We start from the raw sequence: 52,880 nt of genomic DNA on the forward strand, positions 1-52,880 counted from the left end.
CGCTCTTGTCATACCTGTCACAGTGCCAGTAGCCTAAGCCCGTCTGGGGAAAGGGCGAGAACGCCCTTCATCCGATTTGTGCAACAAAGCCGATGTGGAGATTCGTCCTAAAACAACGATAACTGGGTGTCGTCCTTCGGTTTAGTTCTTTGCTTGCGTTTAGAAACCGATTTCCGACTTCCCAGTTTGAGGAAAACGGCGTTTGCTGCGAGCCGGAATTCCTGACCATTCCGTATGTTGCTGATCTTCTCTTTTGCGCTTCTCGCTGATGCAGCTTGATCAACAATTGGTGAGGGATAGCCCTGTCCAAGTGTAAAGCCACCATCGTCGATCAATGTCTTTACATACTTCCATGGCTCGTGAATGAACTCGTCAGGAACGCTTTTTAGCTCAGGCACCCACTTTCGAATGAAGGTGCCCGTTGGGTCTTGTTCCATAGATTGTTTGATTGGGTTATAAACGCGCATTGCGTTGATGCCTGTGACACCTGATTGCATTTGCAGCTGGCTATAGTGGATTCCAGGTTCATAATCTGTGAACAGGCCTGCGAGGTGATATCCCGTGGCACGCCAATCAAGCCATAGTTGATAGCTTGCAAAACTCACCAGCATCGCCCTCATGCGGAAGGTGATCCACCCCTCAGCCGTCAAATTGCGCATACAAGCGTCAACGAATGGGTAACCCGTCTGACCTGTCGCCCAAGCTTGGAAATGTGCCTCGTTGTGATCGTCCACGCGGAGGCCCTCAAAGGCAGGATGCATACAGTGCGTTTCAATCTCTGGCTGGTCTTCGATCTTTTGGATGAAATGGCAGCGCCAAGCCAAGCGAGAACCAAAGGCTGTCAGATTGCGACCAAAACTTTTCTTCTCATCGGGCGATAACTGGGAGCGGCGTTTGACAATAGATTGCGTAACTTCGCGAACCGAGAGGGTGCCCCATGCAAGATGTGCGGACAGGCGCGAGCAATGGTATTCGGATAAATCAGGTGCTGAGATATGATAAAGATATGCGCGGGATCGGTGATTTAAAAAGCTGCGTAGATCAGCGACTGCATGTTTTCGCCCGCCTTTCTGTACCTTACCAATAGGCATACTGCCAAACATGGGGTCATTCTTTTCAGGTAAAATATCTGACTTACATAACGGAAATGGAACTAACGTTTTTGGCTTAGCCAGTATTTTCTCGGCCATGCGGGTATTTCTAATTTTCGACCAATCATTGCGATTGCGTAACCTTCTTACGACTCCATTTGAGGGGGCCTCGTGCAGCGCGATTTGATTGTTCAGACACAGTCTTTGAACTGCGATATCCCTCTGGAACGTCCATAGATTTCCTGTTTCCTCATGGGCGTACAAATCACTTATTTGATGTTCCAAATGAAGTTTTTTGATCACCTCGCAAGCATCGCCAACCTTGAGAATAAGGTGTTGGCCTAATTCAGCCAAATCGTTGTTTAAATCACAAAGGCTATCGTGAATGAAATTCCAATGACGGCGGGATGCAAAGGGCTGTTCCCAATATTCAGGCTCAACGATGTAAAGTGGTATGATGGGGGCGTTTGATTGCGATGCAGCCAACAACGGGACGTGGTCATTGATCCGTAGATCTCGTTTAAACCAAACTATGCGGGGTGCTTGCGTCATTATGTTAATGTTAGGTTTCTTTGATACTTTTGGTAGAGACATGGGGCGATCTGGAAACGTCTATTTATAGATTTCTCTACGATCACCAAAATCGCGCACCCGTTTGCGCCAAGCCTTGTAGCTACCGCTTTTAAGCGTGTCTCGCATCAAGGTTTTAACCTGTTTGTCGGTGACCCCATATTCCGCCCGTATGTTGGCAAAACTGACGTGATCTGACAGCGCCATTTGAATAATTTCACTGACGTGTTCTGGCAGTAGTTCGTTTGTTTTTGTCATGAAGAAGTAGGTAGCGGGATACCAATTAAAGACAAGTGGGCGTTATGGATCTGCAAAGCCAAGATCAGCTAAGATACTCAGGATCTTCTTTTTGAGTTTGAAGAAACCTTTGGTGGTGAGTGGCCATGTTAGGATGTCATAGTTTCGCTGGTGTTGATGTAGATGAATGCCAGCCTGCGCCAGCTTGGATTTGACAGCGTTTAATGGTGCAGCCACGGGACCACCTGCAGCCCAATGGTTCAAACCTAACTGTCGGACGTCAACGCTTTGGGGCCAAATAGGTAAATTGCTAAGAGAGTGTTCTTGGCTCATCAGTAACCACCGAGGAGTGGAAGATGAGACAGACAACTGGAACACGCAAAAAACCAGACGAGAAGACCGTCAAAGATATCAAGCGGGCCACCCGCAGACACTATTCATCTGAAGGGAAGATCGGCATCGTCTTGGATGGCCTGAGTTTCGAGGACGGACAACTGGGAACACCTCGACATGATTGCCGACCCGGATGATCCGCGCGATGCTTTGGCATGATAGAACGTGACCGCGACTGGAACGCATGAGTCAGCTGTCTTTTTACTGAATGGCCAAATTCATACGTTTGAGAATAAAACCGCTTGAACACGAATACGGGCATACGTGTTCAAGAATTTTTCCGATTTCAGTGATCCAGAAATTGCGCCCAGCCGTATTGCAGGTATGATCACAAGAACCTTAGAAAGACCGTTTGTAAGCCGTTCTTATGGGCGGGCATCAAAAACTGGAAAAACTGTGCCGCAACAAAAGCAGGAAACGTCTCAGCTGACGGTATGGCTTATTGCAGTTCGTGACCAGCGTGATCGTGCCGCTTTTGGTGCGTTGTTTGATTATTTGGCACCGCGCCTGAAGGGGTTTGTGATGCGCAACGGTACCGGTTCTGCTCATGCAGAAGAGATCGTTCAAGATGTCATGCTGACTGTTTGGCGCAAGGCATCGATGTTCGATCCCCATCGGGCACAGGCCTCGGCTTGGATCTATCAAATTGCGCGCAACAGGCATATCGATATTGCCCGTAAAGAAAATCGGCCAGTGCCAGACGAGTTAGCCCAAGATTTCAGTTCAGAGCCGGACGTCACCCAAATCTTAGCCTTGAACCAAGAAGCAAAGCAGCTAAAGACCGCCATCGAACGGCTTCAGCCAGATCAAAGAGAGATGATTGAGAAAGCCTACATTGGTGACCTCACACATCAAGAGATCAGCACGCAAACTGGCGTGCCGCTTGGTACCGTTAAATCACGCATACGGCTGGGTCTTCAGCGGTTGCGAAAAGAGTTAAAGGGGTTGCGTTAAATGTCTGCAATCGCACATCATATTCCAGATGCCATGATGGCGGCCTACGCCTCTGGCAATCTACCACATCCTTTTGCAATGGTTGTCGCCACACATGTGTCGCTCTGCGTGGATTGCAGAGCGGCGCTTGGGGCGCATCAAACTGTCGGGGGCGTCTTGCTTGAACAATCTGATCACGTTGCCACTTCGGCCGGCTTGAAATCAGATTTAATGGCACTGTTGGATGAACCTGTTCGCCCCGATCCCGTCTATGACCGTCAGGGTGTATATCCCGGCCCCGTCATGGAGGCGTTGAAAGGGAAGCCGCCGCGCTGGAAAAAACTTGGTATGGGGGTCAAACAATGCCTTTTGTCAGAAGTCGACGGCGGATCGACACGTCTGTTGTACATCCCTGCCGGTCAGGCTGTTCCCGATCACAGCCATAATGGGCTTGAACTGACCTTGGTTCTCCAAGGGAGCTTTAGCGATGAAACTGGGCGCTTTGGTATTGGTGATGTTGAGATTGCTGACGAAGATTTGGAACACACCCCAATTGCGGATGCGGGAGAAGCATGCATTTGCCTTGCGGCGACGGATGCGCCCCTGCGGTTTAACGCTTTTATGCCGCGGTTGTTACAGCGATTTTTCCGAATTTGAGGCCCGCCGTCCGCCTACCTTCCGCGATAGATGAGCCAGTCAGGTAACAGGTGAAGTGTTTTGAGCACCCATGAAAAGGGTGCGGAAAGTCGGTGCGAAAGCGGTTGTGCCTCATCGCTTTTACCACATGTTTTGCAGCTACTTCCGGTGACATCAGTTGTGGCATTGCGAAACTGTTTTTCTCAGTTAGACGCGTTTTGATGAACCCAGGATTGACGATCCGGACGGTCACACCGCTCTCCTTCAGGTCCTGGCGCATTGTCTCGGCAAGACTAATCAACGCCGCCTTGCTTGCGCCATAGCCGATTGCAGAAGGCAACCCGCGATACCCTGCCAATGACCCGATCAAGGTGATATCGCCCTGATTGTTGGCCGTGAATTTTGGTACGACATGGCCCAAGATCCGTAAGGCCCCACTGAAATTCACATCAAGTATAGTAAGCGCTGCTTGGCTGTCCCATTCTTGGGTGTGCATAGGCTCATATGCCCCCGCGTTGTAGATGACACCATCAATTGGGCCGACAGTTTGAGCCGCACGTTCAACCGAGGTGGCATCGGTGACGTCCATGGGCAGGACGGTTGCGTTACCAAGCTCCGATGCTAATTCTTGTAAACGGGTTTCAGAGCGCGCCGACACAATCACATGGGCCCCAGCTTGAACCAAGTTCTTTGCAATCTCGCGGCCCTAGCCTTCGCTGGCCCCGATTACCCAATAGGTTTTGCCTTGGAAGGGGATCATACTTTGCTGCTCGTGGCTTTGCCATCAGATACAAGGGGCTGTGGGGGTTTGGGTTTGCGCAAAAACGGCGCGCGTTTGAACCATAGTTTTAGGGCTTGCCAATGAATGAGCATCACCACCCGCGCTGCTCCAAGCGGTCGACGTAGGGCAACCTTTACCAACGCACCCGACGTTGCCGGGGTTCGCAAACCGTTCAGTGTTGCCAATACGCCCTGATCCCCGTCCTCATAAGAAATACGGATATTGAAGGCGCGTTCTGTCATCTCGAAATTGAACCGGTACTGCCCGTTGACCTGTTGAAAGGGCGAAACATGCAACACCTTTTGCGCCTCAATCACGTCTGTCCGTTTGATGGGGCGAAAATCAGAATGGGCGCAAAAGTAACAATGTCGGTGGCCAAAGGTGTTGTTCACCTCGGCGATAAAGGCGTGCGGCTTGCCGTCGATCATCGCAATCCAAAAGCTCACTGGGTTGAACTGAAACCACAAAAAGCTGGGCTGTGCCAAAAGCAAAAGCTGGGCGTTTTCGATTGGAAACCCGCGCTTGTTCAGTTCTTCTCGAAACCACGCGGCTCCACGTCCATGACCGCGTGGCCCGCCATGATGACGATCGTGGACCGAAAATAGGTTGAAGCGATTGCGCGACAAGAAGGGCGGCGCGCCGGCGGTCATGTCTGTCAAAACGTAGTCAACGCCATAGCGAAAGGCGTTCTTAAGACTGCCACGGCGCGCGTGATAAGTTTGGGCTGAGGCAAGTTCAATCATACCTTGATTACGGACAAGGTGGGCCACCGGATCACCACAAAGGTTCCTTTTTCCAAATTAAATGTGATCCGCCCGCCGTTCCCCCGCGTATCTACCTCAAACACACCTAAAAACGAGGACCGTATGCTGGATCAAACCCAAGGCCCGCGCCGCAAGATTGCCATCGTTGGAGGTGGCATTTCCGGGCTTTCCGCCGCCTACTACTTGTCCTCGCATCACGATGTAACATTGTACGAGGCCGCGCCGCGTCTAGGGGGGCATGCGCGTACCGCTATGGCGGGCAAAAACGGTGATCAGCCAGTCGACACGGGATTCATCGTTTTCAACTATGCAACCTATCCCTATCTGACCCGATTGTTCCACGAATTAGACGTGCCTGTGATGAAAAGCGAAATGAGCTTTTGCGCCAGCATCGACGACGGTAAAATCGAATATGGGCTCAACAGTCTTGCCGCAATTTCCGCGCAAAAGCTCAACCTTATCAGACCCCAGTTCTACAAAATGGTCATTGATATCCTGCGCTTTGGCAAAGAAGCCGAAGCCGCCGCGACCGATGACGATAAAACAATTGGTGAATTGGTTGATGAACTGGGCCTTGGTCAGTGGTTTCGCGACAACTACCTGATGCCGATGTGCGCGGCGATCTGGTCGACACCCGTAGCTGATGTGGATGCCTTTCCCGCCAAATCCCTGATAAATTTTTTCCGCAACCATGGCCTGCTGGCTGGTAGCAACCAACACCAGTGGTGGACTGTTAAAGGCGGCAGCATCGAATATGTGCGTCGCCTTGAGACAGCTTTGATTGCACGCGGATGTACTATTCATACTGCGACACTGATCGAAAACGTGACGCGTCAGGATCAAGGGGGCCGTGTCACAGCACAGGGCCAGCCCGCTGAAACCTATGATGAGATCGTTTTTGCCTGTCATTCAGACCAGGCGCTGGCGATCTTGGGGAACGACGCCAATCCTGCGGAAACGGCTGCCTTGGGCGCGATCCGGTATCAACCGAACACAGCTGTTTTGCACTGTGATAAGGGGCAAATGCCCAATCGGCGTGGATGTTGGTCAAGCTGGGCGTATCGCAGCCAAGAAGGCGGGGTTGGGGTGACTTATTGGATGAACCGACTGCAAAACATCCCCGAAAGCGATCCGCTGTTTGTGACGTTGAACCCAACGATCCCCATTCCCGATGCCAAGATTTACGATCAGGTTGAGTTTTCTCACCCTATTTTTGACAAAGCCGCACTCCGGGCACAGCGCGACATCCGTGCTATGCAGGGGCAAAACAATACGTGGTTTGCTGGGGCCTATAATCGCCATGGCTTTCACGAAGATGGTATCGCCAGCGCCATGCGGGTTGTCCGTATGATAAATTCCCCCACTGCCCTGACCACCAAAGGACCCCAGCATGACATTGATAAACAAAGCCATGACATCCCAGTTTCTGGAAACCTGCGCACAACTGCGTGAGGGGCAACTGACGCTGCGCACCCCGGACGGTGCCCGGTATCAGTTTGGGGATAGCGGCCCAGAAGCCGAAATGCATATCCGCGATTGGGCGGCGGTCACCGCTATGGCGGCCCATGGTCAAGTTGGATTAGGCGAAGCCTATGTTCGGGGGCTTTGGGATACCCCGTCAGTTGAAGGCTTGATGTCGGTGGCGTTGCTGAACCGTGACCATTTGGGCAGATATGATCACGCAAGCACATTGAACCGCGCCAGATTTCGCGTGGTTAATCAGATACTGCGCTCCAATTCCAAACGGGGATCACGTAAAAATATTCGCGCTCACTACGATGTCGGGAACGAATTTTATCAACTCTGGCTCGACGAGGGCATGACCTATTCTTCAGGCATTTTTGGCGGTCACGGTGATGACCTTTCTCAGGCTCAGACACGGAAAAATGAACGGGTACTGTCACGTCTGAACGGTGGAGAAAGGATTTTAGAAATAGGGTGTGGCTGGGGCGGTTTTGCCGAACATGCCAGTATGGAAGGCCGTGATGTGACCGGTGTCACCATTTCGCGCAACCAACACAGCTATGCCGATTGCCGTCTAGATGGGCGGGCTGATATTCAGTTGCGCGACTATCGCGATGTGAAAAGCAAATTCGACAACATCGTATCCATTGAGATGATCGAGGCGGTGGGCGAGACGTATTGGCCCAGCTATTTCAACACGCTCAAACACAATCTGGCGGCGGGCGGCCGCGTGATGCTGCAGGCGATCACGGTACGTGACGAGTCTTTTGATACCTACCGCACATCGTCCGATTACATCCGGCAATATGTCTTTCCCGGCGGCATGCTATTGTCAAATAAAGTCATTGCGGACCAAGCGAAAGCAGCCGGGCTTCAGGTCAAAGACAATTTCGCCTTTGGTCAAGATTACGCTAAGACCTGCCGAATTTGGGCCCAACGGCTGGCGGCCCAAAAACGCAAGATCATTGAACAAGGTCATGACGAAGCGTTCTTTCGCAACTGGCAGTATTACCTAGAAATTTGCGCGGCCTCCTTTGCAATTGGCCACACAAATGTTGTTCAAGTTGAGCTGGCCCATGCGTAGCTTGGTCCTAAGCGCTTGTCTCTGTTTGGTACCACTCACAGGCGCCGCGACTCCGGTTGCCAAAGCCCTGCCCGGTGCAGAAATGCGTGGGCAGGCGTCCTTTAAATTTCTTGGTTTCCAAATCTATGAAGCGCGTTTGTTTACCAAAGGTGGCACGCCATTGGACTGGTCCCGGGATTTTGGTCTTGAGCTGACGTACAAACGTAAGCTCAGCCAAAATGATATGATTGAAGGCACGCTGCGGGAAATGAAACGCATGGGTAATGCGGCACCAACCCGCGCGCAGCTAAAAACCTGCTACCAAAGTGTCACGCCCGGAGATCGCTATTTGGCTGTGAGCCAGGGGCTGGACCAACTCACCTTTTGGCGCAATGAACGCGCTGTTTGCACCCTGTCTCAAAAGGATATCAAAGCCCACTTTATGGCGATATTTTTGGGCGAAGACAGCCGCTCTCGGCGTTTTACACGGACGCTCTTGGGACAATGATGCTGTATCCAAGGGTTGGCCTTTATGCTATTATGTTGGCCTGTGCAGGGATTCCCCTGTACATCCATCTCCCGCAATTTGCCGCGACCAATCTAGGCATTAGCCTTGCGACATTAGGGGGAATCCTCCTTGCGATCCGGGTGTTTGATTTGATCCAAGACCCGTTGATCGGATGGGCCATTGACCGATGGCCACAAGCACAAACCGGGTTCGCCCTAACTGCTGCCGGAGGTTTGGCAGTGGGCTTTCCGATCTTGTTTGGTTTGCAAGATGGCCCCCATGTTGTGGCAAAGTTGGTTCTTGTCTTGTTGCTGTTGTTCTCTGCCTACAGCCTTGGCATGATATTGCTTTACGGGCGCAGCGCAAACTTGGCTAAAACGGCAGAGCCGCGCGCCCTGATGGTCTTGGCCTCCTTCCGGGAGAGCGGCATGGTCGCGGGTGTCATCTTGGCCGCCATTGCGCCGAGTGTTCTGATTAGTTTGGGGGCCGCTGACCAAGGGTATGCCGCTTTTGGCTGGTTCTTGGGCCTGATTGCGATTGCCATTGCTATGGTGACCAAGTCGATTTGGGCGGGACCGGTTGTTGTCGGGCGGCCACTGAGCTTGTCACGGTTGTCGCAAGCTGGTGCTGTCAAACTGTTGATCTTGGCGGTGCTGAACAGCTTGCCAGTGGCTTTAACCTCCACCTTATTTCTCTTCTATGTCCAAGATTACTTAGCCCTACCAAATTTGGCCGGACCACTTTTGGTTCTTTTCTTCTTAGCTGCTGGGCTAAGTGTGCCCTTATGGAGCATTTTAAGCCGCAAGATCGGCACCAAGACCACCTTGCTGATTGCGATGCCCTTGGCCATTGCCAGCTTTGCCGGGGCGGGATTTCTTGAACCCGGAAACGCAGCTGGCTTTGCCTTGATTTGCGTAGCGTCTGGGGCTGCTCTGGGGGCTGATATGGTTCTCTTGCCCGTACTCTTTAGCATCGCATTGACCAAAGCCGGACTAAGCGCGGCAACCGCCTTTGGCATATGGTCCTTTGCTGGCAAGTTCGCTTTGGCATTGGCCGCAGCAATTGCCTTACCAATGATAGAATTCCGAGGCTTCGCGCCTGCGGCCGACAACTCTCCGGAAGCGCTTGGCGTACTTGTTTTCGCCTATGCGATCCTGCCTTGTTTCCTCAAAATTGCAGCCTTCGGCTATGCCTTAACGCTGCCCTCTGAAAGGTCTTCGCTATGAAGCTGATTGTCGCCTGTCTTTTGATCCTTCTTGTTGTCATGGTTGCAAAAACCTACCTGTTGAGTTTTCGATTCCAGTCCCCCACGAATTATGCTGAAACTGGCCCGCAATTTGACCTTAGAACCCACCTATCTGGGGAAATCTTGTCAGAAGGATTGATCTTTGGACCCACTGGCAAAATGACCAATAGTTTTGTGGCAAAAATGGTGGGGGAATGGGACGGAAACGTAGGTACATTGACCGAAGACTTCACCTATTCCAACGGCAAAACTCAGAGTCGAAAATGGTATCTCACCCTTGGCCCCGACAACACCTTTACGGCCGCAGCGGATGATTTGGTCGGAACCGCCCATGGAGTTGTGTCCGGATCGACCGTGCGCCTGTCATATGAAATCATTCTTCCCCAAGACGCAGGGGGCTATACCTTGCAAGCTACGGATTGGATGTATCTCACGGCCGATGGTGCGATCATGAACAAATCTGAGATGCGTAAATTTGGCTTAAAAGTCGCAGAGTTAGTTGCAACAATGCGCCCACTTGAAAAGTGAAGTGAGCCAGGAGATGAATGGCGGCCTTGTTGCGACAAGCTGGCCTGAGGTCGTGCTTCCCCTTTTCCCCGAACGGACTTAGCCTACGGCCACGGTACGGGGGACCCCACGAGCTGTGAAGCCGATTAGGATCGCGGCGCGGCGCGGATCAGTATCTGTCCGGCGTCAGGTTTTTTTGGAACCAATGGGGTCCTAACCTAAGAAGGTGTTAGGCTTATCCTGGAGGTAATATTTAGCACAAAAGGGGAATTGAGTAAAAGAAATCCTCCATCAACAAGGTGAAGGGGCTTTCGCCTAGCAAGAAGCCATGCACGGGGGGCCTCCTCTATTCAACCGGACATGCAATCGAGCAAGCGTAGGCAACCGGACCTTCGCGGCGGCCGCGAGATCGTTCATCACAATCGCCAAAGCCGACTTTTGAATAGGCCTCGTTTGTCAGGAGTGTGTCACACTTTGTTTCGACAGGATTTCTGACAGGCGTCTTTTGCGGAACTCTTGCAGTGCCTTCGGTGGGTCTTTTAACGCAATCGAAACCGGTGATGCGGACCTAAGCCAAGCAAGAAGAGGAGCGGCCGGCTGATGACGGTTTGAAAACCGGAGAGGGCTAAATGACATTTAATATACTTCTCACCAACTTCAAATTCTCAAGGTGCAATTCACAATTGAACAGGCACCCTCCTGCAGATGAGTGTAAGACAGAACATTATGATCTGACATCGTCACCATCCACCCCACCTATCCTGTGTTCTAAAAGTAGGTACATTAAAAAATCACTGTCTTTGTTCTTTTGCACAGAATACTAGCTGGAAATAATCCGACTGGACTGCCCGATCTGAACTTCCAACAACATCTACCAGTCCGAAGACGTTCAGATTCGACTGAGCCGCCAATCCGCAAAGAGGTTCGACTGTATTGAGAATGGCTGCGTATCGTGGCCCGCAAACAAGCCATCTTGGGTAACAAGCACTGTTCGCCAGCCACGGGCGGCGGCCCCGAGTATATCCGTGTGAAGAGTATCACCGCACATCGCAATGCGCTCCGGTGACGTCGTCGGCAGTGACGCTTCGATTAGGTCATAGACTTCGGGGAATGGCTTACCAAAGAACTGGACATAGCCCGGGACCAAGTCCGCAATCTGGTGGCCAAAATGACCCGGTTCAGCCGAAAAGCCACCATCACGGGGCGCGGCAAGATCCGCGTTTCCGATCAGTAATTTTCGCGGGCGGCGCTGCATGGCTGTTTGTAGCAAGTGTTGCCGCGAGTTGGTCCAGTCCGCAGTTGACAGAAATAGGAATTGATCGACGTTGTCATAATCATCAGGGTTGTCTTTCAGGAGCGTCACGGGGTCAGGCAGGTCGCTCAGCGGGTCAGTGTCAGCGGCAATAACACCCCAATGCCCTCCGCTCAGATTTTGAAGGGCCGCTTCCCGGCTCGTGACGATTTCGTCGTCCTCAACGCGGAGCCCGAGGCGCTTGAACTTGGCTATTGCACCGCTGCGGTCGTAGCTTGCGGCATTGGTGAGAATGCGAATGGCACAGCCACGTTCGCGTAATTGATCAAGACGTGTATCCGCGCCGGGGATCATCGTCTCGCCCACGTTCAACACGCCAAATGCATCAAAAACAAACACGTCGACTTCGGTCGCGATTTCCAGCAAAGAACCTATACTGATCGTTTTAGGTTGACGACCCAACGGCGGAAAGCGCGAGCGCAGCTCTTGATACCGGTCAAATATAGTCTGTGTTGTACGCATTTTATTCATATTCATCAGTCCTTTGCATTAACCACATCCCGCGATGTTTTTGCGCTACAGGACCTTCTTGCGAAGCGTCGTCGAAATTATTTCGCCACCGATCACAAGCGCCAGGATTGCAAGCAAGACCATCGACACCTCTGGCCATTGAAATGTATCGATTGCCCCTTGGAGGATGATCCCAATACCGCCTGCACCAACAAGGCCCAGGACCGTAGACTCTCGAAGATTGATATCCCAACGCAAGATGCAGATCGCAAAGAATGTCGGCATTACTTGTGGTACGATGCCGTATAGGACAATTTTGAAACGCGATGCGCCGCAGGCCTCAAGTGCTTCGATGGGCTCCGGGTCGATTTCTTCAATCGCTTCACCCAGCAGTTTGCCCAGAAATCCGATGGAGCGAAACATGATCGCAATTATACCTGCAATTATACCTGGTCCAAAAATTGCGACAAACAACAGCGCCCAAATGATCGTATTTACGGAACGCGACGACACCAGAATAATTCTCCCAATCCACAATGTGATCCGGTTTGGCGTTGTGTTTTGCGCCGCGATATAGGCGACGGGCAAAGACAGGAACACGGCAATGAAGGTCGCAATGGTCGCGATATTGATGGTTTGCCAGATTGCCTCAAGGATCGCTGGTAGGTTGGTTGGATCCGGTGGGATCATCCGATCGAACAGATCAAACAATTGTATTGGCGCGTCCCAGAACCATTCCCAGATGACGTCGATGCTGCGTAAGGCCCAGACCACGATCAAAGACACCACCAGAAAAGATCCGTACCGTTTCATGCGCTGCTGCGGCGTATAGCGGGCCCAGCTGTCGCGTATTTTTTGATCGGTCATATTAACTGCTTTCTGATGACGCCACTGGCGGCTTCCAAGATCAAGATTGCGCCAACAATTACCATGGTGATTGCGAGGGCAAAGTCGTAGTCATAGCGTCCAAACGCATTCGCCAACGTCGAACCGATCCCGCCTGCACCCACAATCCCAACAACGGCTGAGGCGCGTAAGTTGCTGTCCAGCTGGTACATCCCGAGCCCAATCATACGCGGCATGATTTGCGGAAAAATTGCATAGAACATTGTTGATAAGAAGGGCGCACCCGAAGCCCGCAGGGCCTCAACTTGTCCGAAATCAATTTCTTCAATGCGTTCGGCTAACAGCTTGGCGACAAAGCCGATGGAATAGATTATCAGCGTTAATGCACCCGCCAAGGGACCAAAACCGACCGCCTTAACAAAGATGATGGCAACGATCACCGGGTGGAAACTACGGGCGATGATGATAGTCCCGCGCCCCAAATAGTAGATGGGTTTGGGCGATATATTTGACGCGGCCATGAATGCCAATGGCACGGACAACAACATGCCGCCTGTACTTGCGAGGATGGCGATCTTTAGGCTTTCTAGGAAACCAGAGATCAACAACCCAGAGCGTTCAAAGTTTGGCGGGAAAGCGCCGTTGAAAATGCGGCCAGCACGTTCCAGCCCTTCTGCTGCGCGCTGCCAATCAATTGGCAAGGTCGCAATTGTAAGTACAAAATAGACCAGCGCTGCAATATAGATCCCATAGCGCAGCAATGGCGTTTTTATCATGTGTGGCTTTCGCCAATGATCGGGTTGGGCTGTCATGCGGCTGTCCCCAAATCCTTGCGATCCTCGGATGGGGTCCCGGAATAGATCTCATCCATCTGGGCATTGTCGAGTGCGGCGGGCACATCGTCAAAAATGATCCTGCCATAGCGCATCCCGACAATACGGTCGCTGTATTCCTTGGCTTCGTTCACGTTGTGGATGTTGATGATCACCGGTAGGTTCAGCTCGCTCGCCAAATCCCGCAGCAGCGCCATAATCTGTTCCGATGTTTTCGGGTCCAAGGACGCCGTCGGCTCATCGGCAAGCAAGATCTCGGGGCGTTGCATCAACGCCCGCACAACGCCGACGCGCTGTCGTTCGCCTCCCGACAACTCATCGGCGCGTTTACTAGCATATTGTGCAATGCCAACGCGTTCCATCAATTCAAAGGCGCGCTGAATGTCTTCTTTCGGAAAGCGCCGCGTCAAGGCGGCCCATGTCGAAATGTAGCCAAGGCGACCGGACTGAACGTTTTCCATGACGGTCAAACGGTCTACAAGGTTGTAGCCCTGAAAAACCATGCCGACCCGCCGTCTCGCAAACCGTAATTCGCGTGATGACAGTGTGGTAATATCAGTGCCGTTCAGCGTGATGGATCCGGAAGTCGGCTCTACCAGCCTGTTCACACAGCGCAACAAAGTACTTTTGCCCGCTCCGGAAGAACCGATTATTGACATAACCTGTTCGCCCTGAACAGTCAGGTCCAAGTCCTTTAGGACCGGTGAACCTTTGCCATAACTTTTGACTAACTTTTTGATTTCTAACATTTTGTCCCCGCGCCCATTTTCTGCATAAAACGAAACGCCGCCCCAACCATTCAGTCAGGGCGGCATTCCGGGAGGATGCTCTAGTTATCGGCAAGCCCTTGTGGCGTGTATTGCACACCGTTTGAGGCCTGAATTTCACGGATAACAGCCCACTGATCCTGATAAGTGATAGGGATGAATTTGCTGACCCCATCAAATTCATCGCCAAGCGTTGTGCCGGCGAAGTCAAAGCCGAAGAAAGCTTCGTGAATTTTAGCAACGAGGGCTGGATCAAGGTCATGCGCGACTGTGAATGACGTCGTTGGAAACGGATCGCTTTCCCAGATTTTGCGCACATCTGCAGTGTCATACAAGCCACGTTCTGCCATGCGGTCCACAACTTCGGATGCAACTGGTGCGGCATCGTAATCTCCGGCGACAACGCCAAGCATGGATTGGTCATGTGACCCTGAATAGGTGACTTCGTAATCAACATCCGGAGTCACACCTAGGCCCGGGAACAATGCACGTGGCGCTTGGTTTCCTGAGTTTGATGTGGGCGACGTATGCGCAACCCGTTTACCGGCAAGATCGGCTACTGTTTGAATGTCAGAGTCGGCTTGCGTAAATACCTGAAGACGGTAGCCAAAACCTCCATCATCGGCCCCCATAATCGCGAAAGGAACGGCGCCGGCCAAGTTCACGGCAAAAGGTGTTGGACCCGTGGAAAATCCGGCGATGTGCAGACGACCGGAGCGCATGGCCTCGACCTCAGCAGAATTGGATTGAACGGCGAAAAATTGCACATCCTTGCCAGTAACATTCTCCAAATGCTGGATGAACGGCTCCCAAATATCTGCATAGACTGCAGGGTCTTCAACGGGTGTATACGCAAAAACCAGCGTATTTGGGTCATTCAGTTTGGCGGGGTCGGTTGGGGTATCTGCTACCAGATCACCATTCGCATCACAATATAACGTATCCAAAGCACCACGTTGGCTGCATTCTTCGGCGGTGACCGCCGTAGCAGAACCCAATGCCAAAATACTTGCCGCCATTGCAACGTAAGTCATATTCGTTTTCATATCTCTCTCCCTTTTCGTATTGACGCCAGCAGACCGGATCCTCCATCCTAGGCATCAACATTAAGACTTGAGCTTAGAGGCGGCCTCGTGCGGAAGGCGAGGATCGCTGTGTTAACGCAGTGTTACAAATCGTTAATGAAGTATTACAAACACCCATTTCATATCCCTCAATCCAATATTGCTCTAATGAGAAACTACGACACGCGTCCAAAGGTATGCCGCGTGGAGAGAAGCCGTCGGAGTGGAAAATGGATATTGTAGAAAAACGACCTGTTATTGCGATTGTGGATGACGACCGCGAAGTCAGTGAAACATTGTCAGCGCTTCTTGAGGAAAGTGGCTTTGAGCCGATTGTTTGCGCAAGTATTGCGGAATTTACAGATCTTGGCGATCCTCCCCCTGTTGATCTAGCGCTTATCGACCTGCGACTGCGTGGAGAGTCCGGCCTCACTCTGGCGGTGCGCCTTGGCGAGCGGTATTCTTTGCCCGTCGTGATGTTGACTGGTGTCGGCGATGAGATCGACAAAATTATCGGCCTGGAAACGGGTGCAGATGACTACCTTATGAAACCCTTCAACCCACGTGAATTGATTGCGCGCATTCGCGCTGTACTTCGACGCTACGGGCATGGTGTAAACAGCACCCTTTCAACATCAGAGCAGACAGTCACATTTGGCGACAAGTGCATGGATTTTCAGACCAAACAGTTGCTTGACGTATCTGGGCATGAAATTCCGCTGACAAACGGCGAATACTTGTTGCTGGAATATTTCGTGCGCAATCCATCACGTGTCATTTCCCGGCCCGAACTTCTGAGTGAGTTAGGCTCCAATATGGAACGCTATGTAGATCGTACTATTGATGTGCTGATCTTGCGACTTAGGCGCAAAATCGAGGTGGTGCCATCCAGCCCGGTGCATCTGCAAACTCGGCGATCGCAAGGATATTTTTTCAAACTAACCGCGATCTGATCACATGAGAAAAAGCCCCCGCTACCAGACCATTGGGTTTCGCCTTTCAACAGCAATTGCCGTCCTGTTTTTGGTAAGCCTAATGATTTCCGCGATCAGCTTGTGGCACTTGCGCAGTGCCGAAAGCTGGCTGGACAAAATCCACCGCGAAACCCTTGCTGAGGTTTCCAACGCACTCGAGCTTTCCGCAGGGGCCGCCAATCTTGCGACGACCGCACCGTTTCTGTTGACGGTCCAGCTGCCGTTTCAATTGCAGGTCGAAGCAGATGGGATCGTTGGCGTCATCGCGGATATGGAAACCATAGCAAAAGGGGATGCTGATCTTGCGCTGCCCCTTGCACGTATGCGCGTCGCCATTTCGGATCTGATCCGGGTGTCAACGCCGCAAAGTGCACTTCTCGCTGATATCGATCAAATAGATTCTGATCTCGCGCGGTTAGAAAGACAGTTCACACAGTATGAGAATTCCATCGACTATGTCTTGGCAGAGCGACTGGCATGGGCCAAGCTGAAGCAACTGACCAGTGAAGCGCAAGACGTCGCCCGCGCCCAAGAACTCATCGAAATCAGTGAATTTGGCCGCCTATTTGCCAAAACCCGCAACACCCTTGCGCCGTCACAACCGCCCAACGTTTTGGAAGGGCTGGCAGAAATAGACGTAATTTTGACAAGTCGTTCCGCGCACTTGTTCATGCTAAAACACCAATCTTTGACAGCAGCTTTGGATGCACAAAGTGCGCTTTTTCGAATCCGGCAACTGTCCGATCAAATCACATCTTACGCCGCGCAAAAGGTGGTGGACGCGGAAGATCGTTTGCGCTTGGCCCGCACGCAAACATCGCAGAATTTGATCGTTGCCCAAACTGTGGTTACCGTGCTGACGCTGTTTAGCTCACTTGTTGCGGCAGCGGCGGCCATGTTTGTGTATCGTTACGTGGTCCGGAACCTGCGACAAATCGCAGACGGAATGCGCCGGCTCGCTGCGGGGGATCATCATAACGATCTCCCCCGTAACAACCGTTCGCAAGACGAGATTGGTCAACTGTTTGACGCATTTAGTATCTTTCGGAAAAATGCTCAAAAGTTGGAGCGCCGAACAGTCGAAATGAAGCGTCAGAACGACCTATTCTCAAGTGTTTTCCGCAATATAAAAGACGGCGTGGCGATCTTATCACGCACAGGTCAAATAGAGGCCGAGAACGACAAAGTCCGCGAATTATTGCGGCTTCCTGCAAGTTCGATCACAGCGGATGGCAACATGCAGGACCGGTTCGCGCAATCGGCATTTTCACGACAAACCAGTGGCGCAGATCGTGCAGGGTTTGAAGAATACGAAGACGCCACGGGCAATGTCTTAGAGGTGCGCCAGTCGCAACTTCCAGACGGGCGGTCGGTTTTACTGTTGTCAGAAACCACAGAGCGTAAGCGGATAGATGAGCGGCTAGAAGAAATTCGGCGGGTTGAAACCTTGGGCAAAGTGACCGGAGAGGTGGCGCATGATTTCGGCAATATATTATCGACGATTGCCGGAAGTTTGCACCTTTTGGAAACCACTACGAAAGCCAATGACACCGCGCATTTCAACCGGATCCGGACCGCTGTTGACTTGGGCGTTTCCCTCACCGAACGCCTTGTCGCCTTTGCTCGAAAACAACACCTAGACCCTGAAGTCATTGAAGTTGGCGCGCTGATTGAAGGCCTGAGTGATCTGTTAAGTATTGCCCTGCCAGAAGACGTTACCCTTGATCTGGATCTGCGCGAAGTCCCCATTTTCGTGCGCCTTGACCCCGGTCAATTGGAAAGCGCTATCTTGAACCTCTGCGTCAACGCCGGTCAGGCGATCGAGGGGGGAGGCAAAATCTCAATCGTTTTGGATCAAGAAGTCGATCAACAGCTTCGAATATCGGTTGTGGACAACGGCTCAGGTATGTCCGCCGAGACCAAAAGCCGCGCTTTTGAGCCCTTCTATTCAAACCGCCCTGACGGGGATGGAACTGGTCTCGGGCTCTCAATGGTTTATGGTTTTGTAAGCCAGTCTGGCGGCTCACTTACCGTCGTTTCGGCCTTGGGCGAAGGTACCGAAGTTAGCATGCGTTTCCCGATCCATCAATTGGGTGTCGATTTCCCCAACTTGCCAGTGTTCGAAGGTGTTGCATTGGTCGTAGATGATACGCTGTCTACGGCAAATTCAGTCGCGGCAGACCTCGCGGCGTGGGGTTTTAAGGTTCTAACTGCAAACAGCTTCGCCAAAGGTCAAGGCATCATCGAACAATTGACCGACCTAACCCTTATTGTAACTGACCTGAATTTGGACCACGGACAATCAGGCATAAGATTGATAGAACTGTCGCTGGGCCTGAACGAAAAAACTATTGCTATTCTGATCTCGTCCCGTCTTCCAGCAGCAAGCGTTTTTGAAGAACCAAATCTGTCCAGGATTGCAATGCTACCTAAACCAATAGATCGCTTGGAACTGTCCAAAACGGTGACCAGATTACATGATGCACTACTCCCGAAATACGGACGCTGACGTAAGCTCGGATCGCCGTCTGCTGATCTCAAAACGAAGGAGATCGGAGGCATGTCGAAACGGAAACAACATCATCTGAAATTCAACGCCAGCCAATGCCCATAAATGCAGTGACCGATTTGTGGCTGGGCAACCCGACGGTCCAGATATCGAAAGGTATAGGTCAAGGACCAAAGCAAAATACGAACTTCACGGCGTTGTTGCACGGATTGGCACTGTCAGAGGAAACTGGCTTGAGCTGGGCGGGGTGGCCTGTTTAGCGTCTCCGGATGACAAATCACTCCCCTTTGCACTACTTCAAGACGTCTGCCAAAATCATACGCTTGGCGGTTGTGATGTATGTGCGTTATCCACTTTCGCTTCGAAATGTGGAAGATCTGCTGCGCGAACGCGGTATTGATTTTAGCCTGCCCCCCGAAACTCCCCCTCACTTTGATGTAGAGTTTGCTCAACTGCACTTGCCCCAACCTCGGACCACCTTGGTCTAGATATTTCCGACTTTGCTCAGGTTGGTGGGCTGGTATCACCATCTGGTTTTACCAGCATGATCGGGGACTTATTTCCGATCGCGCTGTGAGGTCGTTCTTCATTGTAGTATCTACACCAAGTCTCCAACTTTTCCGCCGCATCTGCAAGGCTCAAGAACCAATGCGCGTTCAGGCACTCTTGTCGGAACTTTCCGTTGAAGGCCTCAATAAATGCATTGTCGGTCGGTTTTCCAGGTCTGCTGAAGTCCAAGATGACACCCCGATCAAGGGTTTCAACCACATCCGTGCCACGATAACTGAATCTCACATCCAGAGTTGGCACAAACCGCGAGAAGGTATCAACGACAGTCAGAACGCGTAGCTTGCGCCCCGTGGCCAGTTGATCATGCACAAAATCCATGACCCAAACATCGTTGTTTCCGACAGCCACAGCTCTGTCATCTCGCAGCTTTGCTTTCACACGACGTTTCGGTGTCTTGTTGCGCAACTGAAGACCCATCTCTTTGTCGATGCGGTAGGTTTTCTTAACGTTCACAGGCCAGCCCTCGCGTTGCAGAACAAAATGAACGCGCTGATACCCATATCGCACGCGTGTCTCGCAAATTTCCTTAATGCGCTTTTTCAACGCGGCCGGTTCGGTGCGACGTGATTTGTAATGGTAGGTGGATGGATCAAACTGCAAAGCAACACACGCTTTGCGGATCGATACGCGCCAATCAGAACACATCCCGTCAACAAGCTCGCGCTTCCGATCCGGCCTCAGAGCTTTCGTTTGATAACTTCCTGCAGCATTTCCCGATCTAACGTTAGATCAGGGACAATTCGTTTCAACCGATTGTTCTCGTCTTCAAGATCACGCAATCTTCGCATCTCCGACGGCATCAGGCCTTCGTACTTTTTTCCAGTTGAAATGCGTCGCAGGACTAATACCAGCCTTGCGGCAAATCTCCGCAACCGTCGTACCTTCGTTGCCTTGCTTAACAATAAACACCTTTTGCGCGTCCGTGAATTTGGATGCTTTCATCGCTTCCACTCCTTCTTCCAGCCGAAAGGGTAAAGCAGAAAACTCTATCTCAAAATGGTCCAGTTTTCAGGGGGCAGAGCAAACCCTTCGAAGGATCAGGCAAATGTGACAGATCCGTTTTACTGAGGCACTGATTATTGGGATGATTAAGGAGCGGGAAACGCTGACCTCAGACAGGGTAAGAATGTTGTTGTCAGTCAATAAAATGCTGCGCGATCCACGAGTTGCCGCTTCGACGGGCCGCGCCGCAGCATCCTGAGGTGGGCGTGAACGGCAGCAATGGGCCGATCTAGACTGATATCTAGATGTGACTTATTCGAATGCGCGAAACCTGTTTCACCCGCAAATAGAGCGACTTCTCAAACATCTAATACTCAGACTAGGGCTTGGCGGCCCTAGCCAGGGGCGCTATCACGGACACCTGTCGATGAAAGAAAGCTTGCTATGACCGCTATTGCAGATCGTATCGCCCGCACAATCGCCACTGATATTAATGCACGACCAGAACAGGTCGCTGCAACGGTCGCTTTGCTGGATGGAGGGGACACCGTGCCGTTCGTCGCCCGTTACCGCAAGGAGGTCACGGGCGGGCTAGATGATACGCAGTTGCGCCATCTTGCTGAACGGCTGGGCTACTTGCGCGTTCTCGAAAAGCGTCGCGCAAGTATTCTTGGAGAGATCACCAGTCAAGATAAGCTTACCGAAGCTTTGGCGCGCGCAATCGCAAAGGCTGACACGAAATCGGTGCTTGAAGATCTATATCTACCGTTCAAACCCAAACGGCGTACGAAGGCGATGATTGCCCGTGAAAATGGCCTAGAACCCTTGCTGCGCGACATCCAAGCGAACCGAGCTACAGATCCTGTTGTGTCGGCAGAACGCTATGTGACGGACACCGTTCTAAGCAGCAAAGATGCCTTGATCGGCGCACGTGATATTCTGGCCGAAGAACTTGGGGAAGACGCCGCTCTGCTGGGTCGCTTACGTGAGGTGATGCACAAAGATGCGCTGATTACCGCGCGGGTAAATAAAGGCAAAGAAGATGTTGGTGCCAAATTCTCTGACTACTTTGCCCATAGCGAAAAGTGGGCAACCATTCCATCGCACCGCGCACTTGCGATTTTACGCGCATCGAAAGAGGAAATCGTTTCCGTAGATATCGGTCCTGATCCAGAAACAGGTGTTGATCGGATCAACACAATAATCGCGGCTGCGATTGGCATTCGGGGAACAACACCGGGTGATATCTGGCTGCAAGAGGCGGCAGCTTGGACGTGGCGTATCAAGCTGAGTTCAACGATGTTCATGGACTTGCTGGCAGATCTGCGCCGCCGGTCCCATTCCACCGCTATTGATGTTTTTGCTCGTAATTTGCGAGACCTGCTGTTGGCGGCGCCTGCGGGCGCGCGGACGACGCTTGGCCTTGACCCCGGAATACGGACAGGCTGCAAGATTGCGGTTGTGGACGAGACTGGTAAGCTGCTGGATATGGCAACGATCTACCCCTTCCAGCCGCGTAAAGATTTGCGCGGATCGGAAGAGACGCTGCAACACTTGATCCGCAAACATAACGTTGCACTGGTTGCTATTGGAAACGGAACTGCCAGCCGTGAATCCGAGCGGCTAATTGCAGATGTGTTAAAGCAATTGCCGCAAGGCGCGAACCGCCCGACGCCGGTGATCGTGTCTGAGGCTGGCGCGTCGGTCTATTCCGCGTCAGAGTTGGCGTCGCAAGAATTCCCAGACGTAGATGTTTCTATTCGGGGAGCAGTGTCTATCGCACGCCGCTTGCAAGACCCGCTGGCGGAGCTGGTTAAGATTGAGCCGCAGGCGATTGGGGTCGGCCAGTATCAACACGATGTTGACCAACGCCGTCTTGCCCAATCCCTCGCGGCGGTGGTCGAGGATGCTGTGAACGCAGTTGGGGTGAACCTGAACATGGCGTCAGCGCCATTACTGTCGCACATCGCTGGGCTTGGACCGTCATTGGCGCAAGCCATTGTAAAGCACCGCGATGAAAATGGGTTGTTTCCCAACCGCAAAGCCCTGATGAAAGTACCTGGACTGGGTAAGAAAGCGTTCGAGCAATGTGCGGGATTTTTGCGCGTCACAGACGGCACGGAGCCGCTTGATGCATCCTCGGTTCACCCCGAAGCCTACGGCGTAGCCCGTAAAATCGTAAAGGCATGTGGCCGAGATGTGCGTGCGATCATGGGCGATAGCACCGCGCTTGCAGGGTTGAGTCCCGAGCAGTTTGTCGATCCAAGTTTTGGTTTACCGACGGTCCACGACATCCTCGCAGAGTTGGAAAAACCGGCCCGCGACCCGCGCCCTGCGTTTAAGACAGCCACATTCGCTGATGGCGTCGACAGCATCACCGATCTCAAATCCGGTATGTCGCTTGAGGGGACAGTGACAAATGTCGCGGCCTTTGGGGCCTTCGTTGATGTCGGCGTGCATCAAGATGGATTGGTTCATGTTAGCCAGCTTGCGGATCGCTTCATCAAAGACCCCCATGAGGTCGTTAAAGCCGGTGATGTCGTTCGTGTTCGGGTGACCGAGGTGGATGTGGCCCGCAAGCGTATCGGGCTTTCGATGCGCAAGGATAGCGGGGGTGAGACCGAAAAACCTGTAAGTAAACCAGAAACTAAAAAACCAGATAGGAAATCAGCTACATCGGCTTCGCCTAAGCCAAAGGCCGATAATCAAGGCCCTTTCGGTTCTGCACTTGCCGATGCCTTGAGGCGTCCAACCTCTTGACGGACCCACGATGACAGCTACGGACGGTGTTGTCCGCGAGAACAAATATTGGGCGGTCAAAATACAGCGATCTGCACGAATGGGCGCAATACAATAGCTGCGTCGTAGTACGTGATGGGTAGGCCAAGATCCGCAACGGGCCTATTCTGTTGAACAACTCTTGTTGATCTAGGTCCTGACCGCTGATTCAATATCTGTATTGATATTGGAGATTGATCGCGATGATGGGACCACGTCAGGAAGTACAATCTGGGCAAAGACTGATGTAAACGCTGTGACGCGCTGAAGCCTGCCAGTACGTTTGACAATAGCGTCGACATGTACGCGATCTGCTATATGTTTCCCTTCAAGCTCAGGGATAACTGCAGCAATTCCACAACTTAGATCATACTACTGGCGCGAAAGTCTTCCAACAAAGCAGAAACCGGAGGAGCAGAAACCGTGGGTTGTTGTGAACTATCCTTCAGAGTCGTTCGGCGCTGGGTCTGCGATATCAGTCACAAGACCGATGTTCGAAAACCCAGCAGCGTTCAGCAGACCCATGATTTCAACAACGCGGCTCCAGTCAAGTTGGCCATCAGCGCGCAATAGTATCCTGTTGCTTTCGCGCTCGGCGGCGATTGCTTGCAATTTCTGGACCAAAACATCCTGCGTGGTTTCCGTTTCTTGGATCATCACTTGATCATCGACCGCAATCGTCACACTTAGCGGCTCTTCCTGATCGCTGGGCAGTGCCGTTGCGGAGGTTTTTGGCAGCTCGATTAAGATACCAGCAATGGACAAAGGTGTCGCGACCATAAAAATGATCAACAGCACCATCATGACATCAACAAATGGTGTTACGTTGATTGCCGACATTGTCTGTGCGCGATTGCAATTGCGTCTGTCCCCGTTCCTACGCAAATTCAGTAAGCCTGTACCCATGTCAGCTCGCCGACTGTCTGCTAAGAATAGTTGCAAATTCATCAGCAAAGGCTTCGTAGTCGCTGAGAATTTCCTCACTATCAGTTGACAGTTTATTGATAGAATATCACGGCCGGAATAGCAGCAAGAAGGCCAATACCGGTCGACAGCAAGGCTTCTGCAATGCCGGGGGCGATAACGGCAAGGTTGGTGGTTTGCGCTTCAGAAATCTCGATAAAGGCATTCATAATGCCCCATACCGTACCGAAAAGACCAACAAACGGAGTTGTCGAACCAACAGTCGCCAAAATAGGCAAACCCTATTGAAGCTTCGATGATTGCTTGGCGATGGTCACATCCATCAACGTATTTATGCGGGCAGTGGCTTCTGCGATCAATCCACCATCTTGCCGATGCGACTTGCGCCATTCGAGCATGCCGGAAGCGAATATCTGCTCTGCTGACCCTTCCGGGTCCGCCCCGATCTTTTCGAAAAGGGCGTCCAAAGGCTCGCCTGACCAGAAGGCGCGTTCAAAGGCATTGGCCTCAGCCCGAGCTTTGCGATATTGAATTGATTTATCAATAAACACTGCCCAGCACCAGAAAGACGCTGCGATCAACAACACCATGACGACTTGGACAAGAATTGTTGCGCGTGCAAACAACCCCCACATTGTAAAATCTTGTGCTGCTTCCATCTGCCTATTGGCCTTTTTTCGGGTTCAGGTTAGCTTGCAAGTATGTTCGCTCAGTATCTGGGTGAATTTACTTACAAGCTTAAAACACAGAGTCTTCAAAGACGGGGTTCACGGGCGGTTTTAAAAATTGATTGATCAGTAGCCATTAGTTCTGGGGAACGTTCGGTGACATCTGCCATCGCCGACCATTTCAGATTGCCCACATATCGCCATGCCATCTGGCCGTTTTCATCGAGCGCAAACAGATGCAGCCAGCCATTATCAAACAATGCCCGCAGGCCCTCATGCCGTCTAAGAACATCCACTATGGCGTCTTGAGGTGCCTCAATGCAGACGGACAGGCGCAACGGTTCATGCGCATAGGTGTCACCTTCGTGGACCGATTGCCACGGTAGCCCTGCACGGAGAACACCGCCATTGCCTTCAACCACGCCAATGCCACCAGTCACATTGTGCAATAGCTTGTTGCCAGCACCGAAGGTTTCTGGGGCTACAGTCGATCCGTAGTACTGAAGATTGATCCAGCTCGCTACAATCACGGGGGCAGTCATGATTAGCTCAAGTACGCCAAAATCATTGTCGTTGGCCCAATCGTAGTCATGTAGAAAGGCACGCCCTTCCATGTTTTTTCCTGCCGTGCGGCGGCGCGGCGCAGCGATGAATACTTTACATCCCGCTAATGCCCACTCGGGTCGCGTCTCAGCCCAGTCGCGGCTTCGGGTTTTTATGTCCAGTTCACCCTTGGCGCGGGGCAAGCGAAGTGATCGCTCGGCGCGCGTGGCTTTGCCTGCCTTCATGAACCAAAACCGTGCTTTTTCAAGGACGGCACTATGGGTCGAGGACTGACCGTCTTGGGTGTAGAATGTCACTTCATCTGTGGTTGTGTCATGCAAGGCTGCGACAAACAGGGTGTCATCTGGGATCATGATACCACGCTCAGCCAACCCTTTTCGCACCTCTGCGTTGTTCAGCAATCCTGCGAGCAGGCGGGCGTTCACCTCGCCGGAATAACCGCCACAGGCACCACAATGCAGACCGCTCGCGAAAGGATTGTTGACAACATTTGCCCCATGCCCTGCCAACACGACCAGCCGCGCAAAATTGTTTGTAAAGGACATCGCGCGAAGGATCGTTTCTGCAGCATCAATTTGCGCGTCTAAGTTTAGATCTGGGTCCAAGCGAGGTGCAGGGCCCACCTGTCCTTCATTCAACCTAATGTTCAGCGCGTCGCGCACCAGTTTTCCTGCATAGATAGGGCCTGTCGCTTCCACAAAAGCAAAGGACGAGACGGCGGCCAGTTTGAAGCGGCCCCAAGCGCGGTTTGCGCGTGCCTTGAAGCGGGCGGTCTGGTCAGCATTTACGTCGTCGCCCTGTGAAGTTGAGGTGATACCGGGGTTCAGCAGAACGGGAAGACGCAATTCATCGACATCTGATGCAAATCCTTTGTGTGACGCCGTCAGCCCAAAGAAGCCCGCAAACCCAAGCGTCTGGATGCCCGGATATACTGCTTCCAACGCGCGCCTGAAGACTTCGGATCGGACGTCGATACAGAAGGCAGCCTGTAATGCGGGACGTGTGTCGTATGAAAATGGTGCAGGCTCGGCAAAGCTCTTAGCCAGATCGCGTTGTGCTGAACGCTCCCATGCTTCTTGAAGAATGGCATCTATCGTAATATCCGCGTCCGGGATTATGGGTGCCACATGTGCTGCTCTCAACATGTTCAACTTGTCTGCAATCTGATCTTTGTACTGCTCAAACAGGGCTTGTTCCCACAACAGCCGGATGGTCAGGAGGTCTGTGATCGTGTCATCGCTGCCACCGGTCAGTTCCGCCTGCCAGAGATGATAGCGCGCGACTTGCGCCCAGCCCCCCAGTGAAAAGAGAAGTTGGTGCAGATATGTTTCAAGAGCGCCATCAGACAATTTTAGCCGATTTGTGGCCCGAACGGCCGCCTCGTCTGCTGTATTTGGTGTGTCGCCGACGAATTGAACAAACCCTTTCAGGCCCATGATTTCGGGTGTCAAATCGTGGATCACATTCTGGCGCCATGCATCATATGCACCACGCCTGCGAGGCGCCTCCCAAAGTGCCTGACCTTGATCAAAATACCCAGCTGCCCATCCGCCAAACCGATCCGCAATGATACCCGGCTAGTCGATGCCCGATACATCTGCTGCAAGGTCGGCAATGGTCGGTTGCAGTCTTGGGGTTTTGACATCACTGCATGCCAGCAGTTTCAACGTGGCCAGATCAGGCAAGTCTGCGGTATCTCGTGCTTCAAGGGCTCCTGCTATGTCTGCATCGATTATCGTGCCATTGGTGATGCGGGATTTGTACCAGTTGCGTGGCATTGTTACGGGCACACCACCGACACGGCCCAACCGAGCACCGGTTTGTGCCAGAGTCTCAGCCACCTGACCCAAAAACGGATTCACAGCGACTGATGAGGCAAGAGGCCAGGCCGGTGGAAAGGCGCGAGCAGCAATATCGCTGGCTTTGACGAGAGTTGAGAGTAAATGATCTGACGGCGCGTTCATGTGTGTGTCCCTTGGCATTGAACAGGAGTAGTGCACAGGCCATCTGCTTACCCATTGCGTTCAAAATGAAAACGCGCATGTCGTCACGTTCATCCCTTCAGAAAAACTATTTTTCATCCAGCTTGTTTGATTTTTAGGGATGAAACCCAGCCTCGGCACGTTTCTATTTCAGGTAAACGTTTTGCAACCAACTTATAGACAAGCGAACCCTTAGCTTGAAAAGGAACTCCGAATGTACGTTCAACTCATCACTCGCTGTACGCCAGGGCGCCCGTAACACGTCGGCATAGCGCAGATATCGAAGCTCAACGATGCATGATGCAATCCGTTTCCTGGCAAGTGTAGCTCCGTCAGCGTAATCGTCCAAGACTGCGGTTATGGAAGCAAAATGCGGAGATCCAGGGCGCTCTGATAACGGTGAACAGCGCTTAGTTCGAACGCTGAGCAAGTTAAAAGGAAAAAGACTGCCGTAGACCGCGATGCACAGGCCCCCCGATCAATATCCCATAAAGGCAGGCTGATGCGGTACGTCTATCCGGTTGGCAGCCGCGATTGAGGTCGGACAGCAGCAACGCATAAGTCAGAACATTGCCGTTAAGGAATATCGTGCTGAGCTTTCGCCCGATGATATCGCTTGTTTGCAATATACGGGAGGCACGACAGGTGTGTCCAAAGGCGCGATGCTGACCCACGCAAACCTGCTGGTGAACATGGAACAGACGATGGAAATGGTCGAAGGTGTCGAAAAGGGCAAAGAGACTGCGCTCACTGCGCTGCCGATGTACCATATTTTCGCGTTTACGGTAAATTTGCTCGGCTTTTATCACCTTGGGGCCCACAATTTTTTTATCCCAAACCCGCGCCCACTGACAAATCTCAAACGCGCTATGGAAAACTACCCGATCACTTGGATGAGCGGTGTGAACACGTTGTTCAACGGCTTATGCAATGAGATGTGGTTTCAGGATTCACCACCAAAGCATCTAAAGTTTGCGTCCGCTGGCGGGATGGCGCTGCAAAATTCAGTGGCTGCAGTTTGGGAAGAAGTCACCGGAAAGCCCGTGCTCGAAGGGTACGGCCTAACAGAGTCCTCGCCTGTCATTACGTTCAATCCGCTTGGCAAAACGCGGCCAAATTCGATTGGCATCCTGTTACCTTCAACTGACTTGCGCTGTTTGGATGAGGACGGCAACGATGTACCACAAGGCACGTCAGGCGAACTGGCAGCACGTGGGCCACAGATAATGAAAGGCTATTGGCAAAAGTCAGATGAGACGGCCAAAACCATGCAAGGCGATTGGCTGCTGACAGGCGACATCGGTATCATGGACAAGGACGGCTATTTCTCAATTGTGGATCGTAAAAAGGACCTCGTTCTTGTGTCCGGTTTCAACGTCTATCCCAACGAGATCGAGAATTGCCTTGCCGCACATTCCGGCATCTTGGAGGCGGCCGTGATCGGCGTACCAAACGGCGCATCAGGGGAGGCGGTCAAAGCGTTTGTTGTTTTGCATGACATCACGCTAACGGCCGATGCAATCCGCATTTATTGCAAGGAACACCTAACGGCTTACAAAGTTCCTAAAAAAGTTGAATTCCGCGATGATCTGCCAAAGTCAAATGTTGGTAAAATTCTGCGTAAAGATTTGCGCAGCGAAGAAATGGCTCGACGCGCTGCGTCTTAAGCCCATTAGTTACAGGTAAATATTCAAAATGGTAGGACCTCTTGAACAGGCAATCCTTGCGCTGATGATTTTTGTCATCATGCTTGGTATGGGCGCATCTTTGACACCCCGCGATTTCACACTGGCGTTAAAACGCCCCTACGGTTTGATGATTGGTGTTGTATCCCAATATGGTTTCATGCCGTTCATCGGGTTTCTATTGGCGCTGACATTGCCTGTGTCTGACTCGATCAAGATTGGCATCCTGATTATGTCGTGCATGCCGGGCGGAACAACCTCGAACATATTCACCTACTTTTCAAAGAGCAACTTGGCGCTTTCAGTTCTGATGACTGTGACATCGACGATTTTTGGTGTGGTGCTGATTCCGATTGTGTTGGTGATTTATGCCGGAGCATTGGATGTAGATATCCCGCGTGAAAATATTATTGTGACGCTTGTGCTGTTGCTGGTGCCTGTCGGCATCGGCATGTTCATGCGCAAATTAAACGCCAATGTGGGGGCTGTTATCGAATTCATGGGCTCCATGCTGGCTATATTTTTCATCGTGTTTTTGATTGTGTCGTGGATACCGCGCAATTTCACGTTTTTGATGGAGACTGGCTGGGCGACCTATGTAGCGTCTATTTCCATTGGCTTGATCGGCATTACGACAGGTTACCTATTTGCAAAGGCACTCAAGCGTGCATCCACGCAGTGCGCGCACGGTCGGTTTAGAAACAGGAATCCAGAACGGACCACTGGCCATCGCAATTATCGCCTTCACTTTCTCAGGAACCGAGCAGCAGGCGATCAATGCGGTGCCCGTGCTCTACTCCCTATTCATTGTGATGGTCTCGGCGCTGGTCACGCTTTACTTTCGCCGAGCAAATACTGCTGGCGAGCAGAAAATGCCAGATGGCTTGTTATAGAGGCAGAGGTGGTAATGAGGGCGGCACAAGGCCAGCCACTTCCCGAAGCAGCAGCGCCCGAAAATTCAACATAAGATAGACTATACGTGCGCATGGTTCATGCACATGATTGACGCGCATGCCATTAAAGCATAATCTCTCTTCAGGAGGCAGACTCATGAATTCGCATACACGAAAGCCTACAAATCTGTCGTTGGACGCTAATTTGCTTACACAAGCTAAAGCATTGAAGGTAAACCTGTCTCGCGCTGCAGAGGATGGTTTGCGAGTTGCGGTTTCTGTAGCCAAGGCACAGCAATGGAAAGCAGAGAATGCCGCGGCAATCCGAAGTTCCAACGCATACGTAGAGAAGCATGGATTGCCGCTTGATAGTTATCGTCAGTTCTGATGCCTAAGTATGACGTGTTTCCCAATCCGTCTGGTGAAGGTTATCTTTTGGACGTCCAAACGGATCTTCTGAGTGATCTTAACACCAGGGTCGTCGTTCCATTGCTGCCACAATCAAGCGCGCCAAAGCCTGCAACAAGGCTCAACCCAATTTTTGGTTTCGAAGATCAACCAGTCGTTATGGTAACGCAGTTTATGGCGGCGGTTCCAACCGGCATTCTCAAGACCTCAGTTGGAAAACTTGATGAAGAGTTTGAGAAGATCACATCCGCTATCGATATGCTTATTCAAGGCTTTTAACTTATCAAAATCAATTCGTTCGCCAAATATATTACATAATGTTCATTATGCAAATTTGACCTTATAGCGGGGCACATTCTATACTAGGTTGCGACAATTCCCCTATCTTGCTGGAAAGCAAGGAGAATGAAGATGGCCCACACAGAGCTAGATTTGCGTGAGAGATGCGCGATTGAAGATATGTTAAATGCAAAGGTATCTGTGCGCGAGATCGCAGTGGAGATCGGCAGGCATGTTTCCACCGTCTACCGAGACATTAAGCGCAATGGATACACCGATGAGGAGCTGCCGGAACTAAACGGATACTACGGAATCGTTGCCCAGAAAGCAGCGAACCAAAGGCGTGCACGACGTCGCAAGCTGGCGCGTCTCGTCGGTCTTCGTAAGGCTGTGATCAAGCAGTTGAAGGAAGGCTGGTCGCCCGAGCAGATCGCTGGTCGGTTTGAGTTTGAAGGCCAAACAGTCCGCGTCAGTCACGAGACGATCTACGCCTATGTCTACGGTCCCGATGGCCGTTCCAAGGAACTGGCGCGGCACCTTCCCAGTCGCCGCAAAAACCGCAGGCCACGATATGCAAGAAGGCCCAGAGGTCAGGTATTTCCACCAGATAGATCCATTCATCAACGGCCTGACTAAGTCAAAACCCGTGAGACATTCGGCGGATGGGCCTCTCGGTGATGCAAGCATCACCTGAACCTCGAAGAACGCCGCAAGCTGGCCAAATGGCTTGAAGCGAAGATACCAGTCAAAGAGAGCGCCGACAATCTGGCAAGAGCACCTTCGACAATCTACCGCGAGAACAGTCGGAACTACTATCGCGACCAGGAAATCCCAGAATTAGACAGCTATCATGCTGTGGTCGCCCAAGATGCTTATGAAGAGCGCCGCGCGGAGCATCGCAAGCTGATCAGACACCCCGAAATTATGGCTGTAGTGCGGAGCGGTTTTGCTGCCGGATGGTCCCCCGAACAGATCGCAGGACGTATGCGACTGGAGCGTCATCCGATGCGCGTCAGCCATGAGACGATTTATCGATATGCCTATTCCAAAGATGACCGCGCTGAGAAGTTCTATCAGCATATCCCTCGACACCGCCGAAATCGCAGGCCACGTGGAATGCGTAAGCATCATGGACGTCAGTTTCTTGACGAATTGGCTATCAAGCACCGTCCTGACGTTATTGCTGATCGCAGCCAGTTCGGCCAAACGGTTCGCCTTTCCAGACGCAGGCTTGTTGTCTTTACTAAGCTCGCGATTGCAGGCGCAAGTGTGGTGGACATCCTGCACACAAATCACGTGCTCAGGTACGACCTGAAGGCGGCTACTTGTCCATTTGTTGATCGACGCCATTTCACATCCGCAGGTACAGCAAGTGCGATCGATAGGATAATGATGATTAATCTCTGCCGGCATTTTGCGAGGGCACCTCCCTTTGACTTTTGTCTCAAGCTCGACCTCCAAGTCATCTAACGGAAAAGCAATATCTTCGTCAAAATCCTCCGTAAAATCCTTTTCCGAGCTTTTCCCGAAATGTTCTTGGCGGAGCACTTCCAGTTGCTCCTTCGTCCGACGTAGATGGCCAGTCAGGCTGGAAATTTTGCGTTTACTCGTGGTAACGCGTTCTTCACTTTCATTGAACAAGTTGAGGATCCCGGCAACACGCGAACCGATTAATGCTCCAGTCTCTGGCGGAACACCTCCTCGTCTTCATTGACGATGCCACCAGCATGTTGATGGAGCTGCGATTTGTTCAATCGGAAAGCACGTTCAGCTACTTCACCGCGCTGGAGAGCTATCTGCTTAAACATGGTCGCCCAGTTGCGTTTTACAGTCATAAACACACGGTATTCCGCGTCTCAAAGCCCAACCAACACATGACCAGTATGACCCAATCTGGGCGCGCATTGGCCGAGCTAAACATCGAAATCTTATGCGCAAACAGCTCTCAAACGAAGGGTCGCGTCGAACGTGCGAACCGGACGTTGCAGGACAGGCTTGTGAAAGAGCTGCGCCTAGCGGGCATCTCAAACATGGATGAAGGCAACGCATTCTTGCTGGGGTTCACGGAACGTTTCAACGCTAAGTTTGCAAAGGCCTCTGCCAAGCCAAACAATCTACACCGTCCACTGAACATCGAACCGGATCGACTGAGCGAGGTCTTCTGTTTGCGCGACAAGCGTAATGTCACCAAAGATATTATGCTGAAGTACGACCGCAAACGCATCAAGCTGGAGATCAATGAACTGACACGCGGCCTCGTTGGCAAATACGTTGACGTCTATGAGTGTGGATGTGGGCGCATTCAGGTCCGCTCCAACGGCCTTGTCCTGCCCCATACGATTTTAAACCCTGAGCGCTGTTCTGGAACATATCAAAACCGAACAAGACAAGGCGCCGCCAAAGGTGAAGGTCAAACCAGTCAGCGCCAAGAATGGCTACAAGAAGACCGGTCGGCGCCCACCTGGGGGTCCGTCCAAGATGGAGCCATACTACGCCCGCAAACACGCAGAACGAGAGGCCCGTGCAGCCAGCCAGAGCTCCGATATTTGAGGTCTACGCTCTGTCAGGCTGCGCTACTGTCAGCGCCATTGGTGACACTTCTGCTTTGCGCAATCGGTGACATTTCTGAATGGCGTTTACAGACTCATTGGTAAAATTCCTGCAGGCCCTTTATGGGACCACCCTCTCTACTGACTCAGTAGCTGCCGTCGGTTTTGTTGATAGCTAGGTCGGCTCTGCGGACAAAGTGAGCATTCGCTGCACATCGCGCGAATGGCGGCTTTCGCTCAAATCGCAAGATTCTGAATCCGCCTCTTGATACCGCTCATTCTTAGATTGCGAGCCCTCTAAGGGCCATGAATTGTGGCGGATAGCCTCAAGCTGCGCTGCGGTTTATTGAAAGTGCCCCTCCAGCCCAAAAATCAGCTCGGTTAGGAGAACAATGCACCAGTTATGTGCGTTTCTACGGAATTCTTGCACAATCCTGCGAAGCACTTTCAAAATGGATGTGTTTACTCAGTTCATCGCGTTATACTTCTCTCCGACCGGGAGGCGATGAATGAACCTGCTTAATTTTCTAGTGGACGTGAAGGATCACATTGCCCAAAGCGGCATTCACGATGGGTTCCAACTCAGTGGTGTCCGCAACATGGGACTAATGCAAACTCGCCATGCGAAATCTAACACTTGTGCTGTGATTGACCCCCTCATTGGCCTAGTCTTGCAAGGCCAAAAGACTGTACAGTATGGTTCGAGGCGGATCGAATATGCAGCTGGTGACGTGTTGATCGTAGGCCAAACGCTACCAACAATATCCTCGGTCGTGAACGCCACACCCGAAGTTCCCTTTATTGCGGCCTATGTCAGTATTGATATGCAGATTGTCCGTAATCTTTATAGCGACATCGACGGAGGGCGCGGCCAAGACAATACGGCACCAGCATTTTTGGCTGGCACGGCTGAGGACGAGTTGATCGATGCCATGGCGCGTCTTTTCCGGTTGCGCCGCGATCCCGTTGAGGAACAGGCCCTTGGGGCTGCAGCCCTGCGCGAGGTCTATTTTCGCGTTTTGCGCAGCAAGCATGGTCAAGCATTGCAGCAAATGATCCACCTTGACAGTAAAGCTAACCAAATCGCCAAGGCAATTGCGCACATTCGCAAGGAATACCGTGGCACGATCAAGGCCTCGGACCTTGCGTCGATCGCAGGGATGAGCGCATCGATCTTCTACGAGAACTTCAAGCAGATCACAGCCAATAGCCCGCTTCAGTATCAAAAAGATCTCCGTTTGCATGACGCCCAGCAGATGCTGCAGCAGGCACAAGCACCAATCTCGCAAATCGCGTTGGCTGTTGGGTATGAGAGCGCCGCACAATTCAGCCGAGAGTTTTCGCGTAAATTTGGTGCAGCTCCCAAAACTTTTGTTGGTGCGCAAGCAAGCTGAATGTCTTGTTCATTCCGATTGGGTTTCGGAGGATAATGCAAGGATTGCGGAGAATTTGCCCTCCCTCAACCTGATCACCAGCGCTAAGTTCATTCTTATAAGTCAACGGATCGAACGATCCAACGCAACTGTGCGTCGAAAGGAAGAACATGGCAATTTTAGATCAGGTCCCTCTTCAATCAGGATTTCACGCGAAAAGCACCGCTGCCGAGGTTTTAAAAGACATCAATCTGGCTGGAAAAATCGCCATCGTAACTGGCGGCTACAGCGGGCTTGGCCTTGAGACTGTGCGTGCATTGGCAAGCAAAGGTGCGAAAGTGATCGTTCCGGTCCGCTCAGAAACGAAGGCGAAAGAAGCCCTCGCGGGCATCGCAGGAGACATCACAATAGCGCCAATGGATTTAGCGGACTTGGCTTCGGTCAACACGTTTGCGGCGTCCATGCAAATCACGCTTCCGCAGATCGACCTCCTGATCAACAATGCTGGCGTTATGGCAAGCCCGGAATCCAAAGTCGGACCCGGTTGGGAATCCCAGTTTGGCATCTGCCATATGGGTCATTTTGCACTGACACAGGGTCTTTTCTCACTTCTGGAAAAGGCATCAGCACCACGCGTTGTTGCACTGTCTTCCACTGCTCATAAAATGTCGGACATCCAATGGGACGACATCAACTTCGATCAAACACCTTATGAGAAATGGCGAGCCTACGGCCAAGCTAAGACTGCGAACGCGCTTTTCGCCAATGCTCTGTCACGACGCTTGAAAGATGCAGGTGGGTTGGCGTTTTCGGTACATCCAGGTGGTATTTTCACACCACTTCAACGTCATCTACCAAAGGAAGAAATGATCGCAATGGGATGGCTGGGCGAAGATGGAGAGCCCTCCGAACTGGCCAAGGCAGGCTTCAAAAGTCCTGAACAAGGTGCCTCAACAACGCTTTGGGCTGCGACATCGTCCAAATTGCTTGGGAAGCCCGGCGTTTATTGCGAGGATGCAGATATCGCTGCCATGACTGATCCCGACAGCCCAATGGGTCGATATATGGGTGTAGACCCACATGCGTGCGACGACGATGCAGCAGAGCGGCTTTGGGATTTGAGTGTGGGTTGGCTGAAGGCCGCCTAAGATCCAATATTTGGCACCCAAGGCTTTTGAAGCTGCGAAGCGTTGTCTTCGCCAACAACGAAAGAAGGCATCGGCATGGCAAACAAGACCTTGATGGATAGTGGCTTTTCGAACTGGACGGCAGATCGTTTGCCAGATTTGACAGGTAAGCTGTACGTTATCACTGGCGGCAATTCGGGCATTGGGTTTGAAGCCGCCAAACACTTGGGCAAGGCTGGCGCAGATGTCGTGCTGGCCTGCAGGTCCACCGCCAAAGCCGAAGTCGCGGCAAAGGAGTTGCGTTCGCATGTCAAAGGACAGGTCGATATCGCCCAACTCAATCTAAGCGACCTCTCTTCGGTTCGTGCGGCTGCTGATGAACTACGCTCGAAACACAAGAAGATTGACGCCCTCATCAACAATGCCGGCGTGATGCAAACGCCAAAACAACAGACCGTCGATGGTTTTGAGATGCAGCTTGGCACAAACCACTTGGGGCATTTCCTGCTGTCAGGTTTGCTTATGGATTTAGTTGAGGCCGCCGCTGGCCGGGTCGTAACGTTGTCCAGCATAGCGCATCTTTCAGGTAAAATCCGCTTCCACGATCTGATGGGAGAAAAAGCATATTCACCGATGAGCGCGTATACACAGAGCAAGGGCGCAAATCTGATTTTCGCACTGGAGTTGGATCGTAGACTGCAAGCCTCGGGGAAACAGGCCGTCAGCATCGCATGCCACCCCGGGTACACAAATACGAATTTGCAAAGCACTGGTCCAACAGGGTTTTTCAACTTACTCTACAAATTAACCAACCCAATTTTTGCGCAATCAGGGCCCGATGGCGCATTGCCGTCGGTTCTAGCAGCGGCTGGAACCGAAGCGAAACGCGGTGGTTATTATGGTCCACAAAAGATGGGGGAAACCCGTGGCGCTGTTGGAGACGCGAAAGTGGCTGCTTATGTTTTGAACGAAGAAACTGCCAAAAGACTCTGGGACGAAAGTGAAAAACTTGTTGGCCATCAATGGGCTCAATAACTAGCGACGAAGCCAACATTGATCAGAGTTTATTGTATCTCCGCAATCCGGCGCTCTCTGCCGTTCGTCCTGATCCTGATGAAAGATATCGACGGCCCTGTCGCCTCGCCGATGAACGACTGCGGACCCAACACTGAAGCCTGCGGTTTTCGAAAAATCCCTATTTCAAGGATACCAATAGCATGGATAAGAGCCTTTTTCAGTTTATCTGGAAATATTCAAAGCACGACCAGCTTGTGTTATTGGGCGTCACGTTGCTGACATTCCCACTCCTTTATGTGTCTTTGGAACTGCCCAAGCGTATCATTAACGACGCGATCGGTGGGTCCGGTAACGATGTGTCGCTATTGGGCCTGTCGCTGAGCCAGATACAATTCTTACTGGTCCTGTGCTTCGGGTTCTTGCTGGCGGTGCTAGCGAACGGACTGTTGAAAATGCAGCTCAATACGATGAAAGGTGTGCTAGCTGAACGTCTCCTTCGACGGTTCCGCTTTCAGCTTCTGACACGCATCCTTCGGTTCCCGCGCCCGTTCTTCCGCACCACCAGCCAAGGCGAGTTGGTGTCAATGGTGACTTCGGAAGCTGAGCCCATGGGTGGACTTATGGGCGATATGCTGTCGCAGCCTGTGTTTCAGGCAGGGCAGATGATGACCATTCTGATATTTTTGTTTGCGCAGAGCTTTTGGTTTGGCTTGGCATCCGTCGCGCTGATCCCTCTGCAAGCGTGGATCATCCCAAAGCTGCAACGCCAGATCAACTTGCTGAACAAGGCCCGTATTCAAGAGGTGCGCAAGCTCGCCGCTGACATCGGGGAAACGGCCGTCGGGGTGAGCGACATTCGTATAAATGGCGGACTTCGCAACAGGATGTCCCTATTTTCTGACCGGTTGGGAAGCCTCTTTGGCATTAGGCTGGCTATTTACCAAAAGAAGTTTTTCATGAAGTTCCTGAACAACTTCATCAACCAATTGACCCCGTTCTTTTTCTACTCGGTCGGCGGATATCTGGCGATCACCGGGCAGATTACTGTAGGGGCGCTTGTCGCAGCATTGGCGGCATACAAAGATCTGTCATCGCCTTGGAAGGAGCTCCTCGCCTATTACAACCAAACACAAGATATGGCATTGCGCTGGGAAGTCGTCACAGAAAAATTTGCGCCCAAAACGTTAGTCGATGACGCGCTTTTTGAGGGGACACCCGACGCATTCCCGAGCCTGAGGGGCGACATCGAGTTACATGATGTGACGGTCCTTGATGACGAGGGGCAACCGGTCTTGGAAGACATTAATCTTGTTATCCCGCAAGGCGCACGTGTGGCTATCAAAATGGATGATGAAACCGCCGCGTTGGCTTTTGCAGATGTTCTGACGCGCGAGGTAATCCCCCACCGAGGAAAGGTGCAAATCGCCGGACATGATCTAAATGAGCTGCATCAAGCAGTGGTTGCCAACAGCATTGGTTATGCCCACTCAAAACCTCATATTTTTCAGGGGACACTTGGCGAAAACCTTTTGATGCCATTCAAAGACGCGCCATCTCCTGAACATGGTGCTTCTTTCGATGTCGTTCGCGGGCAAGAGGAGGCTGCGCGGTCGGGCAATAGCACCGATCCGTTTGATGCCGACTGGGTCGATCCCAAACTTGCTGGGCTTGAGACTTCGGACGATATCCGAGAATGGTGGTTCCAACTTGTAGAGGCGATGGGCATTGATGATTTTATGGTGCGCCGCGCGCTGCGATCTCGTCTTGAACCGACCGCGCAGCCGGAGCTTGTAACCGCGATTGTGCAAATGCGGCCAGAAATTGCTGACCGGTTGAAGAAGGCCGGGCTAGACGACATCGTCCATGTTTTTGATCCAGAAAAATTCAACCCGGTTTCCCCATTGGGGAGCAACCTTCTGTATGCCTTGCCCACACGTTTTCTAACACAAGAAACGCTGTCACAAGAAGTCAGCTTTGTCGAAATGCTGGCAGAAAATGGAATCGTGGAGGAGCTGGCGCAGATGTCAGCAGGGGTCATTGAAGGGTTGGTAGCGACGTTTGGCAACGATGGTACCGATCATCCGCTGTTCCGACGTCTGAATATGCCAGACGAACTGTATTATCGCTTGAGTAGCATCGTGACAAAGAGGCGTGAGGTTGGCGATGCAGAGTTACCCGTTGAAGATTTTGCCTTAATGCTGACGGTACCATTTGCCTTTTCAGCAGAGCAGATCGGCCCCGCATTTAGCGCGTCTTTCAAAGATAGGGTTCTGGAAATCCGAAAAAACAATGCGAGCCAAATGGTCGCAGAGCTTGGTGAAATGTTCGAGCCCATCGACCCGCTAAAATACATTCCCGTAATGTCGGTTCTGGGCAACGCGATCTTCGGTCGTGTCTCAAACATGGCTGGTGCCCGAGAAAAACTGGTCGAAGATATCGTTGTCGATGTGTTGAGCGAAATGGGTGTTAGGCGCTTGGCTGCGCAATCAATCTTTGACCTCGTGACCACGCAAGGTGGTGAGAACCTACCAGCGGTGTTTCGGGAGCGAATCGCGTTTAGCCGTGCCGGAATCAAGAAGCCTGATGTGTTGATCTTGGGAAATGCCTTGGCCAGCCACGATGAAAAAGAGCGCTCAGAAATGCGGGAGCGGATCAGTGACTTGATGCCTGATACGACAAAGATATTCATTGAAAGAGAATTCACTAATCCTGAAGGCTATGACTTGTTTGTCGAAATCAAAGATGGCCGCATCGATGGGGATGAACGTGCTTATGAGCCTCGTGACGAAGATGCACGCCAAGACTTGAACCGCAAGTTACGGATCGTGGCCCAGACCGAATTGTTTGGTGGTCTTGATCAAAAGCAACAGCGATTGCTGGCCTTTAGCGGCCAATGGTTTGAAGCGAAAGCTGGACAAGTAATCTTTAAAGCTGAGCAAGATGCCGATGCGGCGTATTTGTGCGTAAAAGGTCTGGCCGGGTTGTACTGGCCTGAAACCGAGAGCCGAAGCGTTCTTGTTACAGAAGTCACTCCTGGCCGTCTGATCGGCGATCTGGCGGTGATTCAAAGTAGAAAACGCCCACTTAACTTGGTCGCAATTGAAGACAGCATGTTTCTACGGATTGGCGCAAGCGAACTACTGGCTGTTATTGAGAATGATGCGGCTGTTGCAACCAGCCTGCTTCGTTCCGTTGCCAACCACCTGATGGGTGCCGCAGATAGCATACGCGCAACGCGGGCATTTGCAGTCGAACATGGGTTGGACTTGTCAGAACTGGACACAAGAGAAACGGAATAACTCTTATAGCAACAATCCAATGCAGATATAGGATTGAAACGCCAAGCAGTTTCAAGGATCGTATCCGACGGACAACGAAACTCGAAACCAGACATTCGCTGCGTAATTGCCCAACGACTGCTTAGGATTTGGAGCGAAGTCTGAGTTCAGCCCCCCTACCCTGCCGCAAACGGCCCAAACTTGCCGTTCGTGCGAAATACGTCTAATGACTGCTCCCAGCCCAAAGCGGACACTACACACTGTTTTCCTCAAGAGGTTAGGCGTGCAGGCGCATTGACGTAACAATGCGCCTGCAGCGGTTCAAAGAATGAAGTCCGTTTCCATGACCGAGGTTATGCCAATCAGCACGATGGTCATATCCGCCTCTAAGTTGCCATTCACATTGCAAAGAACGAAACCGTCCGTTCCATTTGTGGCAAAACGTAACTGTCCCGCCGCGCTGAATGCCGCGCTGCCGATGAAGGTGAACGCCTCATTTGTCTGTGTTTGAGAGATGGCGTCGACGCCCGAGACATCCACGCGGTCCGCGCCGCCTACTCCGAAGTCGAAAATCGTATCGCGCGATGTGCCTGTGCTTTGGTTCAAGAAGTCGAAGTCAAACACGTCGGCTCCTTCGCCGCCTCTAAGCGTGTCCGCCCCGACCCCGCCGTACAACGTATCATTGCCCTGCATTCCCAGCAGATAGTCATCGCCTAGGGCGCCGTAGATCAGGTCCTCACCACCAAAGCCAAGAATCTGGTCATCGTCAAAGCCCCCCACGAGCGTATCGTTTCCGATATTCGATCCATAGAGAATCTCGAACCCCAGAAACGTATCGGAACCCGCTCCCACACCATTGGCCACACCCCAAATCAAGTTGGCCTGTACCGCTCCTGCGGAGTGATAGAAGCTCAGGACATCACCCGTCCCCGCGCCGCCGTTCATGGTGTCGTTGCCGTCCGATCCTTCGATCAGGTCATTGCCTTCGCCGCCATTCAGGATATCTCCCGCGCCGAGACCGTAAATCTCATCGTTTCCAGCACCGCCGTCGATGACGTCTGCAGCCGCAGATCCGACAAGCAGGTCGTTGCCGGCCCCCCCAAGGATGCCTTCGATTGACACAAATGTGTCCATGCCCTGAAGGCTGGATACTTCCTGCGCGCCCGCGTAGTTGATGTTGACCACGAGGTCCTCGATTGCTGTGGAATAATCCACCCTGTCTGACCCCTCGCCACCGTCGATCAGGTCTTTCCTGCGCCGCCGCTCAACACGTCATCGCCATGGCCGCCTGTAAGCGTGTCCGCCCCATCCCCGCCAAGCAGCGTGTCGTTGCCCTGCATTCCCAGCAGATCGTCATCGCCGGTCTCGCCTCGAATAGAGTCGTTGCCGCCAAAGCCGATGATCCGGTTTGCGTTAAAATTACCGACCAGAAAGTCGTCTCCGATGTTCGAGCCGTAGAAATTCTCGAACCCCCAGAATCTATCGTTACCCGCGCCGCTGGCGGTCCCCAGAATTGGATTGACGTACACCCCTTCGGCGGAGTGGTAGTAACTCAGGGTATCATTTCCTGCGCCGCCGTTCATGGTGTCATTCCCGCCGGAGCCTTCGATCAGGTCGTCGCCTGCCCCGCCATTCAGGATATCGCCCGCGCCGATGCCGTAGATCTCGTCATTTCCGGCGCCGCCATCAATGAAGTCAGCGGCCGCAGATCCGACAAGCAGGTCGTTGCCTGCCCCACCAAGGATGCCTTCAATCGAGACAAATGTGTCTTTGCCCTGACCAGTAGATACTCTCTGCGCGCCTGCGTAGCTAATGTTGACCATGAGGTTCTCCCATGCTGTGGAATAATCCACCCTGTCTGACCCGCTGCCACCGTCGATCAAGTCATTGCCTGCGCCGCCGTTCAACAGGTCATCCCCGTCACCGCCAAAGAGGGCATCATTGCCACCCATTCCCGACAGCGTGTCATCGCCGGCTAGCCCGTCGATCCAGTTACTGGTGCCTCCGCCTACAATAACGTCGGGGTCTGCGGTGCCAAAGGTCTGCGCCTCAAACAACCGCATGACCATGTCAGAGGTGCCGCCCCAAGTGAAGGCTTCCCAGAAGGCAGCGATGCGGCCATCCTGAAGTTCCAGCAGTTGGGGTGAGAACCCCTCCGGTCCGCCTGCGTCAGAGCTCAGAGTGGTCTCGATATCGATCGGTTCACCATTGGCGTCATAGCGGCGGGCCACCACATCGTATTCGCCCCAAGTATCCCCGGTCTGCCAAGCAATAAGAAAGCCGCCATCAGATAACGCGATAATATCGGGACGGGACTGGTCGCCGCCGGTGTGGATTGTCTCGACGACAAAGGGATCTGTGAGGAAGCTGCCGTCTGCGGCCACGCGCCGGGCGTTGACATCATTGTAATCACCTACAATTCCGTCCTGCCAAACCACGATCACCGATCCATCAGCTAGAACAGCTGTTTCGGGGTAAGTTTGCTGCGAGGTCTCATCGGTATTGACCAGAATGGGTCCAGTTACGGGCACGCCTGTCGGGCTCAGAACGCGCGCATAAATACCCATGCTATCGCTGTCCACACCAGACCAGCTCACCATCACATTGCCATTGTTCAGCACAGCTACAGACTGGGCACCGCTATAGAATTTTGCCGTGCCAATCTCGAACGGTATTCCCGTCGGTGCACCTGCGGCATTGAGAACTACGCCTTTCAGGATCGATGGCGCCGGATAGGGCTGATCTTCTGTATAAGAAAGCAATACCGTGCCGTTGCCAAGATTGGTCAGCTCAGAGCTTTCCACGCCTTCCCCGACAGCAGAGGCTACGGAAATCTCGCCCGTCTGTGCCGTGCCGTTGGCATCATAGCGAGTGGCCACAATAATCGGCTGGCTAAGGTAGCTTGTGCCGCTGGTATAGGTCTGCCAGGCGACTAGGAAACCGCCATCGTCCAGAGCAGTAGCTGATGGTTCAGCCTGTATGGAGAGGTCGCTGGCATTGACGCGAAACTGGCTGCCCACTGCGGTGCCGTTGGCCTCATAAAGACGGGCATAGACATCGTCCATAACATAACCGCTGCCCGACGAGTGACCAGCCCAACTATACTCTGTCCAGAGCGCTAGAATCCGCCCTCCCGTTAGTTGGATCACCTGATATGCTGCTGAGTATTGATCAACATCTGATCTGACGTCGAAATCGTCTCCTACTGGGATCAATTGCATGACGGTCTCCGTATTGTTGAAGTAAATAGTCTTGGCTAGTTTTTTGCATTTCGGGTTGTGGCAATATGAACTTCACAGAATGCACAATCAGTAATGTCACCTCAACTTTAGCGCCCTCAGAAAGCTGAACACTGACATTGATCAATACGCGAATATGAGGCTTTGCGAATTGTGAGTGAGTCCCAAGCCTCTCCCAGATTGGCGTTAAAGCCGCGGCTTTAAGCGGCTAATTTGCGCATCGTCTTTCTTCGCAATAGCTCCAACGGTGTCTTGTTAACAAAAGTGAATATCGCCTGCGCCAGTTGTAATCGCCCTGCCATTCTTCAAGCGTTTTACAGGTATCACTCAAACATTCGTCCCGTAGCTTGCCGTTGAAGCCATTCAAATGTGGCTTTTCGGGAGCGATTTAGTTTCAATCAATACCAGTTTCATGAAACCATTTGAGGATAGCAATGTTGGTGACCTCAGCGCCACCATCAGAAACTAAGTTCTTTGGAATGCGAAGTTAACTGTAAGCGGTTTACCTTTTGATGCAGCAGCAATACCTTCTATGCTCAAGAATTGCATAGCTGACATCCGTGCAGAGCGCAGCGAAGGTCCGGTTTCCGCCATTCATGTCAAAACGGCATGTCTGCTTTGGGCTGGGAGCTGCCGTTAGACGCCATTCTCATCACTGGCCGCTTTGCGCAGATAGTCACCTTTGCAAAATTACGGGAACGGTACCTTAGATGCGACGGACATACCGCCGCATCCGATGGACCAAAGGCCAATCCTGCACTTACTTTCAATCTGGATCCCTCAAATGGCGGGCCGTCTGGTTTGCGAAGGCCAGATTTACTCTTTCGTCCATGCCGCCTTGGGAATCCGCTATGCAGAGCCGTTAGAGGTCAAAATCACTGGCACTCATTGACGTTACACCAAGGAGCAGGATGTTCAGATCAGTGGCGCCATTGCCGTCCACATCCCCCAGAATATAGCCATCGATGCCGTTGGTCACAAACCGTAAATCCCCTGCATTTGCAAAGGCGGATGATCCGACAAAATTGAAGATTTGGTTTCCGCTCACACCAGTATTGGCGTCAATTGCGCTCAGATCGACAACGTCAGCGCCACCGACGCCAAAGTCCTTGATCGTATCGCGCAGCGTAAATGTGCTTTCGCTTGCCAGGTTGAACACAAAGCGATCACTGCCGCCGCCCCCCGTCAGTTCATCACTGCCTTGGCCGCCCACAAGTGTGTCATTTCCCTGCATGCCGATCAGGTCATCCTGCCCGTCAAAGCCAAATATCTGGTCCGCCCCGGCAAAGCCCAGAATGCGGTTATCTGCCGTGCTTCCGATCAGAATATCACCGCCGGAATTAGAGCCGTAGAGGTCCTCGAATTCGGTGAATACGTCAGTTCCAGACGATCCACCAACCGCTTGCTCGGTCCCCTGCAGCCGCAGATTGACCCTGACACCCGCCGCTGCGTTAAAGTAGCTCAGCACGTCCGCATCGCCTGCGCCACCGAGCATGGTGTCATTGCCGCCGGAGCCTTCGATTTGGTCATTCCCCGCACCACCGCGCAGAATGTCGCCGCCGCCAATGCCGTAGATTTCGTCGTCACCGGCGCCACCATCAATGACGTTGCCAACTGCGCTGCCGACCAACAGGTCATGCCCCGTTCCGCCCAGCAGCCCTTCGATCGAGACAAATGTATCCGCACCCAACGCAGCGGAAACAACCTGTGCGCCGCCAAAATTGATATTTACCGCCAGATCATCGCTTGCGGTGGAATAATCAGCCGTGTCAAAGCCACTGCCGCCATTCAACAGATCATTGCCGCTGCTACCAGTGAGCGTGTCGTTGCCCTCGTTGCCGAGCAAGATATCTGCGCCGAAGGTCCCCTCCAGGCTGTCGTTGCCTGTGCCCCCTGTCTGTGTTTCGGCCACATCCGTGATGTTCACCTGCACCGTGCTCAGGAGCACCTGATCTTCGGAATCCGTAACTGAAATCGTCAGCGTCGCAGCGCCATCACCGAACACGTTCTGCGGGCCTGTGTATTGGACGGCAAAGCTGCTTTGCAGATAAGCGTTCAGTTCGGCGACAGTGCCGAAGAGATACACCGTGTCTGTGCCGGAAGCCAAAGCAAAGACACCATCGAAGGACGCGGCCGTAAGGGCGCCGGTCGATGCAGCGATTGTCACAACAAGCTGATCCGTTTCCGCATCCGACAGGGTGGTGCCCGAGAGATCCAGATCAGTTGCCACTGCCTCATTCGCGGCCAGCAGGGTCGGCAGACCGGCCCCCGTGGGCGCGTCGTTCACGCCAGCGATGGTGACCGTGACCGTGGCGGTATCGACCACGGGCGTGAACGACGCCCGGCCGAACACAACATAGCTTTCACCCGCACTGCTATTTGCACGGTCCGCCCCGATGATCAGATCATCAAAACCGTCGCCGTTCACATCACCAGCAGCGGCGACCGAACGCCCGCTGAAGTCATACCCATCTATCCCGTTGATGCGGAACCCGTTTGTACCGTCCAACGCAGACAGCGACAGGCTGGAGTTAAATCCACCCGTGTCGCCGAACACAACATAACTTTCGCCTCCAAAGGAGATGCCGTTCGGATCGCCGCCGTACGCCCCGACGATCAAGTCATCGATGCCGTCACCATTCACATCTCCCGCAGAGGAAACCGACACACCGCTGTAGTCACTCGCATCGATCCCGTCGATCCGGAAGCCGTTGGTGCCGTCCAACGCAGACAGCGACAGGCTGGAGGTAAAGCTCCCCGAGCTGCCAAACACAACATAGCTTTCGCCTGCATTGGAGATGCCGTTCGGATCACCACGATATGCCCCGATGAGCAGGTCATCGATCCCATCGCCATTTACGTCCCCGGCTGACGCGACCGAAAACCCACTGTTGTCATACGCATCGATCCCATCGATCCGGAAGCCGTTTGTGCCATCCAGCGCCGACAGCGACAGGCTAGAGCTAAAGCCGCCCGTGTCGCCGAACACAACATAGCTTTCGCCTGCATTGGAGGTGCCGTTCGGATCGGCGTAGTGTGCTCCGATGATCAGGTCATCGATGCCATCACCATTCACATCTCCGGCCGATGAAACCGACCATCCGCTGTAGTCAAACGCATCGATCCCATCAATCCGGAAGCCGTTTGTGCCATCCAGCGCGGACAGGGACAGGCTAGAGGTAAAGCCGCCCGTGTCGCCAAACACAACATAGCTTTCGCCTGCATCAGATGTACCGTTCGGATCGCCACGTTCCGCCCCGATGATCAGGTCATCGATCCCGTCGCCGTTCACATCCCCCGCAGAGGAAACCGAGAGCCCGCTCTGGTCCGCCCCATCGATCCCGTCGATCCGGAAGCCGTTTGTGCCGTCCAGCGCAGACAGCGACAGGCTGGAGCTAAAGCCGCCCGTGTCGCCGAACACAACATAGCTTTCGCCTGCATTGGCGTTGCCGTTCGGATCGCCACCAATCGCCCCGATGATCAGGTCATCGATGCCGTCGCCATTCACATCTCCGGCAGAGGAAACCGACCCCCCGCTGTTGTCAAACGCATCGATCCCGTCGATCCGGAAGCCGTTGCTGCCATCCAGCGCAGACAGCGACAGGCTGGAGGTAAAGCTCCCCGAGCTGCCGAACACTACATAGCTTGCGCCCGCATCGGAGGTGCCGTTCGGATCGGCGTAGGGTGCCCCGATGATCAGGTCATCGATCCCGTCACCATTCACATCTCCGGCAGAGGCGACCGAGCGCCCGCTGAAGTCATACGTATCGATCCCGTCAATCCGGAAGCCGTTTGTACCGTCCAGCGCCGACAACGACAGGACACCGTCAAAGAAGCCCGCGAACAGCGAGGAATCGTCATCGGTCACGGTATAGGTAAAGCTGTCGGTGCCATCCACACCCGTGCCTAAATATTCAAATGCGCCGTTCGGGTCATAGTCAAACGTCCCATCACCGTTCACTGTCAGCAACGCACCCGAAGCCAGCGTGATCTGGCTGCCCACATCGGTGAACGCGCCGTTCACTTCCACAATGGTCAGCGCATCACCATTCAGATCGCTGTCTGCGCCATTGCCGTTGTCGGCCACTAGATTACGCGTAGGCAAAGCTGTGTTTTCATCGGTGGCAAAGGTATCATCCTGCGCCACAGGCACTTCGTTCACCGCTGTCACCGTGATCGTCTGCGTCACCACCAAGCTGTCAGCGGTGCCGTCATTCACCGTCACCGAAAGCGTGCGATCGCCAGTGTCGGGCATGTTGGAGGTATTGGTATAACTCACTGCGCGCAGCGCCACCTGCCATTCGGCTGGCGTTGCTGTGGCACTGGCAGAGGTCAGCGTCAGGATGCCAGTGTTGCCGTCATAGACGCCCGCGATATTGCCCATGCCAGACGTGTTGGCAAAGGCCAGCACGTCTTCGGCAGTGACCAGCCCGCCAGTGATTGCAACCGTGGCCGAGGCCAGCGTGGTTGTGTCCACGTCGCTGACCGTCACATCCGGCAGGGCCACCAACGCGACCTGTTCGGTTGCCCCGACGGTGGCGCTCAGGCCGCCCAACTCAGGTGCGTCATTCACACCGGCGATGGTGACAGTGACTGTTGCGGTATCAACCACGGGGGTAAAGGTCGCCCGACCGAACACAACATAGCTTTCGCCCGCGTTGGAGGTGCCGTTCGGATCACCGCGATCCGCCCCGATGATCAGATCATCAAAACCGTCGCCGTTCACATCACCAGCAGCGGCGACCGAACGCCCGCTCCGGTCATCCGCATCGATCCCATCGATCCGGAAGCCGTTGGTGCCGTCCAGCGCCGATAACGACAAGCTGGAGCCAAAGCCCCCCGTGCTACCGAACACAACATAGCTTTCGCCGGAGGATGTGCCGTTCGGATCGCCACCGCGCGCGCCGATGATCAGGTCATCGATCCCGTCGCCATTCACATCTCCGGCAGAGGAAACAGACTGCCCGCTGTTGTCAGACGCATCGATCCCGTCAATTCGGAACCCGTTTGATCCGTCTAGCGCAGACAGCGACAGGCTGGAGCCGAAGCCGCCCGTGTCGCCAAACACAACATAGCTTTCGCCCGCGCCATAGGTGCCGTTCGGATCGGCAAGTTGCGCCCCGATGATCAGATCATCGATGCCATCGCCGTTCACATCGCCCGCAGATGAGACAGAAAACCCGCTGCGGTCAAAGGCACCAATCCCGTCGATCCGGAAGCCGTTTGTGCCATCCAGCGCCGACAGCGACAGGCTGGAGGTAAAGCCACCCGTATCGCCGAACACAACATAGCTTTCGCCTGCATTGGCGTTGCTGTTCGGATCAGCACGATATGCCCCGATGATCAGGTCATCGATCCCGTCGCCGTTCACATCCCCGGCAGAGGAAACCGAGAACCCGCTCCGGTCATCCGCATCGATCCCATCAACCCGGAACCCGTTTGTGCCATCCAGCGCAGACAGCGACAGGCTGGAGCCAAAGCCGCCCGTGTCGCCGAACACAACATAGCTTTCGCCCGCGCCAGAGGTGCCGTTCGGATCAGCACGATCTGCCCCGATGATCAGATCATCGATCCCGTCGCCGTTCACATCCCCCGCAGCGGAGACCGAGCGCCCGCTGACGTCAGACGCATCGATCCCGTCGATCCGGAACCCGTTAGATCCATCCAGCGCAGACAGTGATAGGCTGGAACTAAAGCCGCCCGTGTCGCCGAACACAACATAGCTTTCGCCCGCAACGGAGTTGCCGTTTGGATCAGCAAATTGCGCCCCGATGATCAGGTCATCTACTCCGTCGCCATTCACATCACCGGCTGACGCAACCGATTGCCCGCTGTAATCATACGCATCGATCCCGTCAATCCGGAAGCCGTTTGATCCGTCCAGCGCAGACAGCGACAGGCTAGAGGTAAAGCCGCCCGTGTCGCCGAACACAACATAGCTTTCGCCCGCGTAGGAGCTGCCGTTCGGATCGGCACTCTCTGCTCCGATGATCAAGTCATCTACTCCGTCGCCATTCACATCACCGGCAGAGGAAACCGAGCGCCCGCTGTTGTCATCCGTATCTATCCCGTCGATCCGGAAGCCGTTGGTGCCGTCGAGTGCAGACAGCGATAGGCTGGAGGCGAAGGGGTTTGTGAGCGCGAAACTGCCGTCCGTCACTGCATAGGTAAAGCTGTCGGTGCCATCGACACCAGCGGCCAGCGCCTCGAACGCGCCGTTAGGATCATAGTCAAAGGTTCCGTCAGCGTTCACCGTCACCAGCGCGCCCGAGGCCAGCGTGATCTGGCTGCCCACATTCGCCGCCACGCCGTTCACCGCAGCGATCGACATCAGGTTGTTGGGTGAATCGTCCCGATCGAAGCCGTTGCCATTGTCGGCCAACACATCGCCAGACAGCGGCGTATCCTCATTCGTGGCCACGTCGTCATCGGCGGCATCCACGACAGCATTCTCGCCAAAGATCACATAGCTTTCGCCTGCATTGGTGTTGCCGTTCGGATCAGCAAATTGCGCCCCGACGATCAGGTCATCGATGCCGTCGCCGTTCACGTCTCCGGCAGCAGAGACCGAGCGCCCACTTTCGTCACTCGCATCGATCCCGTCGATCCGGAAGCCGTTGGTGCCATCAATCGCAGACAGCGACAGGCTGGAGGTAAAGCCCCCCGTGCTACCAAACACCACAAAGCTTTCGCCGGAGGATGTGCCGTTCGGATCGCCAGCGCGCGCGCCGATGATCAGGTCATCGATCCCGTCGCCGTTCACATCCCCAGCAGAGGAGACCGAGTATCCGCTCCGGTCACCCCCATCGACCCCGTCGATCCGGAACCCGTTTGTGCCATCCAGCGCAGACAGCGATAGGCTGGAGCTAAAGCCGCCCGTGCCGCCGAACACAACATAGCTTTCGCCCGCGCCAGAGGAGCCGTTTGAACTGGCAAATTGCGCCCCGATGATCAGATCATCGATCCCGTCGCCGTTCACATCTCCAGCAGAGGAGACAGACCATCCGCTGTTGTCATACGCATCTATCCCGTCGATCCGGAAGCCGTTGGTGCCATCCAGCGCAGACAGCGATAGGCTAGACGTGAAGGCTCCCGTGCTGCCGAACACAACATAGCTTTCGCCCGCGCCAGAGGTGCCGTTCGGATCGGCAAAACGCGCCCCTATGATCAGGTCATCGATCCCGTCGCCGTTCACATCGCCGGCAGAGGAAACCGAGAACCCGCTATTGTCATTCGTATCTATCCCGTCGATGCGGAACCCGTTGGTGCCATCCAGCGCCGATAGCGACAGGCTGGAGCCAAACCCACCCGTGCTGCCGAACACAACATAGCTTTCGCCCGCATTGGCTGCACCGTTCGGATCTGCAGAGGGTGCTGCGATGATCAGGTCATCAAAACCGTCGCCGTTCACATCCCCCGCAGAGGAAACAGACTGCCCGCTTTGGTCACTCGCATCGATCCCGTCAATCCGGAAGCCGTTTGATCCATCCAGCGCAGACAGTGATAGGCTAGAACTAAAGCCGCCCGTGTCGCCGAACACAACATAACTTTCGCCCGCATTGGAGGTGCCGTTCGGATCACCACGTTCCACCCCGATGATCAAGTCATCAATCCCGTCGCCGTTCACATCACCAGCAGAGGAAACAGACCGTCCGCTATAGTCATACGCATCTATCCCGTCGATCCGGAAGCCGTTGGTGCCGTCCAGCGCTGACAACGACAGGCTGGACGTGAAGCCCCCCGCGCTGCCGAACACAACATAGCTTTCGCCCGCATAGGAGCTGCTGTTCGGATCGCCGCTGTTGGCCCCGATGATCAGGTCATCGATCCCGTCGCCATTTACATCGCCCGCAGACGCGACCGATCGCCCGCTGTAGTCATACGCATCGATCCCGTCGATCCGAAAGCCGTTTGTGCCGTCCAGCGACGAGAGAGAGAAAACAGTTTTGATCATGGAAAGGCATCCTTTACCCGCGGGCTTTGTTTGCGCCAGGGGTCAGGCTGGCAATTGGTCCGGGGCGCAAAGGCCCTACAGTGCTGTCGCTTTGGAGAGGAACGTCAGGCCCGTGGGCCAGCGGGTCAGAACCGCAAAAAATAACAAGCCGCTCAGTCGTGCTGCGCAAATAGCAGGACGCGTTGTTCGGGTAGGCTTGCCTTTATCGTCATAAGAAACCGACTGCGCAGAAATAAAAAACCAACGAGTCAAAAGAAGCCTGAAATCGAATTACATTAGTTAACAATGACATAATTCGCTCTCAAACAATAGTTTAAAAGGATGGAAGATCCGATACACGCATGACGTGTATCGGTCCTCTTTTCACCGCCGCGGCTCTAGCCACATCAACCGATGATCTTGGTGTCGTCTATCGACACAACCCTGCGGATCTCGTCCGAGCGGAACCCGATCAGGCTTGGCTTGTGGGCGTCAGCGATCACCGCGATGTCGAACAGTTCTGTCACCACGCCAGTGATCCGCAACCAATGCACCACATCACCCGTGACCGTATCGATCACAAACACGCCACAGCGCGGTGAGACGTTCTCGCGGTCCAGCCGCTCTTGCAGCTCCAGCCCGCCGAATGTGTTATTCTCGCGCGGCTCGGACGCACCGACGATGGCGTAACGGCCCAGAAACGTCAAACCCCGCAGATAGCCCGGACAAAAGGCCACAGCAGTAAAAGTGCCACTTGCAGGATCAATGGTGCCGATCTCGCCCGTTCCGGCGTTCAACAGCCACAACTTGCCGTCATGCCAACGCGGTGAATGCGGCATCGACAGGCCAGTCGCCGCGATCTCGCCGCTGTCCACATCGACCACAACACCACCGTCGCGGCGGTGCTCACGCCACCCGTCCGCAATATCCGAGGTTGAGACCGCCGTGACAAAAGCTGGCCTGCCATCACGCATCGCCATGCCGTTCAAATGGCAACGATCCTCAGCAGCAAGCCGACTGCGAACTCCCACTGAAGTGCAAGGCTTCGATCCAGTCTTTTGCTCCAATAGGTTCCGTATTTCCATCAGCTTGATTTCGAATACCTCAGCGGGTGTTTTGTATCCCAGACGCTTGAACGGGGTTGAATTGAGACACCCCAAAATCGGCCTTAAGTATCGATCTTGGGGCCGTCGATATCGTTGATCGAGGTAGGCGTCTTCGCAGCCCGTTGCTGGTGCTTTCCACTGTGAGCGATACATGAACCGCGACTTCTATTACTTTTAAGGGTAGGTTGATCGACCCATCGGGGACTAGATTTAGCCAATCTGAGTACCCTTACACGCAAGAAACAGTCAAGATTCTAGCGTGCCAATATAGTAAAATTCTGGGCTTGAGAAATCCTGAGATGTCTTTGAAACCGCCTGAGATCAATGTCGGGTTCCATTAAAGCGGCATGATTACGAGCACTCGCAGCTAACTTCAGCTAACCGCCAGATGTGCCAAATAGGGGTGACTGCTTTGGGCTGGGAGCTGCCGTTGCTAGTGAAGAGGTAAACGGCGGCTAAGTCCCGTAAAGCAGGCCTTCATCCATCCAAGTAGCATAATGCGGCCTTCGCGCGTGCAGCTATAGTCCGTTTCTCTAATTGGGAGTTTGGGTCAAGCTCGTTCTTCTTGTTTCTTTTGGGTCTTTGTCACTCATCCGGGTCACGCTTCTCTTCGCAGT

Annotated in this window: 33 protein-coding genes and 10 pseudogenes; 23 read left to right on the forward strand and 20 right to left on the reverse strand. The window is 53.2% G+C overall.

Annotated features, from left to right (window positions below; translation table 11 throughout):
* Nucleotides 1–107 precede the first annotated feature (107 nt).
* From V7775_RS23655 to V7775_RS23670, 4 genes and pseudogenes are all read right to left on the reverse strand, one after another.
* Nucleotides 108–1,103, reverse strand: coding sequence for an FAD-binding domain-containing protein (locus V7775_RS23655; protein ID WP_335754434.1), 996 nt, complete (start codon nucleotides 1,101–1,103; stop codon nucleotides 108–110).
* Nucleotides 1,104–1,250: 147 nt separating this feature from the next.
* Nucleotides 1,251–1,685 (reverse strand): annotated as a pseudogene (locus V7775_RS23660) (deoxyribodipyrimidine photo-lyase); the annotation flags it as partial.
* Nucleotides 1,686–1,703: 18 nt separating this feature from the next.
* Nucleotides 1,704–1,919: a DUF2805 domain-containing protein gene (locus tag V7775_RS23665; RefSeq protein ID WP_335754406.1), complete on the reverse strand. Its 216-nt coding sequence runs from the start codon at nucleotides 1,917–1,919 to the stop codon at nucleotides 1,704–1,706.
* Between the two features lie 42 nt (nucleotides 1,920–1,961).
* Nucleotides 1,962–2,135 (reverse strand): hypothetical protein, encoded by a 174-nt coding sequence (locus V7775_RS23670; RefSeq protein ID WP_335754407.1) that lies wholly within the window; start codon nucleotides 2,133–2,135, stop codon nucleotides 1,962–1,964.
* Between the two features lie 119 nt (nucleotides 2,136–2,254).
* Between V7775_RS23670 and V7775_RS23675 the strand changes: the two genes are divergently transcribed.
* The 3 genes from V7775_RS23675 to V7775_RS23685 all read left to right on the forward strand — a co-directional run bounded on the left by V7775_RS23675 (nucleotide 2,255) and on the right by V7775_RS23685 (nucleotide 3,881).
* Complete coding sequence (locus tag V7775_RS23675; protein ID WP_335754439.1) at nucleotides 2,255–2,428, forward strand: hypothetical protein; 174 nt, start codon at nucleotides 2,255–2,257, stop codon at nucleotides 2,426–2,428.
* Nucleotides 2,429–2,555: 127 nt separating this feature from the next.
* Nucleotides 2,556–3,245 (forward strand): sigma-70 family RNA polymerase sigma factor, encoded by a 690-nt coding sequence (locus V7775_RS23680; protein WP_335754408.1) that lies wholly within the window; start codon nucleotides 2,556–2,558, stop codon nucleotides 3,243–3,245.
* Nucleotides 3,246–3,881: a ChrR family anti-sigma-E factor gene (locus V7775_RS23685; protein ID WP_335754409.1), complete on the forward strand. Its 636-nt coding sequence runs from the start codon at nucleotides 3,246–3,248 to the stop codon at nucleotides 3,879–3,881.
* On the opposite strand, the gene V7775_RS23690 is transcribed toward V7775_RS23685, so the two are convergent.
* The gene (locus V7775_RS23690) at nucleotides 3,844–4,524 is read right to left on the reverse strand and encodes an SDR family NAD(P)-dependent oxidoreductase (RefSeq protein WP_335754410.1); all 681 of its coding nucleotides are present in this window, start codon (nucleotides 4,522–4,524) and stop codon (nucleotides 3,844–3,846) included. The genes V7775_RS23685 and V7775_RS23690 overlap by 38 nt on opposite strands.
* A gap of 92 nt (nucleotides 4,525–4,616) precedes the next feature.
* On the reverse strand, nucleotides 4,617–5,384 hold the full coding sequence (locus V7775_RS23695; protein WP_335754411.1) for a DUF1365 domain-containing protein: 768 nt from the start codon (nucleotides 5,382–5,384) through the stop codon (nucleotides 4,617–4,619).
* A gap of 123 nt (nucleotides 5,385–5,507) precedes the next feature.
* On the opposite strand from V7775_RS23695, the gene V7775_RS23700 reads away from it, so the two are divergent.
* From V7775_RS23700 to V7775_RS23720, 5 genes are read left to right on the forward strand one after another with little or no spacing between them, the layout of a single operon-like run.
* On the forward strand, nucleotides 5,508–6,857 hold the full coding sequence (locus tag V7775_RS23700) for an NAD(P)/FAD-dependent oxidoreductase (RefSeq protein ID WP_335754412.1): 1,350 nt from the start codon (nucleotides 5,508–5,510) through the stop codon (nucleotides 6,855–6,857).
* Nucleotides 6,796–7,953, forward strand: coding sequence for a cyclopropane-fatty-acyl-phospholipid synthase family protein (locus V7775_RS23705; RefSeq protein ID WP_335754413.1), 1,158 nt, complete (start codon nucleotides 6,796–6,798; stop codon nucleotides 7,951–7,953). Before V7775_RS23700 ends, V7775_RS23705 begins: the two co-directional genes overlap by 62 nt.
* Nucleotides 7,946–8,440, forward strand: coding sequence for a hypothetical protein (locus V7775_RS23710; RefSeq protein ID WP_335754414.1), 495 nt, complete (start codon nucleotides 7,946–7,948; stop codon nucleotides 8,438–8,440). The genes V7775_RS23705 and V7775_RS23710 overlap by 8 nt, the downstream gene beginning before the upstream one ends.
* Complete coding sequence (locus tag V7775_RS23715; RefSeq protein ID WP_443070160.1) at nucleotides 8,437–9,666, forward strand: MFS transporter; 1,230 nt, start codon at nucleotides 8,437–8,439, stop codon at nucleotides 9,664–9,666. Before V7775_RS23710 ends, V7775_RS23715 begins: the two co-directional genes overlap by 4 nt.
* Nucleotides 9,663–10,214 (forward strand): DUF3833 domain-containing protein, encoded by a 552-nt coding sequence (locus tag V7775_RS23720; RefSeq protein WP_335754415.1) that lies wholly within the window; start codon nucleotides 9,663–9,665, stop codon nucleotides 10,212–10,214. Before V7775_RS23715 ends, V7775_RS23720 begins: the two co-directional genes overlap by 4 nt.
* A gap of 868 nt (nucleotides 10,215–11,082) precedes the next feature.
* On the opposite strand, the gene V7775_RS23725 is transcribed toward V7775_RS23720, so the two are convergent.
* From V7775_RS23725 to phnD, 5 genes are all read right to left on the reverse strand, one after another.
* Nucleotides 11,083–11,967: an HAD-IIA family hydrolase gene (locus tag V7775_RS23725; protein WP_335754436.1), complete on the reverse strand. Its 885-nt coding sequence runs from the start codon at nucleotides 11,965–11,967 to the stop codon at nucleotides 11,083–11,085.
* Between the two features lie 54 nt (nucleotides 11,968–12,021).
* Nucleotides 12,022–12,822, reverse strand: coding sequence for a phosphonate ABC transporter, permease protein PhnE (phnE, locus tag V7775_RS23730; RefSeq protein WP_335754416.1), 801 nt, complete (start codon nucleotides 12,820–12,822; stop codon nucleotides 12,022–12,024).
* Entirely contained in the window at nucleotides 12,819–13,613 is a 795-nt protein-coding gene (phnE, locus tag V7775_RS23735; RefSeq protein WP_335754417.1) for a phosphonate ABC transporter, permease protein PhnE, read from the reverse strand. Before phnE (V7775_RS23735) ends, phnE (V7775_RS23730) begins: the two co-directional genes overlap by 4 nt.
* Entirely contained in the window at nucleotides 13,610–14,383 is a 774-nt protein-coding gene (gene phnC, locus V7775_RS23740; protein WP_335754418.1) for a phosphonate ABC transporter ATP-binding protein, read from the reverse strand. The genes phnE (V7775_RS23735) and phnC overlap by 4 nt, the downstream gene beginning before the upstream one ends.
* An 80-nt stretch (nucleotides 14,384–14,463) precedes the next feature.
* Nucleotides 14,464–15,447 (reverse strand): phosphate/phosphite/phosphonate ABC transporter substrate-binding protein, encoded by a 984-nt coding sequence (gene phnD, locus V7775_RS23745; protein ID WP_443070161.1) that lies wholly within the window; start codon nucleotides 15,445–15,447, stop codon nucleotides 14,464–14,466.
* Nucleotides 15,448–15,695: 248 nt separating this feature from the next.
* On the opposite strand from phnD, the gene V7775_RS23750 reads away from it, so the two are divergent.
* The 3 genes and pseudogenes from V7775_RS23750 to V7775_RS23760 form a co-directional block, all read left to right on the forward strand.
* Complete coding sequence (locus V7775_RS23750) at nucleotides 15,696–16,418, forward strand: response regulator transcription factor (RefSeq protein WP_335754419.1); 723 nt, start codon at nucleotides 15,696–15,698, stop codon at nucleotides 16,416–16,418.
* 4 nt (nucleotides 16,419–16,422) lie between these two features.
* The gene (locus V7775_RS23755) at nucleotides 16,423–18,948 is read left to right on the forward strand and encodes an ATP-binding protein (RefSeq protein ID WP_335754420.1); all 2,526 of its coding nucleotides are present in this window, start codon (nucleotides 16,423–16,425) and stop codon (nucleotides 18,946–18,948) included.
* 269 nt (nucleotides 18,949–19,217) lie between these two features.
* Nucleotides 19,218–19,355: pseudogene (locus tag V7775_RS23760) on the forward strand (IS6 family transposase); the annotation flags it as partial.
* A 97-nt stretch (nucleotides 19,356–19,452) separates the two neighbouring features.
* On the opposite strand, the pseudogene V7775_RS23765 reads toward V7775_RS23760, so the two are convergent.
* Nucleotides 19,453–20,460, reverse strand: a pseudogene (locus V7775_RS23765) (IS3 family transposase).
* 444 nt (nucleotides 20,461–20,904) lie between these two features.
* Here V7775_RS23765 and V7775_RS23770 point away from each other — a divergent pair.
* The gene (locus V7775_RS23770) at nucleotides 20,905–23,220 is read left to right on the forward strand and encodes a Tex family protein (protein WP_335754421.1); all 2,316 of its coding nucleotides are present in this window, start codon (nucleotides 20,905–20,907) and stop codon (nucleotides 23,218–23,220) included.
* 456 nt (nucleotides 23,221–23,676) lie between these two features.
* Here the strand turns inward: V7775_RS23770 and V7775_RS23775 are convergent, their stop codons facing one another.
* The 3 genes and pseudogenes from V7775_RS23775 to V7775_RS23785 form a co-directional block, all read right to left on the reverse strand.
* The gene (locus tag V7775_RS23775; protein ID WP_335754422.1) at nucleotides 23,677–24,144 is read right to left on the reverse strand and encodes an ExbD/TolR family protein; all 468 of its coding nucleotides are present in this window, start codon (nucleotides 24,142–24,144) and stop codon (nucleotides 23,677–23,679) included.
* Nucleotide 24,145: 1 nt separating this feature from the next.
* Nucleotides 24,146–24,821: pseudogene (tolQ, locus tag V7775_RS23780) on the reverse strand (protein TolQ).
* A 95-nt stretch (nucleotides 24,822–24,916) separates the two neighbouring features.
* Nucleotides 24,917–27,358: pseudogene (locus tag V7775_RS23785) on the reverse strand (YbcC family protein).
* A 539-nt stretch (nucleotides 27,359–27,897) separates the two neighbouring features.
* On the opposite strand from V7775_RS23785, the gene V7775_RS23790 reads away from it, so the two are divergent.
* The 11 genes and pseudogenes from V7775_RS23790 to V7775_RS23840 all read left to right on the forward strand — a co-directional run bounded on the left by V7775_RS23790 (nucleotide 27,898) and on the right by V7775_RS23840 (nucleotide 40,006).
* Nucleotides 27,898–29,043, forward strand: coding sequence for an AMP-binding protein (locus V7775_RS23790; protein ID WP_335754423.1), 1,146 nt, complete (start codon nucleotides 27,898–27,900; stop codon nucleotides 29,041–29,043).
* Nucleotides 29,044–29,071: 28 nt separating this feature from the next.
* Nucleotides 29,072–29,954, forward strand: a pseudogene (locus V7775_RS23795) (bile acid:sodium symporter family protein).
* 157 nt (nucleotides 29,955–30,111) lie between these two features.
* Nucleotides 30,112–30,342, forward strand: coding sequence for a type II toxin-antitoxin system CcdA family antitoxin (locus V7775_RS23800; RefSeq protein WP_335754424.1), 231 nt, complete (start codon nucleotides 30,112–30,114; stop codon nucleotides 30,340–30,342).
* Nucleotides 30,342–30,641, forward strand: coding sequence for a CcdB family protein (locus V7775_RS23805; protein WP_335754425.1), 300 nt, complete (start codon nucleotides 30,342–30,344; stop codon nucleotides 30,639–30,641). Before V7775_RS23800 ends, V7775_RS23805 begins: the two co-directional genes overlap by 1 nt.
* A gap of 132 nt (nucleotides 30,642–30,773) precedes the next feature.
* Nucleotides 30,774–31,274, forward strand: a pseudogene (locus V7775_RS23810) (IS30 family transposase); the annotation flags it as partial.
* Between the two features lie 57 nt (nucleotides 31,275–31,331).
* Nucleotides 31,332–31,844, forward strand: a pseudogene (locus V7775_RS23815) (IS30 family transposase); the annotation flags it as partial.
* A 494-nt stretch (nucleotides 31,845–32,338) separates the two neighbouring features.
* Nucleotides 32,339–33,191: pseudogene (locus V7775_RS23820) on the forward strand (ISNCY family transposase); the annotation flags it as partial.
* Between the two features lie 508 nt (nucleotides 33,192–33,699).
* The gene (locus V7775_RS23825; RefSeq protein WP_335754427.1) at nucleotides 33,700–34,584 is read left to right on the forward strand and encodes an AraC family transcriptional regulator; all 885 of its coding nucleotides are present in this window, start codon (nucleotides 33,700–33,702) and stop codon (nucleotides 34,582–34,584) included.
* Between the two features lie 149 nt (nucleotides 34,585–34,733).
* Nucleotides 34,734–35,711: an oxidoreductase gene (locus V7775_RS23830; RefSeq protein WP_335754428.1), complete on the forward strand. Its 978-nt coding sequence runs from the start codon at nucleotides 34,734–34,736 to the stop codon at nucleotides 35,709–35,711.
* Nucleotides 35,712–35,786: 75 nt separating this feature from the next.
* On the forward strand, nucleotides 35,787–36,725 hold the full coding sequence (locus V7775_RS23835) for an oxidoreductase (RefSeq protein WP_335754429.1): 939 nt from the start codon (nucleotides 35,787–35,789) through the stop codon (nucleotides 36,723–36,725).
* Between the two features lie 182 nt (nucleotides 36,726–36,907).
* Nucleotides 36,908–40,006: an ABC transporter transmembrane domain-containing protein gene (locus V7775_RS23840; protein ID WP_335754430.1), complete on the forward strand. Its 3,099-nt coding sequence runs from the start codon at nucleotides 36,908–36,910 to the stop codon at nucleotides 40,004–40,006.
* Nucleotides 40,007–40,306: 300 nt separating this feature from the next.
* Here V7775_RS23840 and V7775_RS23845 read toward each other — a convergent pair whose 3' ends face one another.
* From V7775_RS23845 to V7775_RS23865, 5 genes and pseudogenes are all read right to left on the reverse strand, one after another.
* Complete coding sequence (locus tag V7775_RS23845; protein WP_335754438.1) at nucleotides 40,307–41,230, reverse strand: calcium-binding protein; 924 nt, start codon at nucleotides 41,228–41,230, stop codon at nucleotides 40,307–40,309.
* The gene (locus tag V7775_RS23850) at nucleotides 41,227–43,206 is read right to left on the reverse strand and encodes a hypothetical protein (protein WP_335754431.1); all 1,980 of its coding nucleotides are present in this window, start codon (nucleotides 43,204–43,206) and stop codon (nucleotides 41,227–41,229) included. Before V7775_RS23850 ends, V7775_RS23845 begins: the two co-directional genes overlap by 4 nt.
* An 880-nt stretch (nucleotides 43,207–44,086) precedes the next feature.
* Nucleotides 44,087–51,178: a beta strand repeat-containing protein gene (locus tag V7775_RS23855; RefSeq protein WP_335754432.1), complete on the reverse strand. Its 7,092-nt coding sequence runs from the start codon at nucleotides 51,176–51,178 to the stop codon at nucleotides 44,087–44,089.
* A 386-nt stretch (nucleotides 51,179–51,564) separates the two neighbouring features.
* Nucleotides 51,565–52,242 (reverse strand): TIGR03032 family protein, encoded by a 678-nt coding sequence (locus V7775_RS23860; RefSeq protein ID WP_335754433.1) that lies wholly within the window; start codon nucleotides 52,240–52,242, stop codon nucleotides 51,565–51,567.
* Nucleotides 52,237–52,405: pseudogene (locus V7775_RS23865) on the reverse strand (IS30 family transposase); the annotation flags it as partial. The gene V7775_RS23860 and the pseudogene V7775_RS23865, both read right to left, overlap by 6 nt.
* Nucleotides 52,406–52,880: the final 475 nt, after the last annotated feature.

The sequence above is a fragment of the Sulfitobacter sp. genome, from assembly GCF_036960155.1.
GTDB lineage: Bacteria > Pseudomonadota > Alphaproteobacteria > Rhodobacterales > Rhodobacteraceae > Sulfitobacter.

What these genes read in the sequence shown, in the direction of transcription:
- V7775_RS23655 (WP_335754434.1), bottom strand. Translation starts at nt 1,103, where the DNA reads ATGTTTGGCAGTATGCCTATTGGTAAGGTACAGAAAGGCGGGCGAAAA.
- V7775_RS23665 (WP_335754406.1), bottom strand. Translation starts at nt 1,919, where the DNA reads ATGACAAAAACAAACGAACTACTGCCAGAACACGTCAGTGAAATTATT.
- V7775_RS23675 (WP_335754439.1), top strand. Translation starts at nt 2,255, where the DNA reads ATGAGACAGACAACTGGAACACGCAAAAAACCAGACGAGAAGACCGTC.
- V7775_RS23685 (WP_335754409.1), top strand. Translation starts at nt 3,246, where the DNA reads ATGTCTGCAATCGCACATCATATTCCAGATGCCATGATGGCGGCCTAC.
- V7775_RS23695 (WP_335754411.1), bottom strand. Translation starts at nt 5,384, where the DNA reads ATGATTGAACTTGCCTCAGCCCAAACTTATCACGCGCGCCGTGGCAGT.
- V7775_RS23700 (WP_335754412.1), top strand. Translation starts at nt 5,508, where the DNA reads ATGCTGGATCAAACCCAAGGCCCGCGCCGCAAGATTGCCATCGTTGGA.
- V7775_RS23705 (WP_335754413.1), top strand. Translation starts at nt 6,796, where the DNA reads ATGACATTGATAAACAAAGCCATGACATCCCAGTTTCTGGAAACCTGC.
- V7775_RS23710 (WP_335754414.1), top strand. Translation starts at nt 7,946, where the DNA reads ATGCGTAGCTTGGTCCTAAGCGCTTGTCTCTGTTTGGTACCACTCACA.
- V7775_RS23715 (WP_443070160.1), top strand. Translation starts at nt 8,437, where the DNA reads ATGATGCTGTATCCAAGGGTTGGCCTTTATGCTATTATGTTGGCCTGT.
- V7775_RS23720 (WP_335754415.1), top strand. Translation starts at nt 9,663, where the DNA reads ATGAAGCTGATTGTCGCCTGTCTTTTGATCCTTCTTGTTGTCATGGTT.
- V7775_RS23725 (WP_335754436.1), bottom strand. Translation starts at nt 11,967, where the DNA reads ATGCGTACAACACAGACTATATTTGACCGGTATCAAGAGCTGCGCTCG.
- phnE (WP_335754416.1), bottom strand. Translation starts at nt 12,822, where the DNA reads ATGACCGATCAAAAAATACGCGACAGCTGGGCCCGCTATACGCCGCAG.
- phnE (WP_335754417.1), bottom strand. Translation starts at nt 13,613, where the DNA reads ATGACAGCCCAACCCGATCATTGGCGAAAGCCACACATGATAAAAACG.
- phnC (WP_335754418.1), bottom strand. Translation starts at nt 14,383, where the DNA reads ATGTTAGAAATCAAAAAGTTAGTCAAAAGTTATGGCAAAGGTTCACCG.
- phnD (WP_443070161.1), bottom strand. Translation starts at nt 15,447, where the DNA reads ATGAAAACGAATATGACTTACGTTGCAATGGCGGCAAGTATTTTGGCA.
- V7775_RS23750 (WP_335754419.1), top strand. Translation starts at nt 15,696, where the DNA reads ATGGATATTGTAGAAAAACGACCTGTTATTGCGATTGTGGATGACGAC.
- V7775_RS23755 (WP_335754420.1), top strand. Translation starts at nt 16,423, where the DNA reads ATGAGAAAAAGCCCCCGCTACCAGACCATTGGGTTTCGCCTTTCAACA.
- V7775_RS23770 (WP_335754421.1), top strand. Translation starts at nt 20,905, where the DNA reads ATGACCGCTATTGCAGATCGTATCGCCCGCACAATCGCCACTGATATT.
- V7775_RS23775 (WP_335754422.1), bottom strand. Translation starts at nt 24,144, where the DNA reads ATGGGTACAGGCTTACTGAATTTGCGTAGGAACGGGGACAGACGCAAT.
- V7775_RS23800 (WP_335754424.1), top strand. Translation starts at nt 30,112, where the DNA reads ATGAATTCGCATACACGAAAGCCTACAAATCTGTCGTTGGACGCTAAT.
- V7775_RS23805 (WP_335754425.1), top strand. Translation starts at nt 30,342, where the DNA reads ATGCCTAAGTATGACGTGTTTCCCAATCCGTCTGGTGAAGGTTATCTT.
- V7775_RS23825 (WP_335754427.1), top strand. Translation starts at nt 33,700, where the DNA reads ATGAACCTGCTTAATTTTCTAGTGGACGTGAAGGATCACATTGCCCAA.
- V7775_RS23830 (WP_335754428.1), top strand. Translation starts at nt 34,734, where the DNA reads ATGGCAATTTTAGATCAGGTCCCTCTTCAATCAGGATTTCACGCGAAA.
- V7775_RS23835 (WP_335754429.1), top strand. Translation starts at nt 35,787, where the DNA reads ATGGCAAACAAGACCTTGATGGATAGTGGCTTTTCGAACTGGACGGCA.
- V7775_RS23840 (WP_335754430.1), top strand. Translation starts at nt 36,908, where the DNA reads ATGGATAAGAGCCTTTTTCAGTTTATCTGGAAATATTCAAAGCACGAC.
- V7775_RS23850 (WP_335754431.1), bottom strand. Translation starts at nt 43,206, where the DNA reads ATGCAATTGATCCCAGTAGGAGACGATTTCGACGTCAGATCAGATGTT.
- V7775_RS23855 (WP_335754432.1), bottom strand. Translation starts at nt 51,178, where the DNA reads ATGATCAAAACTGTTTTCTCTCTCTCGTCGCTGGACGGCACAAACGGC.
- V7775_RS23860 (WP_335754433.1), bottom strand. Translation starts at nt 52,242, where the DNA reads ATGGAAATACGGAACCTATTGGAGCAAAAGACTGGATCGAAGCCTTGC.